The sequence below is a fragment of the Microvirga sp. HS2 genome (assembly GCF_055792805.1).
This window is the reverse complement of sequence record NZ_JBVVAJ010000012.1, coordinates 55,771-112,405: the sequence shown is the minus strand read 5'-3', so window position 1 is coordinate 112,405 and position 56,635 is coordinate 55,771. Positions and strand designations below refer to the sequence as shown.

Here is a 56,635-nt window from a genome sequence, read left to right as displayed (position 1 = left end):
ACGAAGCGCGCATCCTCATCGGAGAGAAACTGGTCGTCGGCCGGGATGTCGGCGCTCTCCTCCTTGAGGGATGACATCCCCAACCCGAGGATCTCAAGGCCGTCCGGTGCGCCGCTGCCCTCGGCGGGACGCGGCAGGCCGCCCTCGATAACGTAGTCAAGGCCATCGACCTCGTATCCGAAGATGTGGGAATCCGCCCCGAGGAGATCGCCGTAATAGATCCCCGTCCCGGCGAAGGCCCAATGCTCCGGCCGGTAGATCGGAAAGCCCCGGACGCCACGAGGCGCGCAGCCGCCCCAGCCCACATAGAGCCCACGCGTCGCGATGAGGCCGAAGGTCTCCGAGCCCGGACGGCCGACCCGCGGGTCCTCCCAGGAGGTGCTCAGGCGCGTCAGGTCGCCGCCTTCGAGGATCGGATCCTCCTCGGCGCGGTACTTGTAGCAGATCTGACGGCGGCCTCCGTCCTCCAGGCGCGTCTGCCACATGAAGTTCCCCGCGAAGCGCGCGGCCTTGCCGCCGTTGCGGACGTATCTCTCGACCGCGTCGCGCATCTCCCATGTCCAGTACTCGTCGTGCCCGACGAAGACGACGCAATCGTAGCCGTCGAGGATTTCCGGCGTGAAATGCAGCTCGTGCTGGCTCGCGAGATCGACCGCGTATCCGGCGCGCTCCGCCCAACGGAAGAAATGGCTGTCGTAGCTCGCCCAGCCGGAGGAGGCGTATTTCTTGCTGTAGCCGTGGGCGTAGGCCCATTCCATGTGCGGATAGCGCGGCGGCATGGCGGGCGGGACCGGGACGTCCAGAGGCACGCGCGGGGCGTCCGGCGGAAGCACCACGAAGCCCCGGCAGAACGGCCGCTCGATACTGACCACGGGCGCGTACTGGTTGCGCTTCGGGCCGGTGATGCCCTGGTAGTGATTGGAGCCGCCCCATGTGTTGTAGGCGGTCCAGGTGCCGGTCGCCGCCACCTGCAGGACCCGCCCGGGCTTCGCCCCGGCATCGGGACGCAGGATGAAGAGATGGTGGCAGCGGATCAGCCTTCCGTCGCGGCCCTCCGCCGTCAGGGTGATGCGGTAGGCGCCCGAGGGCCATTCGGGCTGAATGCGGAAGGCATGCGAATCCATCCAACCGCAGCCGGTGACGGAGCATTGGTCCGGCGTATCCTGCCAACGGGCACTCAGGCCCTCGACGGTCACGACCGGAGTCTCGCTGCCGCCGTCCCGCGCGATGTCGAGCCGGTAACGCTCGGCCGTGGAGCTGACGAAGAGCGTGACGATATCCCCGGCGCGATAGGAATAGCGGTCGGTGTAGCACCAGATCTCGCCGCGCGTGCCGTCCATGCCGGGCTGCTCGTAATAATGGCCGAGCACGGCGCGACGCCGCTCCTCGTGGGTGAGGCCGAACTCGGGAAAGCTCTTGTCCGTCATGGCTCTAAGGTGTCTCCTGCGGCCGCTCACGGGGCCAGGTGCTTCTTGAGGAAGGCCCGTGTGCGGTCCATGGTGGGGTTCGTGAAGATCTGACTGGGAGGCCCCTCCTCTACCACGACGCCCCCGTCCATGAAGAGAACCCGATCCGCGACTTCGCTGGCGAAACGCATCTCGTGCGTGACGATGATCATGGTCATGTGCTCCCTGGCGAGTTGCTTCATCACCAGGTTGACCTCGTCGACCAGCTCAGGGTCGAGCGCCGAAGTGGCCTCGTCGAAGAGCATGACCGAGGGCGCCATCGCGAGGGCTCTGGCGATGGCGACGCGCTGCTTCTGCCCGCCCGACAGCTTCGAGGGATAGATGTCGAACTTGTCCTGCAGGCCGACCTTTCCGAGCAGCTCCATCGCCAGCTCGCGGGCCTGAGCCGGCGGCATCTTGCGCAGCTTGATCGGCCCGGCCGTGATGTTCTGGCTGACCGTCATATGCGGGAAGAGATTGAACTGCTGGAACACCATGCCCATGTGCTGGCGCACATGGTTGATGTGCTGCTCGAAGGCCCGGCCCGTGAGTGCCCTGTTGACCTGGATCCCGTCCACCCAGACCTCGCCGCGATCAAGCTTCTCGAGGTGGTTGATCGAGCGCAGGAGCGTGCTCTTGCCCGAGCCGCTGGGCCCGATGATCGCGACGATCTGGCCCTTTCCCACCGAGAGGTTGATCCCCTTCAGGATCTCGAGGGGCCCGAACGACTTGTGCGCGTCGATCACCTGCACCATCGGGCCCGCCGCGCCGCTGTTCTCCACGCCCTTCATCGGATCGCCTCCACTCTTGTCTCGACAATTTTGAGGATGCCCTCAAGGGCCAGGTTGAGGACGTAGTACAGCACGGCCGCAAGAACGTAGAACTCGAAAGGCCTGTAGGTCTCGCTGATGGCGAGCTGCGACGAATGCACCAGCTCCGCGACGCCGATCACCGACACGATAGCGGATTCCTTGAGGAGCGCGATCAGATTGTTGCCGATCGGCGGCGCCGTGTTGAGGAGCGCCTGCGGGATCACGACATAGCGCAGCGCCTGCCAGCGCGAGAAGCCGATGGTACGCGCGCCTTCCATCTGGCCCGTGTCCACGGCGAGGATTCCCGCACGGATGATATCCGCGTTGTAAACCGCGAAATGGAGGCCGAGACCGATGATTCCGGCCGCCAGTGCCGGGATGTCGATGCCGATCTGCACGAGTCCGAAATAGATGAGGTAGAGCTGCAGGAGAAGCGGGGTTCCCATGAAGACCCAGCTGAACATGCGCACCGGATAGACGACGATGGACGGAGCGTAGAGCACGGCCACCGCCAGGACGACACCGCCAGCCACACTTACGACGGAGGCCATCCCCGTGATGACCGCGGTCCACGCCACGCCGGTCCAGATCACGTCGAGGTAGGGCGAGACGATGCTGAAATCCAAGCCTTGCAAGACAGGCCTCCGTCAGGCAGCTGCGTAGCGGCGGTCGAGAGCGTCGACGGCCTTCGCGAGAGCGTAGATGATCACCATGTAGATCACGGCACTGACGGCGAATATCTCGAACGGCTTGTAGGTCGAGCCGATGAAACGCTGCGCCGTATAGGTCAGCTCCACGACCGAGATCGTCGAGACCAGGGCCGTGCCCTTCACGAGCGCGACCGCATTCACGCCGAGCGGACGGATCATGAGACGGGCCGCCTGGGGCAGAACCACGAGCCGCATGGTCTGGGACCGGCTGAACCCGATGACGCGCGCCGCCTCGACCTGTCCCCGGTCCACCGCCAGGATCGCGCCGCGCATGGACTCCGACATATAGGCTGCGATGTTGAGGCCTAGCCCGATGGCGCCGGCCGCGAAGGCGCTGAGATGGATGCCGATCTGCGGGCCGCCGAAGTAAAGGATGAAGAGCTGGATCAGACAGGGCGTGCCGCGCATCACGCTCACATATGCCGTCGCGGCCGCGCGCGGAAGCGCGGAGGCCGACAGCCTTCCGGCCGTCAGCAGCGCCGCGACGGACAGCCCGAGGAGGAGCGACAGGACCGACAGTTCAACCGTGACGAGGGCTGCTTCGAGAAAGAACGGGACGATGCGGGTTATCAGTCCGAAATCCATGAGCGGCTCCCGGGGCGCGAGGGTGATCTCGAAAAAGGAACCTCAGGGCGAAAGCCCCGAGGTCCGGCAGGCTCGGATTCGAGATCAGCGAATGTCGTGGCCGATCCACTTCATGGAAATCTTCTCGTAGGTTCCATCTGCCATGATGTCGTCCAGAGCCTTCTGCATCGCGGCCTTCAGTTCGGGATTGCCCTTGCGAATAGCGATGCCGATCCCGACGCTGCCGCCCTCGATATCGGGCGTGCTCAGCTGCGTGACCTTGTCGCCGCTGTTCTTGGCCGCCACGAGGACCGCCACGTTGTCGGCGATGATGGCGTCAACGCGCCCGGCCTTGAGTTCGAGGAGAAGCTCCGGCAGGCCCTTGTAGGTCTTGATCGTCCAGCCGCCCTGCTGGCGCGCCCATTTCTCGTGGGTCTCGCCGAGGGTCACGCCGACGGTCTTGCCCTTGAGGACATCGAGGCTCTTGACGGGCGACCCCTCCGCGACAAACACGCCGCGTCCCGCATGATAATAGGGCCCGACGAAATCGACCGCCTTCTCGCGCTCCGGTGTGATCGTCATGCTGCCGATGATGGAATCGTACTTGCTGGCGAGAAGCCCGGCGATGATGCCGTCCCAGGCGGTCGTGACGACCTTGGCCTTCACGCCGAGGCGCTCTGCGATGGCTTCGGCGATCGATGCATCGAAGCCCACCACCTTGTTGGTGTTGGAGTCGATGAAGTTGAACGGTGGATAGGCGCCGCTCATGGCGGCGCTCAGCTCGCCGCTCTTTTTGACGTCGCTCAGCCCATCGGCCGATGCAGCCGCGGATACGAGCATCAGCGCGACCGAAAGGCCTGCGGCGACGCGACGTGGCGAGAACCTCGACATAGCATACTCTCCCAGCCCCGAACGCCCTCGTGTCGACCATGCCGGCTCTCGGGGAGGAAGCCGGTGGCGGCCGCTTTTCTGATGCGGTCCCTGTCCTAGAAGAAGGGCCGTGAGAGCATTTCGCAAATAGATATTTGAAATAAGTCTGATTGCTTTGATGAATGGGTCGCGCGAGCCTCTTCATAGAGCGTGGGAATGTGACGCATTGGCCGTTTTTATTTGACGCTCCCGTCCCGCCCGGCTGTGCTCTCCGGAGCCAGCCGGTCTCCAGCCCGCGCCAGATTCACTCTTCATCCGCCGAGGACACGATGCACCAGGACCAGACCTTCAGGAGTGACCTGCACGCGGCCGTCGCGGCCCGCCGTGACCAAGCCGTGGAGCGCCTCCGCCGGCTCGTGCGCGCCGACACCACCCTTGGACGCGAGCGGCAGGGGCAGGAGATCATGGCGGACATCTTCGCGGAGATGGGCCTTGCGGTCGAGACCTTCGACGTGGATGTGAGCGCCATCCGCGATTTGCCGGGCTTCTCGCCACCGGTCATGCCGGATTATGCGAACCGTCCGAACGTGGTCGCCCGGCATGCGCCCCGGGGCCGGCCCGCTGGGCGCTCCCTCATCTTCAACGGCCATATCGACGTGGTGCCCCCGGGCGAGGCATCGCTCTGGACGACTCCCGCCTTCGAACTCTCGGAGCGGGACGGGCGCCTCTACGGACGCGGCGCGGGCGACATGAAATCCGGCCTTGTCGCCTATTGCCTCGCCTTCGAAGCGCTTCGCGATCTCGGCTTCGCGCCGGCGGCGCCCGTGTCCTTCCAGTCCGTGATCGAGGAGGAATGCACCGGCAACGGGACGCTTGCCTGCGTGGCGCGTGGAGAGAGAGCGGACGCGGCCATCATCCCCGAGCCCTTCGGGCAGACCATCATGACCTCGCAGGTCGGCGTCATGTGGGTCACCGTCCGCGTCATCGGCAAGCCCGCCCATGTGCTCGAGGCCTCGGTCGGATCGAACGCGATCCTGGCCTGTCACATGCTCTTCCAGGGTCTCCAGGAGCTGGAGGCCGAGTGGAACCAGCACAGCCTGCGTCATCCGGAATTCACCGCGAATCCCCATCCCCTGAACTTCAATCTCGGACGCATCGAGGGGGGCGATTGGGGCTCGACCGTGCCGTGCTCCGCCACCATGCTGGTGCGGGTCGGTTTCTATCCCGGCACTCCGCTCGCCAGCGTCAGGACGACGGTGGAAGAGAGCATCGCAGCCACGCGGGCACGGCATCCGGCGCTTGCGCATGCGGATATCGAGATTTCCTATCGGGGCTTCCAGGCGGAGGGATGCGTCGTCGATCGCGGCGCGCCCTTCATGGGGGTGCTCGCGCAGGCTCACCGGACCGTGATGGGCTCGGATCCGACGATGCTCGCCTCCACGGCGACGACCGACGTGCGTTTCTTCGAGCTCTATGGGAAAACGCCTGCGACCTGCTATGGCCCGAGGGGCGGCAGCTATCACGGCATCGACGAATGGGTCTCGCTCGACAGCATCCTCCGGGTCAGCGAGGTCCTTGCGCTCTTCACGTCGGAATGGTGCGGCCTGGAGCGCGCCTGACGGCTCCCATAGGCGGCCCATCCATCAATTTTGAAAGCGGGTTCATGGAAGCTCCCTGGATCTCGGTCCGCGAGACCGTTCGTGACGAGTGGATCGATTTCAACGGCCACATGACGAATGCCGCCTATGTGACCGCCTTCGATATCGCATCGGTTGCGTGGCTCCACCGCATCGGAATCGACCCGGAATACCGGGCACGGGAGCGCTGCTCGACCTTCGCGCTTGAACTGCATACCGTGTTCCATCGCGAGCTTCCCGCCCGCGCGCCCTTCCTGATCGAGACGCGCCTGCTCGATTTCGACGCAAAGCGCCTTCATCTCTTCCACCAGATCAGGAGTGTCGAGGAGGGGTTTCTGGCGGCGAGCCTGGAGGTCGTGACGATGCACGTGAACCTGGATCAGCGCCGCTCCACGCCGATGCCCGAGGCGATCGCCGTGCGCCTGACAGACTGGAAGGCAGCCTCCGACCGCCTGGGCTGGCCCGAACAGGCAAGCCGGCGGGTCGGGCTGAAGCGGGCGTAAGAGGCGAGGGCTCGCGCAGGCTGGGGGACCGGAAGCGCCACCGCTGGTCTCCTGCCCTTCCCCGGAAGGCGGGGACGGGTGTATCCGTCCTCGTCTGGATTTGTCCTCAAGCGACGGCCGGATAGGTTCGACGCTCCAGCGGCGTCGCGTCGATTTGGGTCAGCAGGCGCTCCAGCAGGAGCGCTTCGGCCCTGCTGCGCCGGGCGGTCGGATCATAGACCAGATAGACGATGATCTCAGGCGGGCTCTCGTAGGGCGGCAGTCGCCAGAGAAGGCCGTTGCGCACGTCGTCCTCGACGACGTGGATCGGAAGAGGGCCGAAGCCGAAGCCCGCGATGATGAGCCGCTTGACCTCTTCCAGATGCGACGAGGTGCCGATGACCGGGCCGGTGAATTCCTCTTGCTGCCGGAGCATGGCGATGGGCCACAGGGCATCCGCCATCTGGTCCGTTTTGAACGAGACATACGGTTCGGCGCGCAGATCCTCCATGCTCACCCCACGCTTGCCGAACAGGTGGTGCTGACGCCCGCAGAAGTAACCGAAGCTCTCTCGATAGAGCGGCTGGAACCTCAGCTTGGGATTGCGCTCATGCATCAGACAGACCCCGAAGGCCGCATCCTTCCGGGCGACCGCCGTGATCACCTCCTGGCTGGAGAGCACCGAAGTCGCGAAGGTGACGCGCGGATTGTGGCGGTGGAACTCCGCGAGCGCGTCGTCCAGGAAGGGGCACACCACATGGCTTGCGAAGGCCATCTCGATCCGGCCTGTCACCTCGTCGGGCTGGTCGTGCACGAGGGCATGGAGACCCGACACGGTGTTGAAGAGAGCCACGCATTCCGCATAGAGGCGCTGACCCGCAGGCGTCACCTCGAAGATCCCCGGCCGGCGCTCGATCAACCGGCAGTCGAAATGCCCCTCCAGGCGGCGCAACGCATTGCTGATCGTCGGCTGCTTGAGGCGCAACTTCTCAGCCGCCGACGTAATTCCCTTCTCCTGCACGATGACCATGAAGGTCCGCAGCAGATTCCAATCCATCGTCCATACGAATCTTTGCGCCCGTCCCCGTATCACGCCGAACCATTCCTTTCCTGAATGAGGATGGTTCATCCTATTTATTTGCTCATTCCTGTCGAGCCATGTTTCTTAAAAGCGGCCCAGGGCGTTCCGGCGGAACGAAACGAGGGGAATAGGACCAGCCACCATGTCGAACCTGTTTTATCAGACGCGGTTGCGTCGCCCGCTCCTGGATCGCGCCGAGGGCGTCTATATGTGGGATGTCTCGGGCAAGCGTTATCTCGACGGGTCGAGCGGCGCAATGGTGTCGAACATCGGCCACTCCAATCCGATGGTCCTCGAGGCGATGCGGCGCCAGATGGAGAAGTCCACCTTCGGCTACCGGCTGCATTTCGAGAACGAGCCCGCGGAGGAATTCGCCCGGCGGATCGCTGAACGGATGCCGTCAGGACTCGACCGGGTCTTCTTCGTGTCCGGAGGGTCCGAGGCGGTGGAAAGCTGCCTGAAGCTGGCCCGGCAATACGCGATTGCGACGGGCGAGTCTTCACGGTTCAAGGTGATCTCGCGCTTCCCCTCCTATCACGGATCGAGCCTCGGGGCGCTCAGCGTCACCGGCATGTCGCTCATGAGCGCGCCGTTCTCGCCGATGATGCACGAGATGCCCAAGATCCCCGCGCCGACCTGTTATCTCGACCGTGACGATCTGAGCGACCACGAGCGCGGCCTGAAATACGCCCGCTACCTGCGCGACGAGATCCTCCGGCAGGGGCCCGAAACGGTGCTGGCCTTCATCATGGAGCCGGTCGGCGGCGCGTCGACTGGCGCGCTCGTGGCCCCCGACAGCTATTACGGGGAGATCCGCCGGATCTGCGACGAGTTCGGCATCCTGCTGATCGCCGACGAGGTGATGAGCGGCGCAGGACGCACCGGCCAGTATCTCGCCTGCGACCACTGGGGCATGAGGCCGGACCTGATCGCCTTCTCCAAGGGGTTCGGCGCGGGCTACGTGCCGCTCGGCGCGATGGTCGCGGACCGGCGCATCGCGGATGCGGTCATCGACAGCGGCGGCTTCATCCACGGCTTCACCTATGCGGGCAATCCGCTTGCCTGCGCGGCGGGCCTCGCGGTGCTCGACGAGATCGACCGCCTCGGGCTCGTGGACGCGGCGCAGGTGCAGGGCGACAAGCTGAAGGCCCGGCTCCAGGCCCTCATGCAGCGCTACGGCTTCGTCGGCGACGTGCGCGGCAAGGGCCTGCTGCTCGCCTTCGAACTCGTGGCGGACCGCGAGACCATGGAGCCGCTCCCGGTCGAACTCAACGCCCATAACCGGCTGGTGGACATCGCCTACGAGAAGGGCCTCATCATCTATTCGCGGCGCACCCGCGGCGGCCGCCTGGGCGACCACTTCCTCGTCTGTCCGCCGCTCATCGTCACCGATGACCAGATCGACGAGATCACGGGCATCCTCGTGGACAGCCTCGATACCTTCGCGAAGGAAACCGGCCTCGGCTACGGAGACGCCGCATGAGCAAGCCCGTCATCATCACCTGTGCCATCACGGGCTCGATCCACACGCCGACCATGAGCGAGCATCTTCCGGTGACGCCGCAGGATATCGCGCGTCAGGCGATCGACGCAGCCAAGGCCGGTGCCGCGATCATCCATCTCCATGCCCGCGATCCGCAGACCGGCATGCCGAGCGCCGATCCGGCGCTGTTCGAGGAGATCCTGTCCACCATCGCCCGGGAGACCGACGCAGTCCTCAACATCTCGACGGGCGGCAGCTCCCGCATGAGCATCGACGAGCGCCTGGCTCCGGCGCGGCGGCTCGAACCGGAGATGTGCTCGCTCAACATGGGCTCGATGAATTTCGGGCTCTTTCCCATGGCCGAGCGCTACGATGCATGGCGGCACGATTGGGAGCCCGGATTCCTGGAGGCGACGCGGGGCATCATCTTCCAGAACACGTTCAAGGATATCGAGACGATCCTGTCCGATCTCGGCGACGGCCGGGGCGTGCGCTTCGAGCTCGAATGCTACGATGTCGGCCATATCCAGACGGTGGCCTTCTATCGCAAGCGCGGCCTGCTCAAAGGACCTGTCTTCCTCCAGTTCGTCCTCGGCGTTCTTGGCGGAATCGACGCCGCGCCCGAGCAGCTCATGCACATGAAGGCCACGGCCGACCGCCTGCTCGGACAGGACTACCAGTTCTCCGTGCTCGCCGCCGGACGCCAGCAGTTTCCGCTCGGCACCATGGGCGCTATCCTGGGCGGCAACGTGCGGGTCGGCCTCGAGGACAACCTCATGATCGAGCGCGGCAAGCTCGCCACGAGCAATGCGGAGCAAGTCAGCAAGATCCGCCGCCTGATCGAGGAGCTCGGCCACCAGGTTGCGAGCCCCGCGGACGCGCGCCAGATGCTCGCTCTGAAAGGTGCGGCTCTGAATCCGGCCTGAGACCGTTCGAGAGATCTTCACGTCCGGACTTAATCATCGGTGCGCAGCCGGTACCCGATGCCGGTTTCGGTCAGGATGTAGCGCGGCTGCTCCGGGTCCACCTCCAGCTTCTGGCGCAGGGACCGGACGTAGATGCGCAGGTACTGCACCTCCCCCTTCGATCCCCAGATCTCCTGCATGATCGCCCGGTGCGTCAGCACCGTGCCGGCGTGCGTCACCAGCAGGCGCAGAATGTCCCATTCCTTGTTCGTCAGCCGCACCTCCCGGCCCCCCACCTGCACCAGCCCGCGCCCGAGGTCGACGGTGAGGTCCCCGCTCCTGAACACCGGATCCGCTCCCTGCCCCCGCCCTTGTCGGCGGAGCACGGCGCGGATCCGCGCCACCAGCTCGGCCATGCCGAATGGCTTGGTCACGTAGTCGTCGGCCCCAAGATCGAGGACCTCGACCTTCTCGGCCTCTCCGCTGCGGCTCGAGAGTACGATGATGGGCAGCCGCGAGCCCGAGCCGCGCAGGCGGCGGATCACCTCGACACCATCGAGATCCGGAAGTCCCAGATCGAGCAGGACGGCATCGGGTCGCCTGCAGGCCAGCAGGTCCAGGGCGGCCTGTCCGGTCCCGGCTTCAAGGATGCGATAGCCGTGCCCGACAAGGGCGGTGCGCAGAAGCCTGCGGACGGACTGTTCGTCGTCTACGACAAGGAGGGACAAATCCCCGGCGCTCATGGATCGCAGGCCTCGGGCCCGGCCGTCGACGCGAGCGCCTGTGGGAAGGCGATGGTGAAAACCGCTCCTCGACCATCCGTCCCGTTGCAGGCCTGGATCCTGCCGCCGAGCGCCTTGACGAAACCGCGGCAGATCGCAAGTCCCAGTCCCGTGCCGGCATTCGCCCTCCCGCCGTGGCAGGCTTCGTGGAACCTCTCAAAGACGCTTGGCGGCAGTCCAGGTCCTTCGTCGGCGATCTCGATCACGATGCTGTCGGGACATCTGCGCCCGCGGATGGTGACGACGGAGCCTGCGGACGCGTACTTGGAGGCATTGTCGAGCAGATTCACGATCACATGCTCCAGCAGGCCGGCATCCAGATCGAGGATCGGCAGGTCCGGGGCAAGATCGACCTGGACGGAATGGCGCTCCAGCAGCGGGGCGGCAACCTTGAGAGATGTGCCGATCACCTCGCCGAGGTCTACGGGCTGGCGGTTCGGCACGATGGCGCCCACTTCGAGACGGGTCATGTCGAGCAGGTTCGTGACGAAGCGGCCGAGGCGCTCCGCCCCGTCCTGGATCATGGCCTCCAGTTCGTCACGGGCGACGTCGTCGTAGAGTTTCCGGTCCTGTCGCAAGGCCGTGATCGCTCCGAGAATCGAAGCCAAAGGCGTCTTCAGATCGTGGGAGAGTGAGGTGAGCAGGGCCGAGCGCAGGCGCTCCGTCGCGGCCTCCTGGCGGGCCTCATCTCTCTCCCGACTGAGCTGAATGCGCTCAATCGCGACGGCGGCCTGGCTCAGGATGGCATCAAGGGTCTTCCGCTGGTCGCCCGAGAGAAGGCGTTCATCCCGAGCCGCATGGGATCCGCGCCGTGCGACTCCCACCTGCCCAACGACGCCCTTCTTCGTGCGGAGTTCCAGGAAATGAGTGTCGCTGGCCTGTCCGCTGCCGAACTCTTCACCTCCTGGCGCACTGATCCTCCGGGACGATGGACTGTTTGCCCGGACCACCGGCTTCCCGGTCTCGTCCGGCAGCATCAGCACGGCCTCGAGGTCGAGCATCGTGGCGATCTGCTGCGCCGTAGCCTGGAGCAACTCGTCCAGATCCGTGATCTCGGCAATTCGCCGGCTGGACACATAGAGGGCCTCAGCCGTGTCTGCGCATCGCCGGGCGGCGGCCGTCTCGGCGCGGATCCGGGCGGCCAGATGGCTGGCGACAACCGCGCCCAGCATGAAGATCAAGAGCGTGGCGATGCTGTCCGGACGCACCTCTTTGAACGCATATGCCGATGGGACGAACACGAAGTCGTAGGCCAGAGTGCTGACGACGGCACAGGCGAGAGAAGGCCATAAGCCGCACTGGATCGCCACGCCGGCGACCACGATAAGGAAGATCGTGTCGATGCAATCGGTCCCCGCGACCTCCTTCACGATCAGCGTGAAGCCAAGAACGCCGACAAAGACTGCCAGCGCAATTCCGAAAGGCCGCGGGCTGGGCGGCAGCTCTCTGAAGAGAATCAGGACGCTCTCCGCCAGGGAGGCTTCCCGGTCGATCGGTTCGAACATCCGGCGGTTGGCATCGTGCATGGGTTCTCACCTGTGCCACGCACGACCGGTGCTGCGAGCCACGCGCCTCAACGACCCACCCCGACGCAGTGTACTTGCGCGCTCCCGCAAGCAGACGGTCCGCAAATTCGCCATCAAGAGCAAGACGGCGTCAGCATGGAACCGACGCTTTCGAGGCACAACGGTTCCATACGAATGGCTCCGCCCTCGCATCGAAAAAAGAAATGTCATAATAGAGGGAATATAAATCTCATATAAAAACGCTGCCCTTGACTATGCGTAGCGTTGTTTACGGCGCCCCCGAGGACTAGCCTCGAAGGCAGCGACTAAGGCCGGCAGAAGACAATAGGCCCGCACCCAGTCATGAACGGCGGCCCTGGAAACGATCCGCGCCGCCTGAGACAACGCTTTTGTGCATCACGGTGTAACCCGGAGACTCGTGCGTACGCCGGTTCGCGCGTGGGGAGAGCGCGCGTCGATTGGCCGGAAGAGCATTGAAAAGGCGGGCGACCACAGCGCAGGCGGCGGTCGAAAAGGACATTTTGCTTATTTATATTATAGGAATTTTACTAATATACTTTAGAGCTATAAATTTATACTTGTTACGACCGTAGTCTAACATAAGCTATTACTGTGAGGCGGCGACAGGTCATCATCTCACCGTCGAGCTGCCGTTGCTGATCTTCGCATCCCTGAAAGCATCACCTCGTCACCGGGTGATAGAGTGGAGGAAGACAGATGAAGACCTCATTGAAACTGGCCACAGCCGCTGTCGCCTTAACAGCCATTGCTGGGTTGTGGCTCACGCCGGAGGCCCAGGCGGCCAAGACCAAGACGTGCAGCGTCCAGACGACGGATGTCGGGCCGGGCAATTCTGGCATGACCCAGACCACCACGGAGACGCAAACCTCCGCCTGCAACAGCAACAGCGACACGGGCCAGACAATAGTCTCCGGTCCCGTGACGAACAGAGGCGGCGGGACGCCTCCTGGGCAGCAGTAAGGCAGGCCCAAAGCCTGCAGTGCCGCGCACGGCAGGGGCCTGCCCTGCCGCCAGTCCTTTCGGCGCGAGACCAAGCCTCTTCACCGTTCAGCGCCAAAAAGGAATCAGCATCAAGGAGAAACAAGACATGATGACATCATTGAAACTTATGGCGGCGGCGGTCGCGATGACGGCGGCTGGTGCATTCCTTGCGCCTGCATATGCGGCGAAAACCAAGACTTGTTCCGATCAATCCAATACGCCCTCGAACGGCTGGACCACAACGGAAACCCAGACCGCCGCGTGTGGGAGCAATTCAACGACAGGCGCCGATACGACCGTTACGAATCCCGGAGGCAAGCAGCCCCCATCCAAGCAGTAGGCAATCATGAGGCCGCACGGCTGTTTGCGTCTGCCCGCAAGGCATCGCAAATGCCCGGTCCGGCTGAACAGATTGCGTGATCAGCAGATGGCCCCGGCCCGATGCTGGGGCCATCCAATGAGGCTCCTTCCGATCTTGGACCTTCAGCCATGCGCAAACGTCCGATCATTGTGATCAGCCTCCTCGCCCTTGCGCTCACCGCCGCGGCGCCGCTCCCCAGCGGGGTAGAAGCGGTCTCGGACGGTGCCACTGGCCAGCCCCTCATGCCACGGTATCAACTTGCCGCGGTCACCCGCGGCGAGGCCGTCACCAAGGTTCTGGCCGCCGGAACGGTCCAGCCGAATTCCAGCGTGATCGTCGGCTCGCAGATCTCGGGCCAGGTCAAGGAGGTCCTGGTCGATCACAACGATCGCGTCACACAGGGCCAGCCCATCGCCCGGATCGACCCGCAGCTCTTCGCCACCCGCGTCGACCAGGCCCAGGCTGACGTCGATGTCGCCGACAATGCCCTGCGCATCGCACGCTCCTCAATCGCCGCGTCCACCGCGGCTGTGGCCCAGGCCGAGGCAGAGCGCGCCCGGACTGATGCCGACGCCAAGCGCAGCGCCGTCGTGGCCGAGAACGCCCGCCGCCGACTTGATCGCAAGTCCCTCCTGATGAAGAGCGGGTCGAGTTCCGCCAGCGAGGCCGAGGACGCCCAGGCGGCCTACGACGTGGCAGTGGCCGAGGCGAATGCCGCAACAGCCCTCGTGAAGGCCCGCGAGGCGCAGGTGCGGCAGGCCGGTGGCGAGCTCACGGTGGCGTGGTCGCGCGTCGGCCATGCCGAGGCACAGCTCCGGCGCAGCCAGGCCGCCCTGCGCCAGGCCGAGGCCGACCTGGAGCGCACCGTCATCCGGGCCCCGGCCGACGGCATCGTCATCGACCGCAGCGTCGCGGCAGGCCAGACCGTCGCCGCCAGCTTCCAGGCGCCGAGCCTGTTCACCATCGGGGACCTGCGCGCCGTGGCCGTCGAAGTCGCCATCGACGAGGCCGACATCGGCCGCATCCAGCCCGGCCAAAAGGCCACGTTCTCGGTCGATGCCTACCCGGACCGGCTCTTTGCCGGACGCATCACCCAGGTCCGCCGAGCACCGCACACGCAGGAAACGGTCGTGACCTACACGGTCATCCTGGCCGCAGACAACAAGGACCTGCTGCTGTTCCCGGGCATGACCGCGAAGGCGGAGATCGTCACGGACGAGAAGCCCGATGCCTTGCAGGTTCCGACCGCCGCCCTGCGCTACCGGCCGCAAGGAATGCCGCAACCTTCAGGATCTCATGTCTGGGTCTTCGACGACCAGGGCATCCGCCCCGTCCCGGTGCAGGTCGGCGCCAGCGAAGCCGATACGACGGAGGTTGCCGGAAACCTGGAAGAGGGACAGAGCGTGGTGCTGTCCGACACCGGAAGCGCAAATGCACCGGGCCCGGCATGGCGCCGCTTCGGCACGAGGGTCGCCGGCTGGCTGGGACCCGCGCAGGCGGCCCTGGCCGGCGCGATGGGGCGCTAAGGAGGTCGGCATGGCGGACGCCCTCGTCGCGGCAGAGGGACTGGGACGGCAGTACCACCTCGGCGGCCGCACCGTCATAGCCCTCGACGACGTGTCCCTCGCCATCGGGATCGGCGACTACGTGGCGATCACCGGCCCATCCGGCTCCGGCAAGACGACCCTGATGAAGATCCTCGGCTGCCTGGACACCCCGAGCAGCGGGCATTACCGCCTCGACGGCGAAGAGGTATCCGGCCTGACCCCGGATCAGTTGGCCGCCACCCGCAACCGCGTCCTCGGCTTCCTGTTCCAATTCTTCCTGCTGCTGCCGCAGAGCACCGCGCTGGAGAATGTGGAATTGCCGCTGGCCTATGCGGGAGTGCCACGGGCGGAACGGCGGCGGCGCGCGCGCGAGGCGCTGGCCCGGGTGGGGCTTTCGGAGCGTGAGGATCACCGTCCGGCGCTCCTGTCCGGCGGCGAGCAGCAGCGGGTGGCGCTCGCGCGAGCGGTGATCAATCGCCCCAAGCTCCTGCTGGCGGACGAGCCGACCGGGGCACTGGACCGCGCCTCGGCCGAGGAGGTGATGCGCCTGTTCGCGGAGCTCAACCGCTCAGGCATGACGATCGTCCTCGTGACGCACGACATGGCGGTGGCGGCCCATGCCGAGCGGGTCGTGCGCTTCCGGCACGGGCGGCTCGAATCCGAGGACAGGAGGCGGGCATGAGGTTCGCGACCACACTCGTGCCGGCCTTGCACGCCCTGCGGGTGCACCGGCTGCGCACAGGTCTGGCGCTGCTCGGCATCGCGTTCGGGGTCGCGGCGGTGGTCCTAATCGTCGCCTTCGGGGCAGCTGGCCAGGCCCGGCTCGATGCCGAGATCCGCGATCTCGGGGCGGACGTGCTGGTGGTCCTGGCTGGCCCGGTCCGCAGCCAGGGTGCCTGGAAGGCGAGCGGCAGCGCGCAGACCATCACCGATGCCGATGCCGAGGCGATCACCCGCGAGGCCGCGGGAATTGCGGCCGCCGCCCCGGCCATGCGCGGCCCCGTCCAGGTGGTGTTCGGCAACCGCAACCGCGCCACGGCCCTGCGCGGCATCACGCCGGCCATGTTCGAGGCGCGCCCCTGGCCGATCGTGAAGGGGCGACCTCTCACGGACGAGGACGTGCTTCGCTCCGCCAAGGTGGCGTTGCTCGGGCATGGGGTCGCCGATCAGCTGTTCGGCGAGGCCGATCCCACCGGACAGGTGATCCGCATCCAGCAGGTGCCGTTCACGGTGATCGGAGTCTTGGAGGAGCAGGGTCACAGCCTCGGCGCAGACGATCTCGACGATCAGGTCCTGGTACCGCTGACCACCGCGCGCAAGCGCATCCTGGGCTATTTTCGAGGCCACCCGACGGCCGTGGGGGGCCTGACCCTGCGCGTCGCGGAGGGCGCCGACATGGACGAGGCCAGGGAAGCGGTGCGCGCGCTCCTGCGCGTGCGCCATCGCTTGGCGCCGCAGGAGCCGGACGACTTCATCCTGCGCGACCTCGCGGCGGCCAAGCGGGCCCAGTCGCGTTCGGACTGGCTCCTGACCACCATGCTCGCAGGGGCCGCCGCTGTGTCGCTGTTGGTGGGCGGGATCGGCATCATGAACGTGATGCTGGTCTCGGTCAGCGAGCGGCGGCAGGAGATCGGCCTGCGCATGGCGATCGGAGCCCGGCGCCGCGACATCGGCCTTCAGTTCCTGATCGAGGCGGGCCTGCTGGCGCTGCTCGGCTCGGGCGCCGGCGTGGCGATTGCCTTATACGGAGCAAGCATGTTCGGAGCCGAAGATGCGCTCGGTCGCCCGGAGACGATGACGGCCATTCTTGCGGCCGTCGCCATCGCGGCGGCCATTACCCTTGTCTCAGCGCTGTACCCCGCCCGCAAGGCCGCCCGTTTGGATCCTGCCGAAGCCTTGATGCAGCAATGACGGTCAGCGGATGCAATGGCTTTGATCCCACTCACGCTCGCGATGAGGACACTCGTCGCGAAAGGGACGTGTAGCCGAGCTTATCCGAGATCTCATGCGCCGCGTTCAGCAGGCTGTCGAGATAGGCGGTGCGATGGCGCAACCCATCCTCACGCGGCGCAACCAGGCACAGGGTGGCGATGCAGGTCTTGTCGGCCTGATAGATCGGCACCGCGAAGCAATGGGTAAAGGATTCCACCTCGCTGTTGAACGTGAAGTAACCGTCGCGCGCGGCAGCGCGCACCTGGGCGATGAAATCTGCGGGATCCAGCATCCTGCCGCTCGGCAGGACAAAGTCCTCCGGCGGGATGAGGTCGAGAATGTCCTGATCCGAAAGATGCGAAACGAGAAGGCGCCCCGACGCCGTCCACGGAATGGCGACGGGCTCGCCGACATTCGAGGAGATGCGAAACGGACGAATCCCCTCGCGCATCATGGCCACCGTGTACTTGTTGCCGTCGAGCAAGCACATCTGCGCCGTTTCACGGGTCTCCTCGGCGAGCTGGACCAGCATGCGGTCGCATTCGCGCATGAGGTCGAACTGCTCGGCATAAGCCGTGCCGAGGAAATAGAGCCGACGGCCGAGAAAGACCCGCCCGTCGCCTCCCTGATAGTCAAGCATGCCGTGGCTGAGCAACAGGTTGACGAGTTCGTAAACCGAGGAGCGCGGCGCACCGATCTCGGCGGCGATCTCGTTGGGCCGCATGGGCTGCCGCTTTACGCGGAGGAACTCCAGGATCTCGAAAGCGCGATCCAGTCCCCGCGTACGGCGCGTAACACTCTCGTTGCCGGCCTCGGCCATGCTCGTCTCCAACTCGCCTCTCAGGCGCGATCAGCGCGGTAGGCCACGCAATCGATTTCTACCTTGCAATCGACCATCATCCGCGACTGAACGCAAGCGCGGGCGGGCGGGTTCGCGCCGAAGTATTCCGCGTAAACGCTGTTGAAGCTCCAGAAGTCGCGCGGATCGTCGAGCCACACGCCGACGCGCATGACATCCTCCAGGCCGTAGCCGGCCTCTTCGAGGATCGCGATCATGTTCTCGATGGCCTTGCGACTCTGGACGACGATGCCGCCGGGCACGATCTCGCCCTTCTCCATCGGCACCTGACCAGAAACATAGAGCCAGCCATTGGCTTCGGTTGCACGGGCGAAGGGCAGCGGCTGTCCGCCGGCACCGCTTTCACCGGCACCGTAACGCTTGATCGTCATGGGGATTATCTTTCTTTCTAGTTGAAGCTGGACGTTTTGAGGAATTCGGCGAGCCGTTCGGTCTTTGGCCGCACGAACATTTCCTTCGGATTGCCTTCCTCACAGATGACACCCTGGTTCATGAAGATGACGCGCGACGAGACCTCGTAGGCGAAGCGCATCTCGTGCGTCACGAGCAGCATTGTCATGCCATCGGCGGCGAGTCCCTTGATGACCTGCAGCACCTCGCCGACCAGTTCGGGATCGAGCGCTGAGGTCACCTCGTCGAACAGCATCAGCCGGGGCGCCATGGCAATGGCACGGGCAATCGCGACGCGTTGCTGCTGACCGCCCGACAATTGGCCGGGATAATGGTCCGCACGGTTGGAGAGGCCGACGCGATCGAGCCAGGTCTCGGCGACGGCCCGTGCCTCGGGCTTTGTCATCTTCTTCACCTTGATGAGCCCGAGCATGACGTTCTCCGCAGCCGTCATGTGGGGGAAGAGATTGAACTGCTGGAATGCCATCCCGGTCAGCGCGCGCTGACGGGCGATCTCCCTCTCGCTCTTGCGGCGACGCGTCGTGCCCTCGACATGATAGCCGATCTCCTCGCCGTCGAGTTTGATCGTGCCACCCTGGAAATCCTCCAGCATGTTGATGCAGCGAAGCATGGTCGTCTTGCCGGAGCCGGACGAGCCGATGATGGAAATGACCTCGCCTTCCTGAACGGCACAATCGATCCCCTTGAGGACTTCGTGCTGCCCGTAGGTTTTGCGCAGACCCCTGATCTCGAGAATGGTCTTGGCCATTGGCACGGTCTCCTCAGGACGGCAAAGCGGTCTTGCGCTCGACATACTTGCCGAAGCGTTCGATACCGTAGTTGATGATGAAATAGAGGGCGCCTGCCAGGAAGTAGAACTGCAGGCTCAAGAAGTTGCGGGAGATGATCTCTTGCGTGCGCAACAGCAGTTCCGCGACGCCGATGACGGACAACAATGTCGAGGCCTTCACCATCTCGGCGGCCGTGTTCACCCATGCCGGCAGGAACTGCCGCATGGCCTGTGGCCAGAGCACCGACGTAAAGGTCTGGACGAAGGTCAGGCCTATCGCCTTGGCTGCCTCGGTCTGCCCCTTCGGGATCGCCTGGAGCGCGCCACGCACGATCTCGCCCACATGAGAGGAGCAGAAGATCGCCAGCGCGAGGACGCCCGCAGCGAACGGCCCGAGATTGATGCCGACGGCGGAGGAGACGTAGTAGCTCGCGAGCACCAGCACGAGGACCGGAGTCCCACGGATGATGTCCGTGTAAGCCCTCACCGCAAGGCGCAGCGCGACGCCGCCATAGACCAGCGCCATACCGACGAAGACGCCGAGCACGGAGCCTGCGAGAATAGCCAGCAGCGAGATCGACACCGACATGCCGAGACCACTGAGGATGACGTAGCGTGCGATCCAGAGCTGATCGAGAAAGGAATGGGACATCGGCTTACCTCGGCAGGGCCAGCCGGCGCTCGACGAAGCGCATCAAGGCGGCGATGAGGAAACAGGTCGCGACGTAAAGGGCGGACGTGACCATCCAGGTCTCGACAACGCGGAAGCTCTCGACATTGATCTTGCGCGCGGCAAAAGTCAGTTCCGGCACGGCGATCGCAGCGGCGAGGGACGTATCCTTGAACAGCGAGATCACGGTCGAGGACAATGACGGCAGCACGTTGCGCACCATCAACGGCGCTATGATGGAGGTGCGGATCTGCATCGACGTCAGGCCGATGGCAAGACCTGCTTCCGTCAGGCCCTTCGGGATCGACAGAAGCCCGGCGCGGAACACCTCGGCCAGATATGCGCCGGAATAGAGCGAGAGCACCAGGACGAAGCTCTTGATCTTGTCGAGCCGAAAGCCCAGTTGCGGCAGCGCGAAATAGGCGAAGAGCACGAGAACGAGGATCGGCAGGTTGCGGAGCACCGTGACGTAGAGCCGCGCCGGCGCAGCCGCGAAACGATTCTTCGACGTCAGGGCGAAGGCCAGAACGAGGCCGATCGCCGCGCCGATCAGGATCGAGATCACTGCAAGGCCGAGACTGAGCATCAGGCCGCTCAGGAGGAAGTCGAAGTTGCGCCAGACGGCGCTGAAGTTCAGCGTGTAACCCATGGCGTGCCGCCCTTGTCAGAGTGGCGGAGCGGGAGGCGCTCCCGCTCCGCGCGGCCTTTACTTGAATTCGACGGGGAAGCCGATCTGCGGCGGAGGCAGGTCCTTGCCGAACCAGGTCTTGAAGGACTTGGCGTAGGTGTCGAACTCCACGCCGGTCATGGCTTCGTGCAGGGCAGTGTTGACGAAGTTCAGCCAGTCCTGATCGCCGCGCTTGACGGCGCAGGCATAGGTCTGCGGATTCCAGCCGTAACCCGCATCCTTGTAGCGGCCCGGGTTCTGCGTCATGTACCAAGCGAGCGACGACTGATCGGTGGCCACTGCGTCGGCGCGACCGGATTCCAGCGCCTGATAGATCAAGTCCACGGAATCATACTGGTCGACGGTCGCTTGCGGCAGGGCAGCGTGCACCATGGACTCGGCATAGACGTTCTGGAGAACCGAAACGGTGACCGACGAGCCCGCCGCCTTGAGAGCGGCGTAATCGCCGTACTTGCCATCGGCCTTCAACATCAGGCCGACACCTTCGCGGTAATAGGGAATCGTAAAGGCGACCTGCTGCGCGCGCTCGCCCGTCACGGTCATGAACTGGCAGGTGATGTCGACCTTGTTCGTGGTGATGTTCGGGATGCGCGCGTCGGAGGACTGGTTCACGAACTCGATCTTGTTGGGATCGCCGAAGAGCGCCTTGGCAATGATGCGGCCCATGTCGATGTCGAAGCCCTGAAGCCTGTCGTCCGCGCTTTTGAAGTGCCAGGGCGCGTTGGTGCTGCCGGTTCCGAGCACGAGAGTGCCACGCTTCAGCACCTCATCGAGTTTGCTGGTCTGGGCCAGGGCCGGAGTGGACGCGAGGAGGGCGGCGGTGGCCAGCATCAAGCCGGCACGAAGTGAAATGGTCATGATGTTCCCTCAGATTCTCTGCTTGTCCAGTATTTTGGACATATGTCTAAATTACTGGATTGACCCATCAGGAGCGATGATGGATGCCTTGTCAAGGGGCGGCCCGAAAAAAGGCGTTCGGCTTGAGAACGGCGCCACCAGCGGGGCCTTATTGGGCCCTCTTCCGAGGTCCCCATGGCCTTTCCAGATCAGGCTGGGCGGGCGGCCAATCCGCCCATCATGCTCGTCGATCTCGCTACTGCGCTGAGAATATGGAGCGCCTCCGGCATGCTGCCCGAAACCTTTCGGGGCAGTCCGGGGAAGGTCGATGGGAGCGCCTTGCGCGGCTCGCGCCGGCACCGGCCTGGCTGTTGCGTGATCGTGCGGATGGCCTCCCGACACGCAGGGCTCCCTTTCTCCGCGAGAGCGTGCTTCACAAGCCGGACGATCTGTCTTGCTCTGTGGCGGGCGTCCACGCATGTCGCGGGTTTCTGATGGCAGCCGGAACGATGCGGGAGCGGCCCGTAAACGCCTATGCTGTGCGCCGCTCAAGCTGCTCATGGGCCGCACCCGCCTCCTGATGGCCCGGCAGAGATATGTCCGCCGACGGATATGATGCACGTCTCGTCCATCTGCCGCCTCCCGCGACTTGCGGCGGCTCAACCCTGGCGAATGCTCCACTAAGCCATACGATAGGGCAGTTCAGACAAACTGAGCCCCATCACTGTACCCCTTTAGAGCCGAAGGCCTCTCCCGAGTCACCCCCTCCTGCTTCTTGACCGCAGCCGGCGTCGATACTGGAATGGAGCCGCCATGCACATAGCACTCACCAGGCCTCGGTTACAGTTTGCAGCCAATACACCTCACGGCGAACTCACATTATTCGAGCAACCTTGGTGGCTCGATGCGGCCCTTGACGGAGAGTGGCGGCGCGCGGAGGTGAAATGGGACCGCGTCACAGTCGGGCAAATGCCCTTTCATGTGAAACGGAAGTTCGGTTTCAGGATTGTTCGGAACCCACCCTATACTCGAATGATCTCGCCGCGATTCTCTCTCCCGCCTGCGAAGCCGATCAATGATCTCCACAACCGGGTCCGCATTCTCCGTGAGTTATTGAAGCAGCTTCCCGACCATGACCGCTTCAGGCTCCAGCTCAGTCCGCTTTCGGACGCGCTGCTGCCGTTTGTGGTTCTTGGGTTCAATGCAGAAACGACTTTCACGTTTCAGTCCGAGGCCGCATCCTCGTCAGCCGACGCCTGGAGAGAGCTGAACCCCAAAACACGCAGCGCCATCAGAGCGGCGGAGAGAAGCTTTCATACGACATCCCACTTCGACGTGGACCGCCTCATCCATCTCTCCAAGAATCAGCATCGTGGCCGCGATCACAACGACTATCCGGCCCTGTCCCGAATTTGGGAGGCCTGCAGCTCCCGCAGCTGCAGCACCATCCTGTCGGTGCGCGACAGGAGCGGCAATGACGTTGCCTCGACGCTCCTCGTCTGGGACGACAGCTTCGCCTATTTCCTGGTTTCGGCGCGGGACGGGGGAGAATTCAACAAAGGCGCCACCTCCTTACTGCTTTGGGAGGCTCTGAAGTATGCCAAGAACCTGGGTGTCACCTTCGACGTGGATGGGTTTCATTCGACGGCGGCCGCTCGATTTCTCACACAGTTCGGCTGCCAGCCGGTCGCCCGAAACATCGTCAATAGAAGCCGGCCGCTTGCGGAGATCGTATTCACGATCCGCGATCTGATCTTCGGAAGACCAGCCTGAAACCCATCGAAGCTCGGGAGCCGACAACAACGGCAACGACATACACCGTGTCAAAGAGCCTAAAGGAGCCGCTCCTTCCGTTCTGGCAGTCCTAGGATTGTTTCCACTTGGGTGGAATCCGCCCTCCTCTCTCGCAAGAAATGCTCCAGCCCTGCGGCCCGAACATTCCGGCTGCGCCTAACGGTCCCGGCGCGGTGAAGGTCTGTCCCTATCGAAAACTCGATACGGGACGAACAGTCCCCTGCGTCAGAAAGCGCTCGTGCCCCGAACTCCACTCGATAACCTCATCCTCTGCTGAAGGCCTGCTCGATCTCAGGAGCATCACGATCACGGCACAAGCCACAGAGAAGAGCGACAGCATCAGACCTGTCGTCAGGATCACAAGGCGGTTTGGAAAGATGGGCAAGAGCGGTTTCGTTGCTTCCTGAACGATCCGGGGAGGAAGAAACTTCCGAGACGTGAGCGCCGCCTCGTCGATCTGCCGGTCTGCAAACTTCCGCGCAAAACTCTCCGCGTTCACACGCGCCAGCTCCACATTCCCCTTCAGCTGATCGTACATGGCGCGCTTGCGGGCAAGCTCCGCCAGATCCCCGTTCACCGTACGCAGCTGGTTCTCCTGCACCGACACAAGCGCCCGAAGCCCTTCAAGCTCCGAGTTCGTCCTGACGAGGGTCTCGACCGTATCCTGATACACTCTGACCAGAAGCAGCGGCGGGTCCCCTGCGGTGAACTGGGTCGCGCCGTCTTTCGGCTTTCCCGCCTCCTCGGCGGTTGCCTTGTTCGACAGCTTCTGCGCATCGCGCGCGAGCGCCGCAATCTGCGGGGATGCCGAATTGAGCTTCATCAGGTAAAGCTGCCGGGTCAATTCGCTCAGTTGAGCCTGCTTCTCCGAAATCCGGCCAAGGGTTGAGGAAAGCGCCCCCTGAAGCTCCTCTCTCCGGGTGAGATAAAGCTTCTGCTGCTCGTCGATGGAATACACGCCCTCCTTGACGGCGAACGAGCTCAAGGTCAGCGACGCTTTCTCGAACTCGGCATTAAAGAGTTTCTTGCGTTCCTCCAGAAAGCCGATGACGTTTGTGACCGAAGCCAGCTGGACGTACCGCGCCTTGTACTTCTCCAGCAGCGTCGAAACAAATTCCTTCGCGATCTCCGGCTGCGTGTGAAGGAAGGATACGCGAATCAGATTGGTCTTTGCCTCCGGACGAACCGTGAGCGATCGGGAGGCCGCAATGATCGCGTGATCCACAGCCTCTCCCTGCCCACCATTCTCCGGCGGTCCTGGATCCAGCAGGGCACGGATCTTGGTTTTCACATCCGCCAGGGAGCTGATGTCCGCCCAAGGTTTTGCATTCGAGACCGGATAGAGACGGTGGACTCCGATGGCTTCTACGGCACTGCGGATCACGCTTTCACTCTGGATGATGAAGGATTGGGAATTGAGCAACTGATCCTGCAGCAGGTCACTACTGCCCATACGCCCTGTCTCGCTGAGGCTATTCGCCTCGTTGGGGCTGATCATGACAAGAGCGGTCGCTTCATACGTGCGGGGCACGCCGGTAAACGCGATCCAGGAAAGGCCATTGACCAGAACAGCGATCAAGAGAAGCAGGAATTTGCGTTTCCAGACCAAACTGACGATCTGACCCGCAGGGTTCACAACCTTATCCGCGATTCCCAAGCTAAACGTATGATTCATGTCTCAGGATCCCCAACGGCGCATCCGCTTTTCGATTGTTCCTGCTCGTCACAACGAAGACGATTCCAAGACCGGACGCGTGCCGGTCAATGAATGGACTGAGGCGCGCCACCCCGCCTCTTCTATGACAATTCTGACGTCGGCGTTGCTGCGGTGATCCGCGCTCCGGGAGCCTGAATACCAGACGATCACGCCTTCCTGGCCCGTTCCCCTCGCTCCAGTGTGCAGCGGCAGTTCATCCTGATCCGCAGGAACCGTCTGTCCAAACCACTGATGGAACCACGGACGCGACGAAACAATCGCTCCATACACCGGATTCTCATAAATGAAGTATATCTCGCGGCCACTTCCGAGCAGGGTTTCGATCCGGTCCAGCACGGCTTCCAGGATCGGCTCTCCAAAGGAGTGGCACAGGAAGAAGACGAGGTTGCCGGGCGGAAAGTCGATCTGCGTGGCGTCAGCATGGACGATACTCGGCTGCACCCGGTCAGGATACCGGCTGCGCAATTGCTTGATGTTATCCTCGGCGATACGACAGAGTTCCCGAGCGAGTTCGACTCCGACGATCCGCTTGAACGGGAATTCGCTTGCGACGAAAAGGGCTCTCCCTTTGCCGCATCCCAGGTCAATGAAGGTCGGCTGCAGATTCTCAATGTCGATCGTTGCAAGTGCTGCTCTGAGGCAACTCGGCTGGCAACCTGCATAGGCAGTGTTGAATCTATCGCTGGATGTCCGATTGCCGAGAAGCCAGCCCGGAATAGCACCTCCGGTATCGATGCCATACAAGCGATCTATCGGGTGCTGGCCCGCGATCGTGCGGTATTTCCGACGAAGATTATAAAGCCTGACGAAGAGCCTCCACAGAGGCGGCAATGTCGTAAGGGCGGCGCCCAGCATGTGTCTGGCACCGATTGCCGATCTATCGATCATGCGCGACCTTTCCGAGTATGGCATCAAATCAGAAATGCTTTGTACCAATAAGAAAATGCGACTGATCTGATCTGCTGTCCGCAGCAAAGTCAATTTTGCGCGCGTAGTACCTCCGGCGAGAACAACTGCAATTCGCTATCTGTTGCGGATAAGCTGCTGCATATTCGCCATGTTGATTCATGTATTTTATATCGTGAGCACTATACTTTACAGCTAGAATAATACTTTATTGCCGAAGCCTGTGTTTTTTATCTTCTTCAAGTCTATTCTCGATCGTGCTCCTCTAGCGGCACCTGATGAGCTCTGCCCATGAGAAGTTTCTTTCAAGCCGAGTGGGAGAAAGAAGAGCAATAAACGCCAGCCATCAGCAGCAAACTCAAGCAGAACACAGCCAATACAGATTCTTTGAAGAGAGGTTCCTATGAAAACTGCGATGGTGTGTGGCGCAGGCGGTTTCATTGGGGGGCACCTTGTGTCCGCATTGAAGCGAGAAGGTTTTTGGGTGAGAGGTGTCGACCTGAAATTTCCAGAGTTTCACGAGACCGACGCCGATGACTTCATCATCGGAGACTTGCGCGATCAGGCATTCTGCCGAGCGGTCGTGGACCGGCGTTTCGATGAAGTCTACCAGCTTGCTGCGGATATGGGCGGAGCCGGGTACATCTTTACCGGCGAGCACGACGCCGACATCATGCACAACTCGGCGACGATCAACTTGAACATCCTCGATGTGGCTCACAAGAGAAACATCAAGACCGTATTTTATTCTTCATCAGCGTGCATATACCCGGCCTACAACCAAGAGGATCCGGATCATCCGGTCTGCTCTGAGGCATCAGCATATCCAGCCGCCCCCGACAGCGAATACGGATGGGAAAAGCTTTTCAGCGAACGCATCTATCTCGCATACAACCGTAACTACGGAATGCGAAACCGAGTTAGCCGCTACCACAACATCTTCGGCCCCCAGGGTACGTGGTCAGGTGGCAAAGAGAAGGCTCCTGCCGCTATCTGCCGGAAGATTGCGATGGCTCCGAACAACGGAGAGATCGAAATCTGGGGTGATGGAACGCAAACGCGCTCTTTCCTGTATATCGACGAGTGCATCGAAGGCACTCTGAAACTGACACGGTCAAACTTCACGGGGCCGGTCAATATCGGATCTGAGGAGATGGTGACGATCAACCAACTCGTCGAGCTCGTCAGCGATATTGCAGGAAAGAAGATCCACAAGGTTCATATCCCCGGCCCCACCGGAGTGCGCGGACGCAACTCCGACAACACGCTCATTGCAGAGAAGCTGGGCTGGGCTCCCTCGAAATCCCTGAGATCGGGCCTTGAGAAGACCTACGCTTGGATCGAGCAGCAGGTACACCAGGGCTACCTGAAGGCAGCCTAGTCCGAACGAGAGCTTGGGAGCGGTAGGTCGTTCATCATGTTGGTATCGCCTAGCCGCTTCCTGCTCCCCTGCTCACGGATCGCCTTTCGAATTCATCACCGCACACTCCATAACCCCAACAACTGATCATGCGCATTGTCATTGCAGATTATTCAGGGCATCCCTTCCAGGTTCACCTCAGCCGTGAGCTCTCTCGGCGAAAGCACGAGGTTCTGCATCTGTATTTTTCGGAGTTTCAGACCCCTAAGGGCCGGCTCACGCTGGAAGAAGGCGACCCTGACAATCTGGACATTGAGGGCGTCAGTCTTGGCCGGCCCTTCGAGAAGTATTCATTCATCCGCCGGCGACAGCAGGAAAAAACGATCGGGCGACATTTTCTCCGTCGTGCCCTTCGACACAAGCCTGACGTCGTCATCGGCAGCAACCTGCCCCTCGATGCGCTCAACGTCATAACGGCGGAGCTGGCCCATTACGACATTCCATTCGTATTCTGGCAGCAGGATATCTACTCGACGGCGATACGATCTATCCTCTCGAAGAAACTGGGTTATCTCGGGCACCTCATAGGCTGGCATTACGCCGCTTTGGAGCGCAAATTGCTCAACCGGAGCAGTGCGGTCGTCGTGATCTCTCCCGATTTTGAAACGGCCCTGAGAGACCAGTTCGGAGTCACGGACAAGCCGGTTTACGTCGTCGAGAACTGGGCTCCACGTGATGAGATCACCCTTAAGCCGAAGGTCAATGCCTGGGCTGCCGGCCACGGTCTTCTCGGGAAAGAAGTCGTTCTCTATACGGGCACCATCGGTATGAAGCATGACCCCGGTCTGCTTCTTCTGCTGGCCCAGGAGCTCGCGGGTCGCCCGGACAGCCTTGTCGTGGTCACCTCCGAGGGACCGGCAGCGGATTGGCTTGCTGCGGAGGCCAGCAGAAGAGGGCTTACGAATCTGAAGATCCTGCCGTTTCAGCCTTTCGACGTGTATCCGGACGTGCTCGCATCAGCGGATATTCTCGTCAGCATCCTTGAGGCTGACGCCGGCATCTTCTCGGTGCCGTCGAAGGTCTTGAGCTATCTTTGCTCAGGCCGGGCCATCGTCTTGTCCGCCCCACCCGAGAATCTTGCCTCCCGTATCGTCGCCAGGTCAGGTGCCGGCGCTGCCGTTCGCGCGGGAGACGCTTCCGCGTTCGTGCAAGCCGTGAAGGATCTTCTTTCGGATCGAACCGCTTGCGCCGATTGTGGCTCGGCGGCACGCGCCTATGCGGACGAGACCTTCGACATCATGAGGATCGGCCAGACTTTCGAATCGATCTGCATCGCTGTTACGGAGAGCAGAATCCAGAATGCCCCGGCGCAACCCAGGCCGGTTCCCGCCTAGCGCATCGTGCGGACCCTTCCGGTCCGCTCAAAACGATGCGCCGCCATCAGCGTCAGCACCGGAAGAGCCGAAGATGGGACTTATGGTGTCTCGGGCGGTCAAACGGCCTCGATCATTCGGCAGCCGCGGTTCTCATGGGATCGTTCGGGCTGCTTCATAGCCCGCAGCTACCGCCATTATGGCTGCCCGCCCTAAGGACTGACGGTGTTGGCCTGCCGGATCGTCGAAATGGCCTTTAGACCAACCGATAGACATCTGTGCGCTGCGATGACCAGCAATCCCGGCCAGAGCAACAGACCGACATTGAAGATGTCTGCCCTGATGAAGGTGTATAGGCCCCACAGGAGGAGCGGGAGCCACACGACGGTTTTCTCTCTCGAGTTATGGATGAGCCGGATGCAGAGCAACAGCCAGAGGAAAGCCAGGACAGACGTTACCACCACAGCCCCGATTGCGCCAAACTGCCAATACAGATCCCCATACCCGGTCACCAAACTCTCACTCTTGGTCCATTCCCAACGATAGGGCGAAACGAGCTCCGTGAAGAATGCGCTGGCGCCCATCGGCTTCTGCGGAAAGATCGAACGCGGGATCGGAGCCGCCAGCAATGCAAACAGGCTTATCGGCGGTGAGATCGATATGCTGTGAGTGAAATCATAGAGAGCCGAGAACATCTTTGCGAAGCTGACCTCCTCTCCCATAAAGAGAAGATGGAAGAGGCCCCCCTTCTGCGACAAGTAGTCCAAGAAGGAACCGTACTGCTCCGTTTCCCGAAACGTGTAGCGCGCTCCCGTCAGGAACAGGCCCAGAGCCGGCAGGGCGGGCACATACCAAGAGGCCGAAATGCGCTTCGAATGAGCATAGGCTACGGCAAACGCCAGAAGGCACACGAGCGGCATCACACGGGCTCCACCAGCGCCCACCAGCAGGGCCGCACAACTCATGGTGATGGCGAAACCCAAGGCGGAAATCGGCCGCGGCATATAGGCAAGCAGCAAGGCCAATGCATTGGGCAGGAACCAGGTCGCAATCGCGGGAAACACATTCTGTCGAGAGTTCACCTGGAAGGATAAGCCTCCATCGCCGTTCCGCATCAGCGGAACCAGAACGGCCAAGGAGAAACTCATAATGGCTATGAATATGATGACGGCACCGACCCATTCCTCCGACCAGCGCCTTCCATCGTCGATGAGCACCGGCCGTATGACGGGTTGCGTGCGTTTCATGGACCAGATAGCGGCTTGGAATCCCGCAGCGGCGCCCAACGTAATGAGCGTGTAGACGCAGTAGGCATTCAGAACCGTGTAAGATGCAAGAGAAGTCCGTGTCTCGAGAAACTCAATGGCTGGATCGTTGAACACGATGACGAAATCGATGTTGAACAACAGCATGATGACGGCAAAGATGATAAGCGGGTTCAACGCTCCGCCTGCAAAGTTCCGGAAAACGGGTGATCTCGCCTCTCCGACAAGGGCCAGAAGGAGGCCCATGTTGAAGACGAATATGCAGGTGAAGATGAGCGTCATGCCAGGTAGCTCCTGCGAAACACCGCGTAGTAGTAAGCTCCCGCCTGCCCGGCGAACATGACGACATCAACCAGGGCAAGAAACACCAGACCGAGAACGCCTGTCAGAGCGAAGATCGCGGCGGCAGAAACGCCGATGCTGCAAAGCATGATGCACGAGTATAGCTTTACCCGGCTCTGGAGGATCAGCACCTGCCCGAGAGTGGCCGAAACAGCCCACAAAGGCAGGGCTGCTGTAAAGAACGGGAGATACGCCGCCACCTTGGAGAACTGCGGCGACGCTTGCGGGCTCCACAGGGCGACCACGGTGCTCAGTCCAAACAAGGCCAATGCCATGCCGAGGCTCAAACCCTGCGACATCAGCAAGTCGGATAAATGAAACGGGCTGCGCGTCGCCACGCGGCTGAAGCGGGGAAACTCCACTCTTTTGACGAGACCGATCGCCTGGGCCGTCGCGCTGATGACCTGTCGGATGTAAATGTAGATTCCCAGCACGTCGCGACCGAGGCTTTCGGACACAACGACCAGAAGCAGACGGCCGTAGAGCTGGTTCGGGAACTCGGCCGTGCAATAGACTGCTCCCTCACCGAGATATTTCAGGATACCCTGTCTGGTCGCACTCAGAAATCCTCCGAGAGGCTCGATCTGTCTCGCAACCGCATACTGCAGAAGGACGCAGATGGCGCAACCGGCCGAATAAGCGCCCCCGATGAGCAGGCCTGCATGGTAGCTGCCGCCTTCTCCGAGCAAAGAATACGCCATCACCGCCGAGCCTGCCCAAGGAAGCCCAGCAAGGGGACCGCTGAGAGCATTGCGTGCGTGCCCGTCCAGATAGCCGGACAGGTTGAAGGCCCAGATCGGAGCAATCGCCAAGCCTCCTGCGATCATGCCGGCGGTCAGGGGGTCGCTCTCCTGATAGAACCAGGCGAGGACGACCTGAATCGCGACGACCGGGGCTGCGATCAGCATACGCCCAATCGAGGCCTCCCAGTGGCGAACGAACTTTGCCTGCTGCACCGCCATGCGAGGAAGAAGCGCGAGCCCACCCCAATCGGCGGTCCACTGGATGAGCGATAGAATGGCGAGCGCAAGCCCGAACGATGCCGTTGTCGACAACTGACCATTGAAGACCAGAATTGTCTGCACCAGGAATACGCTTCCCTGCCCGAGCAGGATTCCGACGAAGAGGCCCGCAAGTCGAACAACGAAGTCGAGCCTGGAGGCGATGCTTCGCGCGATCACAGGACAAACCCCGTCTCTCGGGTGAAGTACTTATAGTCGAGGGACAAGGCCGACACGGGCTTTGCGGGAACCCCTCCGTACAGCATCAGCGTTTCCTTGAAGGGTTTGTTCAGCAGGGAATTTGCCCCGAGAACGCAATAGTCCGGCAGCGTGCTGCCTCCCAGAACGACCGATTTCGTCCCCACGAAGCAGTAGCGTCCGATGTGAATGGGGCGGGAGCGCTGGACATTGTTCAAAAGATCGATGCTATGGGTGAGAAACTGGCTCCCATAACCTGCAACCGTCGCGAATGCCCCGATGGTGACGGCGTTTGTGCAATCGATGATGTGCCGGTTGGTCACAGCTGAATGTGCATCCAGGATGAGTTCAGACCGCCGATCGGATTCACTCCGGTAAGCAGGCGCGTTTCTCGGGTAGCCTGAGATCCAGTTGCCGCGTCCGATGCTCGCATGTTCAGCGACGCGGACCATCTCCAGGTTCTTGCATACGGTCAGATGCCCGATCGATGCCCCCTCGCCCATCACCAGGTAACCCGGGAAGACCCAGGCGAGGCCGATATGACTTGTGGGTGCAAGATCGTACTTCCAGAACCGAATGAGAATCAGGCGCCGCAACCGCCACGGCAGAAGCACGACGACAGCGCAGGCCAACAGGTAGGCCGCTTGCTTCACGCGTTTGGACAGGCGGTATGATCTGCTAGACATCGGTATGACTCACCATTCCCGATGCTCGACGTCTGTTCACGGCTCCCGCCGTCCCGCTGCACGCGAGTAATTCTACGAGACGGGACAGATCGGCCTGACCTTCGGCGAACAGTTCCTGCATGAGGATTTGCGCGGCGCGGCAGGCGTCGTTGTAGCTCGACGGCTGCTCGCACCAGCCTTCGATGACTTCGCACGATTGGCCCACGAAGTCGGCGTCCTGTGGGATGACATGACCCGCTGGCGGGCTCAGAAAGCTGGGAATGCATCCACGGTCGAACGATATGATCGGCAGGCCATGTCCGAGAGCTTCCAAGAGCACGAGCGGATAGGCCTCTATCTTGTAACGCGTCGGGAATATGAACGCATCGATGCCGTCGAAGAAGTCGGCCTTCCGGTCGCCGTAAAGAGGGCCCAGATACCGGAGTTGCTCCGGCGCTTCTGCAATGGCACGCTCGATGGCCTCCTTGTCGACCCCGGACGTGACCGGCCCGGCAAGAAAGCCCTGGACGCGAAGATTTCGCCGGCGCAATTCTCTCACCAGATCGAGAAAATCGTAGAGGCCCTTCTCCCTGCAGAGATTGCTGATCAGCCCGATGCGAAACACCTCTCCGGCATCCGGGCGATTCCGGCTGAGCACTCTTTTGGCATGAGCATCGGAGATCAATGCCGCATTGGAGCAGATCAGCGTCCGGTAAGTGCCTGGATATCGTTCTCGGAATGCTCTCTGCATCCGCTCGCATAGAAAGACATGGGTTGACCTGCGCCCGCCGATCCGGACCAGCGCCTCCATCAAGCGAGATGTCCGGGTGATGTAGGAGAAACTGTGATGGTGGAGAACGATGGGCAATCCCTTGAAACGTCCTCCCATCACGATCAGGACGTTGTAAAGCAATCCGAGACCACTATCGACGGATACGTAAAGCAGCGAGTTACGCTTGGCTTTGAACGTAAACTTCAATGCTCCCCGCATCATCGCCAGGCCGCGCCGAAGCACATAGACGGACGAGCGCTGCAAGGATCCCGGAGATGCGTCGATCGTCGTGACGTCGACCATGCCCGAAATGGCATTTCTCACCGACTGATTGACGTTTGACTGCCCGTGCAAGGGGGGCGGCAAGGATGCGACGAAGATGACGCCTCGCTCCGCCGCCTGTTTCACTTGGGTGTCTGGCATCTAAATTGTAGCCTTGCTTGCAATGCTCTAATCTACAGTTCATGTGGCAACAGATCTTCGGCCCGCTGCTTTCTGGCCATGCCCAACCGTCCCGAGCTATTGATTACCGACAAGGCGAGCCCGATGCAAAGATCCCTTGTTCAACCAATACTTTATTTCCAGGGCGCCCACTTAAGATCGCGCCCCCTAAACCCAGAGAGCCCTTCGTCCCGAACTCTTCGGATGAGACTTAGTCTTTGGGTCACCTTTGCCGTTCTTGTGGCAGCTCTCTTTTCCGCCAGCGCCCAAGGCTTCTCGTCTCCGGGAGCAGGCGCGCGGAGGGTCTACGCCCATTACATGGTTGCCTTTCCCACCTATGGAACACGTGCGGAAAACTACCTTCGAGAGATCAAAGAGGCTCAAAGCCTCGGGATTGACGGCTTCGCGCTCAACGTGGCCCGGTGGAAGGATGCGCCAGTCGAATACAAGGAGCGGGTCGCCAACATCTTCATAGCGGCTGCGAAGGCCGAACCGAGATTCGAGCTGTTCTTCTCTGCGGATCTGTGTTGCGGCCTCGCGGCGGACGATGTCCGGGACATGCTGGTTCAATACTCGACACATCCGAGCTACGTGAAAAGGCATGGGCGCCCCGTTCTCACGACTTTCCTTGGGCAGGACCAGGGGAAGAATTTCTGGACTTCCGATGTTCTCGCACCTCTTCGCGCCAAAGGGATCGACGTCTTCTTCATTCCTTTTTTCTACGCGAGCCCTCCATGCTCGTACGAGGATTCCGGATGCGCGCAATACAATACGCCGAAGCCGCAGGCGTTACGTGCCGCTTACGACGGCTGGTGGAAGGATGTGATCGACGGACTTCACTATTTCGCAGTGGCAGGAGAGACCAAGAGCATCGTGGCTACGGGCGAAGCCTATGCCAGACTGCTTAGGTCGGAGAACAAATTCTTCGTGGCTGGCGTGAGCCCCTACTTCTGGCTCGGCCGAACGTTGGGCGAGGGACGTTCTCCCATCCGCCGCTACTTCGAAACGCACGGCGGAGAAGGCATCGAAGAGCAGTGGCTCTCCGTCATTCACGAGCAGAATCCCGACTGGGTGATCATCGATACGTATAACGACTTCACCGAGTCCTATATGAGTCCGGCAGATCCGGCCGAGATGCCGCTCAAAGAATCATTCTTCAATGTCGGACCACTCCTCAAGAGCCACGCAGGCTATACCGATATCTTCAAATACTACATAGCCTGGTTCAAGCTCGGCACCCGGCCCCGGATCGACAGGAATGCATTGTTCGTTTTTTACCGGACTCATCCCAAGGGGGCTGTTGCGACGAACGATCGACGGAATATCGTCCAGTACGGAGGCGTCGAGGACAACCTGTACATCACTACCATGGCCAGATCTCCCGGCATGCTGGTTGTCCGATCAGGCGATCGGATCGAGACCCGTTCGGTTGCCCCCGGAATGTCCCATTTTCGCATTCCATTCCAACCGGGGCCGCAGAACTTCTCCCTCCATCTCGGCGAAGACGCTCTGGAGCTTGCAGGAGACCCGATCGACAGCACCATCGAGACGTACAATTTCACGACGACGGCGAGATCCGTTCATGGGCGTTAAGAACCTCCCTTGCCAGCATAGCTTGCGGGTCTGTGCGCCGACCTGAACTGCGCATCCGGCTTGCGCCGCCCTTCATGTCGAGGACGCTATGGATCTCTCGCAAACCTGGCCACCTACGATCATGCGTGGCGAGATGGCGCCTCTGACAAGATGAGCAGGGAGTACCCACCGAGAAGGCGTTGCGTATAGCGGATCGACAAACGCTCGGCGAGGCGGCGAACGACGTTCGCTGCATCGGTTCGCAATCCTTTGTTCGCACTGGGCAAAGACAGGGTGCTGGACGTGAAGCGGGTTGCGAGCACGGAGAGCCCGCAGTCCCGTATCGTACTGACGGCCGTCTCCTCCGTGAAATACTGGATATGCCCCAGTCTCTGCCGGTTCTCTATCAGCTTTCCCCTGAGGAGCGACGAAACGTTGATGTCCAACGGGATATGGAAAATCTGATAGCGCGAGAGCTTTCCCATGCTCTTGATGAAGCCCATGTAATCTTCGACATGCTCGATCACGTCGATGGCCAGCGCGAGATCGTAATAGTCCTGAATGTCTTCGACAGACGTTCCGAAGAACCGAATCTTGTCTGAGCCGTATCGAATGGTCGCGGCACTCAGCGCGTCAGGGGACACATCATATCCGTGCACGGCTTCTATGCTGGGAACACTCGATGCCAGTTCGTCGCAGATGCGCCCGATGCCGCAGCCGAGCTCACAGAGGGTTCGGGGCTTCAGAGAATTCTGAGCGAGCAGACTTCTGATCTGCTCAGCTTTCCAAGGACTGTCTTCTTCATGCCAGTCCGGGTTCAGGTTTCGGTAAGTGCCGTCTGCATAGATGGAAGTCGTTTGCATGCAACTGCCACTCCCTCGAGTTGACCCCAGCGATCATTGCGACAGGAAACCCACTGAAAGCTACTACATGCGGAAAGACCTGAATAGCAGCCCGGCCGAAACCTGAAGGGTTAGTCGAACCCGGGCGCGGGCGATTGCATGACCGACGCTGCTTGGTGGAGCAGGCCTGTCCTTGGCTGACGCGCATGGGCTCTGTGGCGATTTGTCGGCGAGGACGGAAAGAGGGCTGTTCCGCGCACAGGTTTCACGCAGCCGGTCTGTCGCATCGCCCGGTGAGAGCAGCGGCTGATGGCGCATCATGTGCGGCGTCTCGATCCCGCCCGGGCGGCCACGCCGGAAAGAAGCGCGGCCTGGAGATGGGGGAGCATCGAACCTGCCCTCAGGCCCATGCGATGCTCTGGAGCTGGTGCCACTTGCGTGGCACCAGCTCCTTTCTTCGATGCGCTATCCCCGCGCGCGGGCGCGGATCATGAAGGTGTCATAGGCGTACTCGGCCACTTGGAACCAGAGATACTCCTCGTTGCGGAAGGCTCGATAGCTCTCATAGACTTTCTTGAAGTCGGGATTTTTGGCCGAGACTTCGTCGTACACTTCGTTAGCGGCCTTGTAGGCGGCGTCCATGATCTCCTGCGAGAGCGGGCGCAGCTGCGTGCCGGCGCCGAGCAGGCGGCGAAGCGCCGCCGGGTTGCGGGCGTCGTACTTCGCCAGCATGTCGGTGTTGGCATAGCCGGTCGCCGCCGTCAGGACGGCCTGATAAGCTTTCGGCAGTTCCTTCCACTTCGCCTGATTGATGAAGAGGTGGATGGAGGGGCCGCCTTCCCAGAACGCCGGGTAATAATAGTAGGGAGCGACTTTGGCGAAGCCGAGCTTCTCGTCGTCGTAAGGCCCGATCCACTCGGCGGCGTCGATGGTGCCGCGCTCGAGCGACGGGTAGATATCGCCGCCGGGGATCTGCTGCGGCACGGCGCCGAGCTTCTGCATGACCATGCCGGCGAGACCGCCGATGCGGATTTTCAGGCCCTTCATGTCCTCGACGGTCTTGATCTCCTTGCGGAACCAGCCACCCATCTGCACGCCACTGTTGCCGGCAGGCATGCCGTACATGTTGTGCTTGGCGTAGAACTCGTTGAGCAGATCGTTGCCGCCGCCATGGTAGAGCCAAGCATTCATCTGGCGGGCGTTGAGCCCGAAGGGAACGGCGGTTCCGATCGCGAAGGTCGGATCCTTGCCGAAGTGGTAGAAGGAACAGGTGTGGCCCATCTCGATGGTGCCGTTTCCGACCGCATCGGCGATCTGAGCCGTCCCGACGATTTCGCCGGCCGCGAAGGGCTGGATTTGGAACTTGCCGTCCGTCGCGTCCGAAACGTATTTGGCGATGACATCAGCCCCGCCATAGATCGTGTCGAGCGACTTCGGAAAGCCGGATTGCAGGCGCCACTTCAGCTCGGGCATGGACTGCGCGATGGCGGGAGCCGCCACCGCCGTCGAGGCGGCGCCGACCGTGGCGGCCTGCAAGAATTGACGACGTTTCATCATGTTGAACTTTTCCCTCAATGTTTCGCCGGGCTCGTCGAGATGCCCGGCTCTTGTGTGGTGGACCCAGCCCTCGGACGAGAGCGCCGGGGCTGGCGTTCGCGCCCACCACAGGCGCGTCGATGCCGGTGAGCGTGGGGTCGACCGGCTGTGTCCTTCAATCGGATGGCCGTGTCCCGTCCCCTGCCCGGACCATCAGGCTGCGAACAGCGTCAGGATGTCGGCGACCAGCGCCGGCTTGTCCGCGCCATCGAGTTCGACCGTGTATCGGGCCGTCGCGAGGATTCGGTCCTCCCCCCTGCTCTCGGCTCCCAGAAGCACGATGCGGCAGCGGATGCGCGAGCCGGACCTCACCGGCGCGGTGAACCTGATCCGGTCCGCGCCGTAATTGATGACGATGGCCGCGTCCTTCGGCACCACGCCGAGATCGTAGGCGAAGCGCGGGAGCATCGAGACGATCAGATAGCCGTGGGCGATGGTCCCGCCAAAAGGACTTTCACGGCTCGCCCGCGCAGGCTCGACATGAATCCACTGGCTGTCGCCGGTACAGGCCGCGAAGCGGTCGATCCGGTCCTGGTCGATCGTCATCCAGTCCGAGACGCCGAAATCGCGCCCGACGAAACGCTCGACCGTCTCCAGACGATAATCTTCGAGAGGCAGGTCGTTGACCATGCATGCTCCTTTCCGAGCCCGGCCGGCCGTGGCGTGGCCCTGTTCCCGGCTGATCGCTGCGGTCACGGCGCCGCTCCTCGGCTCCGCTCCTGCGCGTAGAGTTCCCGCAGGGCTTTCTTGTTCGTCTTGCCGACGCTGGTGCGCATGATCGCCGTCGTGAAGACGATCCGGTCAGGCACGGCCCATTTCGAGATGAGGCCCTTGTCGGCACAGGCGGCCAGATGCGACGTCAGCATCGCCTCGGTGAGGCTGCCTTCCTGACCCGCCTTGGCGACGACGATTGCGAGCGGCCGCTCTCCCCACTTGTCATCCGGCACGCCGATGACAGCGACCTCGCTGACGCCGGGATGCTGGGAGAGGAGGTCCTCGATTTCCAGGGAGGATATCCACTCGCCGCCGGTCTTGATCACGTCCTTCAGCCGGTCGGTGATCTGCAAGTATCCGTCCGGATGGATGCAGCCGACGTCGTTGGTGTGCAGATAACCGCCCCGCCAGAGCTGTTCGGAATTCGCGGGATCCTTGAAATAGCCTTGTGTCAGCCAGGGCGACCGCACCACGACCTCGCCCGTGCTCCTGCCGTCATGGGGAATGTCGTTCATCTCGCCATCGACGACGCGCAGATCGACCAGGGGAATCGGGAATCCCGTCCGGGTCCGGCTTTCGATCTGCCGGTCAGCCGGCTCTTCGAGCCTGTCGGGCGTGAGCTGCGCCACGGTCAGGAGCGGACACGTCTCGGACATTCCGTAGCCCGTGAAGACATCGATGCCCCGGTCATATGCGGCCCGCGCCAGTCCCTTGGGCAGGGCCGAGCCCCCGATCACCACCTTCCATGCCCGCAGGTCGACGGCGGCACTGGCCGGGCTCGCCAGCAGCATGTGGAGCAGGGTCGGGACGCAGTGGGAGAACGTCACCTTCTCGGTTTCGATCAGCTTGAGCAGCGCTTCGGGTGCGTAGCGGCCGGGATAGACCTGCTTGACGCCCAGCATGGTGGCGATGAAAGGAAACCCCCAGGCGTGAACGTGGAACATGGGCGTGATCGGCATGTACACGTCGCCCCGATGGAGCCTCCCCTGCTCCGCCGAGGTGCCGAAGGCCGCGGCTCCGGCGAGCGTGTGGAGAACGAGCTGGCGGTGGCTGAAATACACCCCCTTGGGCTGCCCGGTCGTCCCGGTGGTGTAGAACGTCGTGGCGCGGGTGTTCTCGTCGAAATCGGGGAAGACATATTCGGCGGACGACGCGGCGAGCAGCGCCTCGTATTCGGCGGCGATCTCGAGCGACGTTTCGGGCACCTCGCCCTCGTCGGCGAGGACGACGATCGTTCTGACCCGCTCGATCCGATCCCGGATTCCCTCGATGAGCGGCAGAAAATCGGCATGGACCAGGAGAACGTCGTCCTGCGCGTGGTTGATCGTGTAGAGGATCTGCTCCGGCGACAGGCGGATGTTCACCATGTGGAGCACCGCGCCCATGCCCGGGACGGCAAAATAGCATTCCAGGTAGCGGTGGCTGTCCCAGTCCAGCACGCCAACCGTTTCGCCCGGCGCGACGCCGAGACCGGCGAGGCCGCTGGCGAGACGCCTGATCCGCTGATCGAGCGTCCGGTAATCGTAGCGACACCGGTCGCGGTACACGATTTCCTGGTCAGGAGCGTTCCGCAGCGGCGTATGAAGCAGATGCTTGATGAGCAGAGGATAGCTGTAGGCCGACGGGGTGCTCTCGATCGGCTGCGGCGCTGCGGCGTCGCGGGCCTCGCCGGCTCCGTCGCGCACCAGGATGTCGCCTGGCTTGGGCATGGTGCCAACCTCCCTTCATGCTGGCTCTGACGGGCTGCCTGGGATCTTGAGCGTCCCATTGCCTCTTTGGGCATGGCCCTGTTTTCATCAGAATGGCACGAGAGCCCCGCCTAGAATTGCCATATCGCGCCACTTGATTGATAAATCGCGCCAACATGCGTTAGATGAAGCCCGCCCTGGCGAGAGGTCCGGCATGCCCACACCCCGAATGGAACCGCTGGTCGACGGCATGGCCTGGTCCGGCTTCGACCACGCGGTGCGGCACGCTCCGGGCGGCGCCGCGGCCGTCTTCCAGGCCATCGATGTTCCGCTCTCCGTGATCGACCACCCCGGGCAACGCACGGCGTTTCGCAAGTACGTGGCCTTCTTCGAGGTCGCCGCCCGCCTCACCGGCGACCCGCTCTTCGGACTCCGGTTCGGGGCGGGAACCCGCGCGCCGCGCTCCGGCATTCCGGGCTACCTGATGATGAACGCGCGCTGCTTTCGCGATGCCGTCCGCGACCTCGCCTCGACGCTGCCGACCCTGGTCGGAGGCGTCGTGGTCGAGCTGGTCGAGGACCGCGATCCGCCGGCGATCCTCTGGTCGATCGTCGCCGATATCGGCCCCTCGACGCAGTTCACGAGTCACGCCAACGCCTATTTCGTGCGGATGCTCCAGGCCCACCGCGGACGATCCTGGCGGCCGCTGCGGGTGCTCTACGCGATGCCGGAACCCAGGCGTGCGGAGCGATACCGCGAGATTCTGGAATGCCCCGTCGTGTTCGACGCGCCCGTCAACGCCATCGAGCTGCACCGCGACGATCTGCGTGCCGAAAAGGCGGATGTGGATCGTCGCCTGCACACATTGCTGTCGACCTATGCCCATTATCTCTCGGAGCGGGAGGCCACGCCTGCGCGCCTGGACGATCTGGTTCGCATGGCCATCCGCGACGGGATCGCCCTGGGCCAGACCGGCTTTCCCTTCGTGGCCGAGCGGCTCCGAATGTCGCGGCGGACCCTGCAACGGGCGCTCGCCGAGCGCGGCCTGTCGTTCAGCGAACTCCGCGATGACGAGCGGTTCGGCCTCGCGCGCGCGCTCGTCGAAAGCGGGAGCAGGTCGATCGGCGAGATTGCGGCGGGTCTCGGCTATGCAGAGGTGTCGGCCTTCTCGCGAGCGTTCCGTCACCGCTTCGGCGTGAGCCCCCGTTCGGCACGCCGTCAGGCGAGCACCGGATCGGGATCGCCCGAGCTGCGGTGATCCGCCTGCGCACGTCGCACGGAGCTCATCCGAAAGGAACGACGTCGCCGCTCGCATCCGTCGTCAACAATCCGCGGAAACCGGATATACTCGCATCTCGCCGTCGACAGCGATGGCGGCACGGGTGCCCCGTCGCCCGTCCGTGCCCCGTCGCGCGCAATCGCGGCCCGAGCAGAGGATGTTCGAGAGGAGATCGCGACATGAAAGCACTGGTTCTCGAACGCAAGGACGAACTCAGGCTCCGTGATGTCCCTCTCCAGGAGAGCCTCGGGCCGAGAGACGTCAGGATCGCCCTTCGCACGGTCGGCGTGTGCGGCAGCGACGTGCATTACTACACGCACGGCGCCATCGGCCCGTTCGTGGTTCGCGAGCCCATGATCCTCGGCCACGAGGCGGCCGGGGAGATCGTCGAGGTCGGATCGGCCGTCACCGAACTCGAACCGGGCGACAGGGTCTGCATGGAGCCCGGCATTCCCGATCCCGCAAGCCGCGCCGCGCGGCTCGGCAAATACAATCTCGATCCGTCGGTGCGCTTCTGGGCGACCCCGCCGGTGCATGGGGTGCTTCGGCCAACCGTGGTTCACCCGGCGGACTTCACGTTCAAGCTTCCGGACCACGTGTCCTATGCCGAGGGCGCGATGGTCGAGCCTCTCGCCGTGGGCGTGCACGCCGCCACCAAGGTTCAGGTGCAGCCCGGGGATCTCGCCGTCGTGATCGGTGCGGGGCCCATCGGGATGGTGACGATCCTCGCGGCACTTGCGGCAGGCTGCTCCCGGGTCATCGTGAGCGATATCCACGAGCCGAAGCTCGAACTGGCAGGGAGGCTCGGACCCGTTCTCCCGGTCAACGTCAGAAGCCGGAGTCTCGCGGACGTCGTCAGGCGGGAGACGGACGGATGGGGAGCGGACGTGCTCTTCGAGTGCTCGGGCCATGCGCCGGCCATGGCGGAGATGTTCGATCTCGTCTGTCCCGGCGGCAAGGCGGCGCTGGTCGGCATTCCGCTCGAGCCGTTCCCCTATGATGTCAGCAAGGCGCAGATGAAGGAGGTCCGCGTCGAGAACGTCTTCCGCTATGCGCATGTCTATCCGCGCGCAGTGGCGATGCTGGCTTCGGGCAGGATCGACGTGAAGCCGCTGATCACCGACCGCTTCGCTTTCGAGGACAGCATCGCGGCCTTCGATTTCGCCAAGGCCATGCCGCCGACCTCGGTCAAGGTGCAGATCGATATGCCGGCGTGATCGCGCTACCCGATCGAGTCCGCGAATGTGGACTTCAGGTCGGCATAAAGACGCCGGTAAAGGATCTGTCGCGGCTGGAGGGCCTCTCTCAAGGCGGGCTCCGGTTCGACGACATGGGACAGCGGCGGGGGCGGGCAGGCCTCGTCCAGGCCGACGCCCGAAACTGCGATGCGGGCGAGGCGGGCCGCCCCGAGAGCGGGCCCGACCTCGCCTCCCTGATGGTACTTGAGAGGACGCTCGAGCGCGGCGGCCAGGATCCGGCCCCACAGCCTGGAGCGCGCGCCGCCGCCGATGACCGACAACGTCTCGATCCGCCCTCCTCCGGCTTCGAGCGCGTGCAGCCCGTCGGCAAGAGCGAACGCAACGCCCTCGAGCACCGCCCGCCCCAGATCCGCCCGGCTCGCCGATGCATCGAGACCGAAGATGACGCCCGTCGCCGCCGGATCGTTGTGGGGCGTTCGCTCGCCGGTCAGGTACGGAAGGAACACGAGGCGGCTGTGCGCCTGCGCCTGAATGCCGGCGGCCTCGATCTCCGACAGGAGTCCCGCTTCGCTGGCCGCGCCGACGAGGCGCGCGGCGAATGCGAGCGCGCTCGCCGCGGACAGGATGACCGCCATGCGGTGCCACATGCCCGGGACGCAATGGCAGAACGCGTGGACGCCGCGCTCCGGATCCGTCCTGAGCACATCGTCTGCAACGAAGATGACGCCCGACGTGCCCAGCGACAGGAAGGCCGCGCCGGGATGAACGACGCCGATGCCGACGGCTCCGGCGGCGTTGTCGCCCCCTCCTCCGGCCACCGGGAGCCCGTGCCTGAGACCCAGCGCGTCGGCGGCGTGGCGCGTGAGCCGGCCGGACACCTCCGTTCCCTCGACGAGGCGAGGCATGTGCCGTTCGTCAAGTCCGGTGGCCGCCAGCATGGCGGGCGACCAGCGCCGCTTCTCCACATCGAGCCAGAGCGTGCCGGCGGCATCGGAGGGCTCGCTCACCGCCTCTCCCGTCAGACGCAGCCTGATCCAATCCTTCGGGAGCAGAACCCGCGCCGTGCGGGCAAAGATGTCGGGCTCGTGCCGGGCGACCCAAAGGAGTTTCGGCGCCGTGAAGCCGGGCATCGCCATGTTGCCGGTAATGGTTCGGCTGGCGGGCTCTCTCTGCTCCAGCTCGGCGCATTCCGCCCCGGCGCGGCCATCGTTCCACAAAATCGCGGGACGCAGGACCTGGTCGCCCTGATCGAGAAGCACGGCCCCGTGCATCTGACCGGACAACCCGATGCCCCTCACCGCATCGAGGGAGTGCGTGGTTCCAAGCTTGATGACGGCATCCCTGGTCGCCTGCCACCACGCCTCGGGATCCTGTTCCGACCAGAGCATGTGCGGCCGGGACAAAGTCAGCGGCGCAGTCGCCTCACCGGCAATCGCGCCGCTCTCGTCCATGAGAACGGCCTTGACGCCCGATGTTCCCAAATCGATCCCGACATACATTGATCATCCGTCCCGATCTGCCGTTCCTCGTTTGACCGTCCGCCGGTCGCGCCTCACAGGGGCTCCCGGTTCAGATAGCGCTGCAGGGTGGTGCGAGTACCCTCGCGCCACAGGCGTCTCAGCGCCGCCCCGAAAGACGCGCGGAAGGATGGCGCATCCGCGATGTCGCCGAAGATGTCGCGCAGGGCCAGGAATGCGGCGGGATCGTCCTTCGCCGCGACCGCGGCCGGCGTCAGACGCGCGGCATTCGGATCATTGAGCACGATGGGGGTGCCCGCGTCGTCGCTCGCCGCGCAGTAGCGGCACCACAATGCCGATTCCAGCGCCAGTCCCGTCACGTCCTCGCCTGCCGCCAGACGGTCCCGCGTCGAAGGCAGAATGAATTTTGGCTGCCGGTTGGAGCCGTCCTGCGCCAGGCGGGGAATCGTGTCGCCGACGTCCGGGTTGGCGAAACGCCTTGCGATGAGCGCGTAATAGGCGTGCAGATCGACACCCGGCACCGGCGGCACGTGGGGAATGATCTCTTCGGTCTCGAGCGTGTCGAGAAAGGCGCGGACATGAGGATCCGCCATCGCGTCGTGGACGAAATGGATCCCCAACAGGGCGGCCGGATACGCGATGGCAGCATGCCCTCCATTGAGGATGCGCAGCTTCATCAGCTCGAAGGCGGCGACCTCCGACGTGAAGGTGACGCCCACCTCCTCCAGGGCCGGACGCCCCGCCGTGAAGTGGTCTTCGAGCACCCATTGCCGGAAGGGCTCGCAGAACACGGGCCAGTTGTCGCGGATGCCGAAGCGCTCGCTGAGAATGGCGCGCTCCCTGTTCGTCGTGGCCGGAGTGATGCGGTCGACCATGCTGTTCGGGAATGCCACGTTCTCGCGGATATGAGAGCCGAGAGCCGGGTCGACGAGATCGGCCAGGCCTGCCACCGCGTCCAGCGTGACACGGCCGTTATGGGGGATGTTGTCGCAGGACATCACGGTGAAGGGCGCCTGTCCCCGCTCGCGGCGGCGCTTGAGGGCGGCGACGAGCACGCCGAACACGCCCCTGGGCGCATCCGGATGGGCCGCGTCGTAGCGGATTTCAGGATGCTCGGGGTCGAAGGCTCCCGTGGCGGGATCGATGCAGTAGCCGCCCTCGGTGACGGTGAGGGACACGATCCTCAAGGCCGGATCGTCAAGGGCCGCAACGATGGCGCGAGCATCCTCGCGCACCGGCACGAAATCCACCATCGAGCCGGACACGCGCGCCCTGTTGGCGCCGGGCTCCAGCTCGACCACGGTGGTCAGCCAGTCCTGCGGCGCGAGCGCGCGCCGCATGGCCTCGTCCCCGGACCGGACGCCCGCACCCAGCAGCGCCCAATCCAGATCCTTGCCCGCGTTGAACAGGTCGTCGAGATAGATGGCCTGATGGGCGCGATGGAAGTTGCCCACGCCGATATGCAGGATTCCGGGACGCAGCGCCTCGCGGGAGTACCGGGGCCGCGCGACCGCAGCGGGAAGATTTCCAAGAGTTGCAAGGCTGAGAGGCTGGCTCATGACGGATTGACCTGATCGGCGAGAGAAAGGGGCTGTCGGGGCGGGCCGGGCCGCCGTGCATGATTCCACCGCACATGGCCGGTCATGATGTCGACGGCCTTGTCCGCAAGGGCGAGCACGGGGGCGTTGGTGTTTCCGCTGGGAATGCTCGGCATGACGGAGGCATCGACGATCCGCAAGCCCGCGACGCCGCGCGTGCGGAGATCCGGCATTACGACGGCGAGGTCGTCGCTCTCGCGGCCCATCCGGCAGGTGCCGACCGGATGATAGTTCGTCTTGACCGTTTGCCGGCAATGGGCGGCGAGAGCCTCGTCGGACGAGACTTCGGGTCCCGGGAGGATCTCTTTGTCGACCATGTCCCGAACCGGGCTCGTCGCGAGAACGTCCCGGGCATAGCGCAACCCCGCGAGGGTCAGCCGGAGATCATCCGGATCCCCGAAGAATTGCGGATCGACCTGCGGCGCGGCAAACGGATCGGCCGATGCGAGCCGGACCGATCCGCGCGCCTTGGGACGCAGCAGACAGGGATTGAGCGTCACGCCATGCGTCGGCTCGATTCCCGAGACGTCCCGGTCGAGATAGATCGTCGGGACGCAATAGAGCTGGATCGTCGGCCGCTCGCTTCCGTCCGGGTCGATGAAGGCGCAGGCCTCCACGCCTGTCGTCGTCACGGCTCCCGACTTGAACAGCATGTATTGCAACCCATGGCTCAGCATGGCCAGGCCGCGATCCTGACCGAAATAGCCGAAGGCTCCCGTGGTCGTGGCGACGATGGGGACTTCGTGATGATCCTGCAGGTTCCGGCCGACTCCGGGCAGATCGGCCTGGACGGCGATGCCGTGGCGGGACAGCTCCCCGGATGGTCCAATCCCCGACAGCATCAGCAGCTTCGGCGTCACGTAGGTGCCGGCGGCCAGAACCACTTCCGTGTCGGCGTGAAAGGTTTCCGGGCCGGAGCGTCCTTTCACCTCGACGCCTGTTGCCCGCCCCTTGTGGATGCGAATGCGCGTGGCCGTGGTGTTGGTCAACAGCGTCAGTTTCGGGTTCGACAGGACGGGCCGAAGGAACGCATCAACCGCGCTGCACCGCCGGCGCGACCGCCAGTCGATGGTGTGCTGCATGAAGCCGACGCCTCCCTGACGAGCCCCATTGAAATCAGGGTTGTAGGGCACCCCTTTCTCCTGCATCGCCTGGACGAAAGCGCGGCTCATCGCGGAGTGCTGCCCGAGATGCGAGACCTTCAAGGGACCGCTGACCCCGTGATAGGGCTTGCCGAGGTGATCATTGCCTTCCTGCTCGATGAAATAGGGCAGAAGATCCGCGTAGCTCCACCCTGCTCCGCCGAGCTCCGCATCCCACGCATCGTAATCCGCCGCCTGCCCTCGGATGTAGACCATGGCATTGACCGCGCTGCCCCCGCCGAGAACCTTCGCCTGCGGAACGATCGGCGCGCGGCCGCCGAGCTGCGGCTGCGGGATGACCTTGTGCATCGTGAGATAGGTATCTCGCGCCAGAAACTTCATATAGCCCGCAGGCATGGCGAGGAGCCGGCTGGTTCTGCGCGACCCGGCCTCGATCAGGAGAACCCGAGCGCCGTGCTCCGCGACCAGGCGGCTGGCGACAACACAGCCGGCGCTGCCGCCGCCGACGATGATGTAGTCGAACCGCTTCAAGGGCATGATTCTTCCCCCAAAAGGCTTCAGCTCGCCTTGCGTGCAGGCAGCCGGCGCAAGTTGGCCAAAGGATGACGCTGGATCCGCTCGACCGCGAGGCCCTCGGAATCGAACAGATGGCATGTCGCCGGATCGAGCCTGATCGCGAGGCGCTCATGCACACCCGTCGGGATCTCCCCGTCGGCCTGGACGATGACCATGGGGCCGTCCTGCAGCTGCGTGTAGAGAAATGTCTCGCCGCCCAGCCTCTCGACCACCATGACCTCGCCGGCCAGTTCGCCCTCTCCCGCCAGGCGCATATGCTCGGGCCGGACGCCGAGCGTCACGGCGTCGCCGACCTTCTGCCGGCCCGGACGAACCGGAATCGCAAGGCTCGCTCCGCTGGCAAGTCGAACGGTGGTGCCGGTCTCGTCGACGGCGGCGATCGTGGCGGGCAGGAAATTCATCTTCGGGCTGCCGATGAAGCCCGCCACGAAGAGATTGCGGGGATGATGATAGAGTTCGAGCGGAGTGCCCGCCTGCTCGATGATGCCCGCCTGAAGGACCACGATCTTGTCGGCCATCGTCATGGCCTCGACCTGATCGTGAGTGACGTAGATCATGGTCGCGGCCAGCTCGTCGTGCAGCCGTGCGAGCTCGATGCGCATCTGGACGCGCAAAGCCGCGTCGAGGTTGGACAAGGGCTCGTCGAACAGGAAGACCTTGGGCTTGCGCACGATGGCTCGTCCGATCGCCACGCGCTGCCTCTGGCCGCCCGAGAGCTCCTTGGGCTTGCGGTCGAGCAGCGTGTCCAGATGCAGGATGCGGGCAGCCTCGGCGACCTTGGCGCGGCGCTCTTCCTTCGAAACGCCCGCGAGCCGGAGGGAGAAGCCCATGTTGTCGGCGACGGACATGTGAGGATAGAGCGCGTAGGATTGGAACACCATGGCGAGCCCGCGCTCGGACGGCGGAACGTCGTTCACGCGCTGCCCGTCGATCAGCAGGTCGCCGGCGGTGATCTCCTCGAGGCCCGCGATCATCCGCAGGAGGGTGGACTTGCCGCACCCCGACGGGCCGACGAACACGCAGAACTCGCGGTCGTCGATCGAGAGATTGATCCCCTTGATCACCTGCACGGTCCCGTAGTTCTTCTGTATGTCCTTGAGCGTGACGGTCGCCATCGCGGCCCTCCCTTTCACTTCACGGCGCCGAAGGTGAGGCCGCGGACCAGCTGGCGCTGGCTCATCCAGCCGAAGACGAGAATCGGCGCGATGGCGACCGTCGAGGCGGCCGAGAGCTTGGCCCAGAACAATCCCTCGGGAGCCGAGAACGAGGCGATGAACGTCGTCAGCGGCGCGGCCTCGGAGGTGGTGAGATTGAGGCTCCAGAACGCCTCGTTCCAGCACAGGATGATCGACAGGAGAGCGGTCGACGCGATGCCGGGCAGGGACAGGGGCATCAGCAGCATCCAGACCTCCTGCTTCGGCTTGGCTCCGTCCATCCGCCCCGCCTCGAGGATGTCCTTGGGCACCTCCTTGAAGAAGGTGTAGAGCATCCACACCACGATCGGCAGGTTCATGAGCGTATAGATCACGATCAGCCCCCACCGCGTATCGATGGCTCCCATGTCCCGGAACAGCAGATAGATCGGGATCAGAACTCCCACCGCGGGCATCATCTTGGTGGAGAGCATCCAGAGCAGCAGATCCTTGGTTCTCCGGCCCGGAAAGAAAGCCATGGCGTAGGCCGCCGGCACGGCGATCACGATCGCCAGCAGCGTGGCGCCGAGGGAGATGACGACGCTGTTCAGCGCGAAGTGGACGTAATCGGCGCGCTCGCGCACGGTGATGTAATTCTCCAAAGTCGGCGTGAAGAAGAGCTTGGGCGGTGTCGCAATGGCCTCGACCTCGGGCTTGAAGCTCGTCAGGACCATCCAGAAGATCGGAAAGAAGATCAATCCGGCGGCGATCCAGCCGACCAGTGTCATGATGAGCCTGCCGCGGGTTTTCGGATGCATGGCCGTGTCCTCAATCGGCAATGTTCTTGGCAATCGAACGGACGAGAAAGACCGCGACGATGTTGGCCAGAATGACCGCGATCACGCCCGCGGCCGACGCGCCGCCGACATCGTACTCGCGCAAGGCGCGCAGGTAGATCAGGAAGGCCAGATTGGTGGAGGCCAGCCCCGGGCCGCCCGACGTCGTGACATAGATTTCCGCGAAGACCGAGAGCAGGAAGATCGTCTCGATCATGATCACCACGCTGATCGCGCGGCCCAGATGCGGCAGGATGATGAAGAAGAACATTGCGAACGGCCCCGCCCCGTCCATGCGCGCGGCTTCCTTCTGCTCGCTGTCGAGAGACTGGATGGCCGTCAGCAGAATGAGCAGCGCGAAGGGCAGCCATTGCCACGCGACGATGATGATCACGGAGGTGAGGGGAAGGCTGCCGAAGAAATCGACGACGGGCAGACCCAGGGAGCGCGAGAAGAAGGCGAACAATCCGTTGACCGGATGCATCAGCATGTTCTTCCAGATTAGCGCGCTGACCGTCGGCATGACGAAGAACGGGGCGATTGCGAGCAGGCGGGCAATGCCGCGGCCGTAAAAGTCCTGATCGAACAGAACGGCGAGCAGCGTGCCGAGCCCGACGGTGATGACCAGCACCCAGAAGACCAGGAAGAGCGTATTGGCCATGGCCGTCCAGAGGGACGGATCGGTCAGCAGGTAGGTGTAGTTCTCGAATCCGGCAAATCCGCCGACCGACGGGTCGAGCAGATTGTAGTACTGGAACGAGAACCACAACGTCATCACCAGCGGCACGATCATCCATAAGAACAGGACGACGACGGACGGCGCGATCAGGGGCAGGGTTCTGACATCGCGCTGGCTGCGCCCGCCGACGACATCCTTCGTCGTGGGGACAGGAGCAGTTGTGGTTGTGCCTACCATCTTGCTGACTCACGATCGGAACGGACGACCGGCGAGCATTCCGGCTCGCCGGCCGCATGGCACTGCGCTTACTTGGGATAGCCTGCCTGCTTCATCGTCCGCTCGGTGGAGCGTTGTGCGTTCTCCAGAGCCTGCTCGACCGTCTCCTGGCCCGCGAGGGCGGCGGCGATCTGCTGGCCGACCGCCGTGCCGATTCCCTGGAACTCGGGAATGGCCACATACTGAATGCCCACGTAGGGAACGGGATCCTTCGTCGGCTTGGTGATGTCCGCGTTGACGATGGAATCATAGACGATCTTCGCGAAGGGCGCGGCCTTCTGGTATTCGGGATTGTCGTAGGTCGACTTGCGCGTCCCGGGCGGGACCGCAACCCATCCGGCCTCGTTGCCGACCAGCGTGATGTAGTCCTTCGACGTCGCCCATTTCAGGAACGACTTGGCGGCGTCCGTCTTCTTCGACGAGGCCGGGATGGCGAGAGCCCATGACCAGAACCAGGCCGATCCGTTGCTGGTGACCTCCACGGGCGCGGGCGCGAAAGCCGTCTTGTCCGCGACCTGGCTTTCCTTCGGATTGTAAATGTAGCCCGCCGCCGACGTGGCATCGACCCAGATGGCGCAATGCCCGGTCGCGAACAGGGCGCGGTTCTCGTTGTGGCCGTTGGCCGTCGCTCCGGGAGGGCCATACTCCCTCATGTTCTTGACGTAGTAGTTGATCGCGTTCTTCCAGGGCTCTGTCGTGAGCTGCGGTTCCCATTTCTCGTTGAACCAGCGCCCGCCGAAGGCATTCACCATGGGGCCGATGAAGGCCATGTTCTCGCCCCAGCCGGGCTTGCCGCGCTGGCAGAAGCCATATTGCTCCTTGGATTTGTCGGTGAGTTTCGCGGCATACTCGGCGATCTGATCATAGGTCGGCTTGTCCGGCATCGTGATGCCGGCCTGATCGAACAGGTCTTTCCGGTAGAAGGTGAACGAACTCTCGGCGTAGAACGGCACGGCATAGAGCTTGCCGTTGGCGGACAACGCACTCTTCACGGTCGGGATGAGGTCGCCGTAATCGTAGTCGTTGCCCAGATCGTCGAGAGACACGAGCCAATTCTGCTTGCCCCAGATCGGCGCTTCATAAGACCCGATCGTGATGATGTCGAACTGCCCGCCCTTGGTGGCGATGTCCGTCGTCGCGCGCTGACGCAGAACGTTCTCCTCCAGCACGACCCAGTTCAGCTTGTTCCCGGTTACCTGTTCCCATTTCGGCGACAGGCGCTGCATGATGATCATGTCGGCGTTGTTGACGGTGGCAATTGTCAAGGTTTGACCTTGAGCAAACGCAAAGCTCGTGCCGGCGATGAAGCCGGCCATCGATAATAGGCCGATATTCCTGAACCGCATTGCTTCCTCCAAGACCGTGCTTTTTTGTTTTCGCAAATGCTCTCATGATCGATTTCTATCGTCAATCGCAGCATTTGTTATATAAAAGCTCACTTTTACTGGAGACTGCCTCACATCATATATTCTTCTTTATGTTTTTTACTTCCATACGTGAGAGGTATTGCTGTCTTGCGACCCGCCCTAGATATCGCCGCCGCGCCGGCTCGACGGTTGGCGGCGGTTGCGCCCGGCAGGCCGCGACGGGCGCTTCGGCGCGGACGGCCGATCCGCGTGATATGGTGGCGAATCGACGGAAGGCATTTGCACAGGACGGCCTCATGAAGAAGATCGGCTTTCTCTCGTTCGGGCACTGGTCGCCCTCGCCGCAATCCCAGACGCGGTCGGCCCGCGACGCCCTCCTCCAATCCATCGACCTCGCCGTGGCGGCCGAGGAGCTCGGCGCCGACGGCGCCTACCTGCGCGTCCATCACTTCGCGCGCCAGCTCGCCTCGCCCTTCCCGCTCCTGGCGGCGATCGGCGCGCGGACGAGCCGCATCGAGATCGGCACCGCCGTCATCGACATGCGCTACGAGAACCCGCTCTACATGGCCGAGGATGCGGGCGCGGCCGACCTGATCAGCGGCGGGCGTCTCCAGCTCGGCATCAGCCGCGGCTCGCCCGAGCAGGTGATCGATGGGTGGCGCTATTTCGGCTACGCCCCGGCTCAGGGCGAGAGCGACGCCGACATGGCGCGCCGCCACGCGGAAGTGTTTCTCGACGTCCTCAGGGGCGAGGGCTTCGCCGAGCCGAACCCACGCCCGATGTTTCCCAATCCGCCCGGCTTGCTGCGCCTCGAGCCGCATTCGGAGGGCCTGCGCGAGCGCATCTGGTGGGGCTCCGCTTCCAACGCGACGGCGGTGTGGGCCGCACAGCAGGGCATGAACCTCCAGAGCTCGACCCTGAAGGAGGACGAGACGGGCGAGCCCTTCCACGTCCAGCAGGCCAAGCAGATCCGCCGCTACAGGGAGGCGTGGAAGGAAGCCGGGCATGCCCGCGAACCGCGCGTCTCGGTCTCGCGCTCGATCTTCGCGCTGGTGGACGACCGCGACCGCGCCTATTTCGGGCGCGGCAAGGACAGCGACCAGATCGGCCTCATCGACAACATGCGCGCGATCTTCGGCCGATCCTACGCGGCGGAGCCGGACAGGCTCGTCGAGGAACTCAAAGCGGACGAGGCAATCGCGGAAGCCGACACGCTGCTCCTGACCGTGCCGAACCAGCTCGGCGTCGATTACAACGCCCACGTGATCGAGGCGATCCTGAAGCATGTCGCCCCGGCGCTGGGCTGGCGGTGACGGGCAGGCCGGGGATCACGCCCGCGAACGGTCCACGCGGCCTCTGTCGTCGCCGTCCCGTTCAGGACCCGGGAATCGACGTCTTGTCGGCCTTGGCCCGCGCGGGTTGATAGGGTCGGACCGAGTGGGTCTGAAGCCGCACGAGCGCGGCGCCCAGGCGGGCCGCCTCCTCGTAGCGGGTCTCGTCGTGCGGCGGCAGGTCGGATCGCCCGCTGGCGAGCGCCTCCGCCGTCGTCACCAGCCGCCGGAGCGGCTTGGCGAGCCAGGCCGCGAACAGATACAGCAGGACCATGCCGACCAGAACACCGGCGCCGAGCATGGTCCAGAAGGCCTGCGCGATGGACCGGATCGGATCGAGCACCGCATTGGTGTCGGCCCGCACGATGACGCTCCAGCCGAAACCGGGCATGTCCTTCCAGATCAACGGGACGACCACCGTCATGTAGTCGTTCCCGTCGCTCCATCGCTCGCGCAGCGAGACGGACGCGCCCTGCCCGGCGGCGACCGCCGATCCGACCGACAGGGTCGTGCCCTCGAGATCGGAGGGACCCGACAGAACCGCGCGGTTGCGCGAGACGAGGAGGACATCGACCCCCTGCCCTCTGAAGGCATTGAGCCCTTCCTTGATCAGCTTCCAATCGAAATGGGCGCCGATCACGCCGATCGTGTCCGCCTGACCGTTTCTGATGGGAGCCGAGAAGTCCACGAAGCGGCGCGGCTCGGGAGCGGCCGGGAGAAGTTTTTCGAGAAGCGCGGCCTCGTGCACGTCGGTCGCCGCAGGGCCGTTGAGGCCACGGCGGAACCATGGCCTCTCGGCGACGCTCGCCCCTTCGAGCAGATTTTGAGAGGCGGCGATCACCTTTCCCTCGGTATCGGCCACGCCGATCCATGTATAACGCCGGTCGACGCTGCTGAGCAGGGTGAGCTGACGACGGACCTCGTCGGGATCGTCCATGCTGGCGATGCGCGACATGGCTTCGACATCCTGCCAGAGGCGATACATCTGGCCTCCGAGCTGATGGGCGGCGATCTCTCCGAGCACCCGCAGACGGGCGGCGTTCGCCGCCTCCGCCCGTCGCTGCATGGCATCCGTGAACATCATGCCCGCCACGATGGCGGGCGCGAGCATCAGCAGGGCGCCGATCACGAACACGAGTGTTTTCAAGCTGACGCGCATGTCCGCGCTCCCTTGCTTCAAGCCTATCGAGACACGAGGCTGCGCATCCAGCCCCGGATCATTTCAGGAAGATCTCCGCGTCCGGCTCCCGGCCTGGCGTCGGCCGTGTGGAGCTTGCGCAGGATCCCGTCGCGCTGCGCGGGAGTCGGACGCAAGGAAAGATTGTAGCCGTCGCTCGTCTCCGCCGAGACGCGGACGGCGACGTCGCCGACCTCCGCCAGGGCGATCGTCCCCAATGCGCCGACCGGGAGACCGGACAGGCCGCGCACCCGTGCATGATCGACGCCCAGCTCGAGCACCCATGACGAGAGCCGTTGCCTGTCGACCGACAGCAGAGCCATCTCGACGGATTCGCGCTGGGGCCGGTTGACGCGAGGACGTTCGACGCAGACCAGCATGGTGACGGCGAGCACCAGCAGGTTGTAGAGCGTCCAGAACAGGATGACCCGGATGCCGTCCCCGGCCTTCGCGACATGGCTGAACTGCGCCGGGAAGAGCAGCGGCAGGACGAGCCCCAGCACGGTGAGCGCGAACAGGACGGCGAACGGCTTCATCATCGGCCATTGCACGATGGTCCTGGTCCGGTCGCCTCCCTTGGCGGTGACCCGGAACTTGTGCGGCCCCCGGGTCAGCAGGCCCATCGCGGCCGCGCGGGTGATCGGCCATGCGGCGATGAGCTGCGACACGTCGTTGAGCACGGGCCAGATCAGGCCGCCCGAAATCCAGTTCAGGGAGATGAGGACGGCGGCGTAGTACGGGAGGTAATAGGAGACGAGATCCGGCACGGAGGCGTTGACGACCACGATGCCGAAGAACCAGTAGAGCAGCGGACCGACGAGCGCGGCCAGACGGAACGGAAACGTCGTCGTCCAGAACAGCAGCGAGTCGAGAAGGCTCAGGCGCTGCATGAACCTGAGCTTGTTGAACCCGAGCGGGTTGTAGACGTTGCGCACGATCTGCATCAGCCCCAGGCACCAGCGCCCGCGCTGCACGACGTATTCGTGCAAGCCTTCCGGGGCGAGCCCTTCGGTCAGCGCCTCATTGAGATAGACCGTCCGATAGCCATGGCTGTCCAGCCGGATGGTCAGGAGGAAGTCCTCCGTCACGCTCTCCGTCGGCAAGCCGCCGATCTCGCGAAGCGCCGAAACGCGCACCATCGAGGAAGTCCCGCAGCAGACGGCCACGCCCCACGCGTCGCGCGACGGTTCGAGATGATCGAAGAAGAAGCGCTGCTCGTCCGGATAGGCGGACGCGATGTAGAGGTTGTGCTGGATTGGGTCCGGGTTGAAGAAGTGCTGCGGCGTCTGGACGAGGCCGACCTTGGGATCATGAAACAGCGCGACGACGCGACGGACGAAGTTGCGGTGCGGCACGAAATCCGCGTCGAGGACTCCGACGAAATCCGGCGCGTCCTCCTCCTTCAGGCGCTGGAGCAGGGTGTAGTTGATGTTGCCTGCCTTCGCGTGATCGTTCGTCGGCCGGGTTCTGTGCTCGGCCCCGTAGCGGCGGCAGACCTCGGTCAGCCATTCGCGGCGGCCGTCGTCGAGAACGAAAACGCGCAGGTTGGGATAGTCGAGCGCCTGCGCGCCCGCGAGGGTCCGCTCCAGAACCTCGAGCTCCTCGTTGTAGGTGGCGATGTAGAGATCGACGCGCGGCGGCGCACTCCCCCACCATCCCAGGTTCCGGTCGGCCTCCCCGCGGCGCTCCTTGCGCCGCATCAGGACCAGGTAGGCCAGCGTGGACGACACCAGGGCCAGAGCTTCGATGGTCACGAAGGTCCAGCCCGCAACCGAGTCCATCGTCAGCCCATTCGCCGGCACGGTTTCGGTGATCCGCCACAGCATGTAGCGCCAGCCCAGAAGGATCGTGAGGCCGAGCAGGAGCACCCGGATCCAGCCGACCTTCGGCGTTGCGTGGGGCAGCAGCAGCAGAGCGAGGCCGGCCACGATGGCGAGGCCGGCCAGGCTCGACAGATATGGGTCGAGAACGAGCATCTAGAATCCGAGATTCCCCAGCGACTGCCGGAGGCTCGTGAGGGGGCCGCCGGAGAAGACCACCCGCCCGGTGCGGCCGACGGCGCAGGTCAGATCCGGATCGCTGGTCAGCTCCGGAATGCTCAGCGCGACGTCGAAACGGGTCAGGTGCTCCGGGCTGGGACCGATGGCGAGCGTGGTGTAGAGGCTGGCCGCTCCGGATCCGCCGAGGCGGGTGATCGTGCCCTCGAAGACCCGGCTGTCGCCGTTGAGCCGGAACTGAGCCGGCATGCCGACCCTGAGGGCGGAATAGACCCGCTCGCTCACGCTGGTCGTGACCATGACGGCGGAGCAGTCGACGAACCGGACGAGATCCTGCCCCTGGTTGACGTGCTCTCCGCTGCTGGCGAGAAAGTTCCAGACGATGCCGGGGCTCTGCATCGAGAGCTCGGCCGCCGTCAGGCGATTGACGCGAACCCGCTCGGCCGTGATCTGCTCGGAGGCGAGGGTGAGACGGCTCCTCACGTTCTCGGCCTCCGCGTTCAATTCGGCCAGCCGGAGATCGAACTCGCGGATGCGCTGGATCGAGAACGGCGCGTCATTGTACGAATCGCCGATGTAGACGCCGTTCTGGGCCGAGGAGAGCTCCGACGAGAGATAGCTGACGCGCTCGCGAGCGCTTGCGATATCCTGCTGGGCGACATCGTGCTGGGCCTTGGCCTTGTCGAGGGTGATCGCGGTCTGGACGCCCCGCGAGCTGAGTTCCCGGGTCCGGTCCAAGGCGCTCTCCGCCTCCCGGAACCGCGCTTCCGCCGAGTTCAGGGCGGCCTGCGCCTCGGCGATGCGGGACCAGATCTGACGCACCCGCCCGTCCTGGTAGCTCTTCGCCTGATCCTGAAGGACCTTGCGGGCTCCGTCGACGGCCGTGGATTGAGCCTTGAGCCGGGCGAGATCCGCTTCGAGCGTGGAGCGGGTCCGCTCCAGGTCGATCAGGCGGGCCGTGTCGAACCGCTCGTCGGTGATGCGCAC

Annotated in this window: 50 protein-coding genes (2 of these 50 running past the window's edge); 16 read left to right on the top strand and 34 right to left on the bottom strand. The window is 63.4% G+C overall.

What is annotated here, in order from left to right; genetic code table 11:
• From ACS5Q0_RS13065 to ACS5Q0_RS13045, 5 genes are all read right to left on the bottom strand, one after another.
• Positions 1-1,427: the 5' portion of a N,N-dimethylformamidase beta subunit family domain-containing protein gene (locus ACS5Q0_RS13065; RefSeq protein ID WP_473127073.1), read on the bottom strand. It extends 205 nt beyond the left edge of the window; 1,427 of the gene's 1,632 nt are visible here — the first part of the coding sequence; the start codon lies at positions 1,425-1,427; the stop codon falls past the left edge of the window.
• A 26-nt stretch (positions 1,428-1,453) separates the two neighbouring features.
• Positions 1,454-2,200 carry an amino acid ABC transporter ATP-binding protein gene (locus ACS5Q0_RS13060; RefSeq protein ID WP_473127104.1) on the bottom strand — a complete coding sequence of 249 codons (747 nt, stop codon included), beginning with the start codon at positions 2,198-2,200 and terminating at the stop codon, positions 1,454-1,456.
• Between the two features lie 32 nt (positions 2,201-2,232).
• The gene (locus ACS5Q0_RS13055) at positions 2,233-2,892 is read right to left on the bottom strand and encodes an amino acid ABC transporter permease (protein WP_473127072.1); all 660 of its coding nucleotides are present in this window, start codon (positions 2,890-2,892) and stop codon (positions 2,233-2,235) included.
• Between the two features lie 12 nt (positions 2,893-2,904).
• Positions 2,905-3,552 (bottom strand): amino acid ABC transporter permease, encoded by a 648-nt coding sequence (locus tag ACS5Q0_RS13050; RefSeq protein WP_473127071.1) that lies wholly within the window; start codon positions 3,550-3,552, stop codon positions 2,905-2,907.
• 84 nt (positions 3,553-3,636) lie between these two features.
• Complete coding sequence (locus ACS5Q0_RS13045) at positions 3,637-4,422, bottom strand: ABC transporter substrate-binding protein (protein WP_473127070.1); 786 nt, start codon at positions 4,420-4,422, stop codon at positions 3,637-3,639.
• Between the two features lie 308 nt (positions 4,423-4,730).
• Between ACS5Q0_RS13045 and ACS5Q0_RS13040 the strand changes: the two genes are divergently transcribed.
• Positions 4,731-6,020: an ArgE/DapE family deacylase gene (locus ACS5Q0_RS13040; RefSeq protein ID WP_473127069.1), complete on the top strand. Its 1,290-nt coding sequence runs from the start codon at positions 4,731-4,733 to the stop codon at positions 6,018-6,020.
• A gap of 44 nt (positions 6,021-6,064) precedes the next feature.
• On the top strand, positions 6,065-6,541 hold the full coding sequence (locus ACS5Q0_RS13035) for a thioesterase family protein (protein WP_473127068.1): 477 nt from the start codon (positions 6,065-6,067) through the stop codon (positions 6,539-6,541).
• Between the two features lie 106 nt (positions 6,542-6,647).
• Here the strand turns inward: ACS5Q0_RS13035 and ACS5Q0_RS13030 are convergent, their stop codons facing one another.
• Complete coding sequence (locus ACS5Q0_RS13030; protein WP_473127067.1) at positions 6,648-7,577, bottom strand: LysR family transcriptional regulator; 930 nt, start codon at positions 7,575-7,577, stop codon at positions 6,648-6,650.
• A 166-nt stretch (positions 7,578-7,743) separates the two neighbouring features.
• On the opposite strand from ACS5Q0_RS13030, the gene ACS5Q0_RS13025 reads away from it, so the two are divergent.
• On the top strand, positions 7,744-9,084 hold the full coding sequence (locus ACS5Q0_RS13025) for an aminotransferase family protein (RefSeq protein ID WP_473127066.1): 1,341 nt from the start codon (positions 7,744-7,746) through the stop codon (positions 9,082-9,084).
• On the top strand, positions 9,081-10,010 hold the full coding sequence (kce, locus tag ACS5Q0_RS13020; RefSeq protein ID WP_473127065.1) for a 3,5-dioxohexanoate:acetyl-CoA acetone transferase: 930 nt from the start codon (positions 9,081-9,083) through the stop codon (positions 10,008-10,010). The genes ACS5Q0_RS13025 and kce overlap by 4 nt, the downstream gene beginning before the upstream one ends.
• 29 nt (positions 10,011-10,039) lie before the next feature.
• Here the strand turns inward: kce and ACS5Q0_RS13015 are convergent, their stop codons facing one another.
• Together ACS5Q0_RS13015 and ACS5Q0_RS13010 are read right to left on the bottom strand one after the other, a co-directional pair.
• A complete protein-coding gene (locus tag ACS5Q0_RS13015; protein ID WP_473127064.1) occupies positions 10,040-10,732 on the bottom strand; it encodes a response regulator in 693 nt (230 codons plus the stop codon).
• Complete coding sequence (locus ACS5Q0_RS13010; protein WP_473127063.1) at positions 10,729-12,297, bottom strand: ATP-binding protein; 1,569 nt, start codon at positions 12,295-12,297, stop codon at positions 10,729-10,731. The genes ACS5Q0_RS13015 and ACS5Q0_RS13010 overlap by 4 nt, the downstream gene beginning before the upstream one ends.
• A 717-nt stretch (positions 12,298-13,014) precedes the next feature.
• On the opposite strand from ACS5Q0_RS13010, the gene ACS5Q0_RS13005 reads away from it, so the two are divergent.
• The 5 genes from ACS5Q0_RS13005 to ACS5Q0_RS12985 all read left to right on the top strand — a co-directional run bounded on the left by ACS5Q0_RS13005 (position 13,015) and on the right by ACS5Q0_RS12985 (position 17,118).
• Complete coding sequence (locus ACS5Q0_RS13005; protein ID WP_473127062.1) at positions 13,015-13,278, top strand: hypothetical protein; 264 nt, start codon at positions 13,015-13,017, stop codon at positions 13,276-13,278.
• 127 nt (positions 13,279-13,405) lie between these two features.
• The gene (locus tag ACS5Q0_RS13000) at positions 13,406-13,639 is read left to right on the top strand and encodes a hypothetical protein (RefSeq protein ID WP_473127061.1); all 234 of its coding nucleotides are present in this window, start codon (positions 13,406-13,408) and stop codon (positions 13,637-13,639) included.
• Between the two features lie 149 nt (positions 13,640-13,788).
• A complete protein-coding gene (locus ACS5Q0_RS12995) occupies positions 13,789-15,186 on the top strand; it encodes an efflux RND transporter periplasmic adaptor subunit (protein ID WP_473127060.1) in 1,398 nt (465 codons plus the stop codon).
• A 10-nt stretch (positions 15,187-15,196) separates the two neighbouring features.
• Positions 15,197-15,889, top strand: coding sequence for an ABC transporter ATP-binding protein (locus ACS5Q0_RS12990; RefSeq protein WP_473127059.1), 693 nt, complete (start codon positions 15,197-15,199; stop codon positions 15,887-15,889).
• Positions 15,886-17,118, top strand: a complete 1,233-nt coding sequence (locus ACS5Q0_RS12985) for an ABC transporter permease (RefSeq protein WP_473127058.1) — start codon at positions 15,886-15,888, stop codon at positions 17,116-17,118. The genes ACS5Q0_RS12990 and ACS5Q0_RS12985 overlap by 4 nt, the downstream gene beginning before the upstream one ends.
• Before the next feature lie 31 nt (positions 17,119-17,149).
• Here the strand turns inward: ACS5Q0_RS12985 and ACS5Q0_RS12980 are convergent, their stop codons facing one another.
• The 6 genes from ACS5Q0_RS12980 to ACS5Q0_RS12955 are packed head-to-tail and all read right to left on the bottom strand — an operon-like array spanning position 17,150 to position 21,394.
• The gene (locus tag ACS5Q0_RS12980) at positions 17,150-17,959 is read right to left on the bottom strand and encodes an IclR family transcriptional regulator (RefSeq protein WP_473127057.1); all 810 of its coding nucleotides are present in this window, start codon (positions 17,957-17,959) and stop codon (positions 17,150-17,152) included.
• Between the two features lie 20 nt (positions 17,960-17,979).
• Positions 17,980-18,369, bottom strand: coding sequence for a RidA family protein (locus tag ACS5Q0_RS12975; protein ID WP_473127056.1), 390 nt, complete (start codon positions 18,367-18,369; stop codon positions 17,980-17,982).
• 17 nt (positions 18,370-18,386) lie between these two features.
• Positions 18,387-19,157, bottom strand: a complete 771-nt coding sequence (locus tag ACS5Q0_RS12970) for an amino acid ABC transporter ATP-binding protein (RefSeq protein ID WP_473127055.1) — start codon at positions 19,155-19,157, stop codon at positions 18,387-18,389.
• Between the two features lie 13 nt (positions 19,158-19,170).
• Positions 19,171-19,830, bottom strand: a complete 660-nt coding sequence (locus ACS5Q0_RS12965; RefSeq protein ID WP_473127054.1) for an amino acid ABC transporter permease — start codon at positions 19,828-19,830, stop codon at positions 19,171-19,173.
• A gap of 4 nt (positions 19,831-19,834) precedes the next feature.
• Entirely contained in the window at positions 19,835-20,497 is a 663-nt protein-coding gene (locus ACS5Q0_RS12960; RefSeq protein ID WP_473127053.1) for an amino acid ABC transporter permease, read from the bottom strand.
• A 57-nt stretch (positions 20,498-20,554) separates the two neighbouring features.
• Positions 20,555-21,394, bottom strand: coding sequence for a transporter substrate-binding domain-containing protein (locus ACS5Q0_RS12955; RefSeq protein WP_473127052.1), 840 nt, complete (start codon positions 21,392-21,394; stop codon positions 20,555-20,557).
• Between the two features lie 792 nt (positions 21,395-22,186).
• Between ACS5Q0_RS12955 and ACS5Q0_RS12950 the strand changes: the two genes are divergently transcribed.
• On the top strand, positions 22,187-23,146 hold the full coding sequence (locus tag ACS5Q0_RS12950) for a GNAT family N-acetyltransferase (protein ID WP_473127051.1): 960 nt from the start codon (positions 22,187-22,189) through the stop codon (positions 23,144-23,146).
• A 208-nt stretch (positions 23,147-23,354) separates the two neighbouring features.
• Here the strand turns inward: ACS5Q0_RS12950 and ACS5Q0_RS12945 are convergent, their stop codons facing one another.
• Positions 23,355-24,842 carry a GumC family protein gene (locus tag ACS5Q0_RS12945; protein ID WP_473127050.1) on the bottom strand — a complete coding sequence of 496 codons (1,488 nt, stop codon included), beginning with the start codon at positions 24,840-24,842 and terminating at the stop codon, positions 23,355-23,357.
• Between the two features lie 48 nt (positions 24,843-24,890).
• Entirely contained in the window at positions 24,891-25,772 is an 882-nt protein-coding gene (locus ACS5Q0_RS12940; RefSeq protein ID WP_473127049.1) for a class I SAM-dependent methyltransferase, read from the bottom strand.
• Positions 25,773-26,193: 421 nt separating this feature from the next.
• Between ACS5Q0_RS12940 and ACS5Q0_RS12935 the strand changes: the two genes are divergently transcribed.
• Complete coding sequence (locus tag ACS5Q0_RS12935; RefSeq protein WP_473127048.1) at positions 26,194-27,171, top strand: NAD-dependent epimerase/dehydratase family protein; 978 nt, start codon at positions 26,194-26,196, stop codon at positions 27,169-27,171.
• Between the two features lie 128 nt (positions 27,172-27,299).
• The gene (locus ACS5Q0_RS12930) at positions 27,300-28,544 is read left to right on the top strand and encodes a glycosyltransferase family 4 protein (protein WP_473127047.1); all 1,245 of its coding nucleotides are present in this window, start codon (positions 27,300-27,302) and stop codon (positions 28,542-28,544) included.
• A 191-nt stretch (positions 28,545-28,735) separates the two neighbouring features.
• Here ACS5Q0_RS12930 and ACS5Q0_RS12925 read toward each other — a convergent pair whose 3' ends face one another.
• From ACS5Q0_RS12925 to ACS5Q0_RS12910, 4 genes are all read right to left on the bottom strand, one after another.
• The gene (locus tag ACS5Q0_RS12925; protein WP_473127046.1) at positions 28,736-29,935 is read right to left on the bottom strand and encodes a PLP-dependent aminotransferase family protein; all 1,200 of its coding nucleotides are present in this window, start codon (positions 29,933-29,935) and stop codon (positions 28,736-28,738) included.
• Positions 29,936-30,066: 131 nt separating this feature from the next.
• Positions 30,067-31,311 carry a polysaccharide biosynthesis protein gene (locus ACS5Q0_RS12920; protein WP_473127045.1) on the bottom strand — a complete coding sequence of 415 codons (1,245 nt, stop codon included), beginning with the start codon at positions 31,309-31,311 and terminating at the stop codon, positions 30,067-30,069.
• Positions 31,308-32,015: an acyltransferase gene (locus ACS5Q0_RS12915; protein WP_473127044.1), complete on the bottom strand. Its 708-nt coding sequence runs from the start codon at positions 32,013-32,015 to the stop codon at positions 31,308-31,310. The genes ACS5Q0_RS12920 and ACS5Q0_RS12915 overlap by 4 nt, the downstream gene beginning before the upstream one ends.
• A complete protein-coding gene (locus tag ACS5Q0_RS12910) occupies positions 32,008-33,189 on the bottom strand; it encodes a glycosyltransferase family 4 protein (RefSeq protein WP_473127043.1) in 1,182 nt (393 codons plus the stop codon). The genes ACS5Q0_RS12915 and ACS5Q0_RS12910 overlap by 8 nt, the downstream gene beginning before the upstream one ends.
• A gap of 222 nt (positions 33,190-33,411) precedes the next feature.
• Between ACS5Q0_RS12910 and ACS5Q0_RS12905 the strand changes: the two genes are divergently transcribed.
• A complete protein-coding gene (locus ACS5Q0_RS12905; RefSeq protein ID WP_473127042.1) occupies positions 33,412-34,800 on the top strand; it encodes an endo-1,3-alpha-glucanase family glycosylhydrolase in 1,389 nt (462 codons plus the stop codon).
• A gap of 119 nt (positions 34,801-34,919) precedes the next feature.
• Here ACS5Q0_RS12905 and ACS5Q0_RS12900 read toward each other — a convergent pair whose 3' ends face one another.
• The 4 genes from ACS5Q0_RS12900 to ACS5Q0_RS12885 form a co-directional block, all read right to left on the bottom strand.
• Entirely contained in the window at positions 34,920-35,642 is a 723-nt protein-coding gene (locus tag ACS5Q0_RS12900; RefSeq protein ID WP_473127041.1) for a class I SAM-dependent methyltransferase, read from the bottom strand.
• Between the two features lie 444 nt (positions 35,643-36,086).
• Positions 36,087-37,175: a TRAP transporter substrate-binding protein gene (locus ACS5Q0_RS12895; protein ID WP_473127103.1), complete on the bottom strand. Its 1,089-nt coding sequence runs from the start codon at positions 37,173-37,175 to the stop codon at positions 36,087-36,089.
• A 195-nt stretch (positions 37,176-37,370) separates the two neighbouring features.
• Complete coding sequence (locus tag ACS5Q0_RS12890) at positions 37,371-37,847, bottom strand: MaoC family dehydratase (protein WP_473127040.1); 477 nt, start codon at positions 37,845-37,847, stop codon at positions 37,371-37,373.
• 62 nt (positions 37,848-37,909) lie between these two features.
• On the bottom strand, positions 37,910-39,640 hold the full coding sequence (locus ACS5Q0_RS12885) for a fatty acid--CoA ligase (protein WP_473127039.1): 1,731 nt from the start codon (positions 39,638-39,640) through the stop codon (positions 37,910-37,912).
• Positions 39,641-39,833: 193 nt separating this feature from the next.
• Here ACS5Q0_RS12885 and ACS5Q0_RS12880 point away from each other — a divergent pair, with 193 nt between their 5' ends.
• On the top strand, positions 39,834-40,877 hold the full coding sequence (locus ACS5Q0_RS12880) for an AraC family transcriptional regulator (protein ID WP_473127038.1): 1,044 nt from the start codon (positions 39,834-39,836) through the stop codon (positions 40,875-40,877).
• Positions 40,878-41,077: 200 nt separating this feature from the next.
• Positions 41,078-42,115 (top strand): NAD(P)-dependent alcohol dehydrogenase, encoded by a 1,038-nt coding sequence (locus tag ACS5Q0_RS12875; protein ID WP_473127037.1) that lies wholly within the window; start codon positions 41,078-41,080, stop codon positions 42,113-42,115.
• Between the two features lie 5 nt (positions 42,116-42,120).
• Here ACS5Q0_RS12875 and xylB read toward each other — a convergent pair whose 3' ends face one another.
• The 7 genes from xylB to ACS5Q0_RS12840 form a co-directional block, all read right to left on the bottom strand.
• The gene (gene xylB / locus ACS5Q0_RS12870) at positions 42,121-43,596 is read right to left on the bottom strand and encodes a xylulokinase (RefSeq protein WP_473127036.1); all 1,476 of its coding nucleotides are present in this window, start codon (positions 43,594-43,596) and stop codon (positions 42,121-42,123) included.
• A 53-nt stretch (positions 43,597-43,649) separates the two neighbouring features.
• Complete coding sequence (locus ACS5Q0_RS12865) at positions 43,650-45,134, bottom strand: mannitol dehydrogenase family protein (protein WP_473127035.1); 1,485 nt, start codon at positions 45,132-45,134, stop codon at positions 43,650-43,652.
• Positions 45,131-46,813 carry a GMC family oxidoreductase gene (locus tag ACS5Q0_RS12860; RefSeq protein ID WP_473127034.1) on the bottom strand — a complete coding sequence of 561 codons (1,683 nt, stop codon included), beginning with the start codon at positions 46,811-46,813 and terminating at the stop codon, positions 45,131-45,133. The genes ACS5Q0_RS12865 and ACS5Q0_RS12860 overlap by 4 nt, the downstream gene beginning before the upstream one ends.
• Before the next feature lie 20 nt (positions 46,814-46,833).
• Entirely contained in the window at positions 46,834-47,967 is a 1,134-nt protein-coding gene (locus tag ACS5Q0_RS12855; RefSeq protein WP_473127033.1) for an ABC transporter ATP-binding protein, read from the bottom strand.
• Positions 47,968-47,981: 14 nt separating this feature from the next.
• A complete protein-coding gene (locus ACS5Q0_RS12850; RefSeq protein WP_473127032.1) occupies positions 47,982-48,803 on the bottom strand; it encodes a carbohydrate ABC transporter permease in 822 nt (273 codons plus the stop codon).
• A 10-nt stretch (positions 48,804-48,813) separates the two neighbouring features.
• On the bottom strand, positions 48,814-49,614 hold the full coding sequence (locus ACS5Q0_RS12845; RefSeq protein WP_473127102.1) for a carbohydrate ABC transporter permease: 801 nt from the start codon (positions 49,612-49,614) through the stop codon (positions 48,814-48,816).
• 191 nt (positions 49,615-49,805) lie between these two features.
• Entirely contained in the window at positions 49,806-51,122 is a 1,317-nt protein-coding gene (locus ACS5Q0_RS12840) for an ABC transporter substrate-binding protein (RefSeq protein WP_473127031.1), read from the bottom strand.
• Between the two features lie 317 nt (positions 51,123-51,439).
• Between ACS5Q0_RS12840 and ACS5Q0_RS12835 the strand changes: the two genes are divergently transcribed.
• On the top strand, positions 51,440-52,456 hold the full coding sequence (locus ACS5Q0_RS12835) for an LLM class flavin-dependent oxidoreductase (RefSeq protein ID WP_473127030.1): 1,017 nt from the start codon (positions 51,440-51,442) through the stop codon (positions 52,454-52,456).
• Positions 52,457-52,517: 61 nt separating this feature from the next.
• On the opposite strand, the gene ACS5Q0_RS12830 is transcribed toward ACS5Q0_RS12835, so the two are convergent.
• The 3 genes in view from ACS5Q0_RS12830 to ACS5Q0_RS12820 are tightly spaced (at most 23 nt apart) and all read right to left on the bottom strand, a layout consistent with a single transcriptional unit that may run on beyond the window.
• Positions 52,518-53,633 carry a cache domain-containing protein gene (locus ACS5Q0_RS12830; protein WP_473127029.1) on the bottom strand — a complete coding sequence of 372 codons (1,116 nt, stop codon included), beginning with the start codon at positions 53,631-53,633 and terminating at the stop codon, positions 52,518-52,520.
• 23 nt (positions 53,634-53,656) lie between these two features.
• Positions 53,657-55,627 (bottom strand): glycosyltransferase family 2 protein, encoded by a 1,971-nt coding sequence (locus ACS5Q0_RS12825; RefSeq protein ID WP_473127028.1) that lies wholly within the window; start codon positions 55,625-55,627, stop codon positions 53,657-53,659.
• On the bottom strand, positions 55,628-56,635 hold the 3' portion of the coding sequence (locus ACS5Q0_RS12820; RefSeq protein WP_473127027.1) for an HlyD family secretion protein. The gene runs 198 nt beyond the window's last position; the window shows 1,008 of its 1,206 coding nt (coding positions 199-1,206); its start codon lies off the right edge, out of view — the gene reads right to left on this strand; its stop codon occupies positions 55,628-55,630.

Excerpts from the sequence above, each read along its gene's own strand:
- ACS5Q0_RS13060 (WP_473127104.1), bottom strand. The coding sequence starts at position 2,200 with ATGGTGCAGGTGATCGACGCGCACAAGTCGTTCGGGCCCCTCGAGATC.
- ACS5Q0_RS13050 (WP_473127071.1), bottom strand. The coding sequence starts at position 3,552 with ATGGATTTCGGACTGATAACCCGCATCGTCCCGTTCTTTCTCGAAGCA.
- ACS5Q0_RS13045 (WP_473127070.1), bottom strand. The coding sequence starts at position 4,422 with ATGTCGAGGTTCTCGCCACGTCGCGTCGCCGCAGGCCTTTCGGTCGCG.
- ACS5Q0_RS13040 (WP_473127069.1), top strand. The coding sequence starts at position 4,731 with ATGCACCAGGACCAGACCTTCAGGAGTGACCTGCACGCGGCCGTCGCG.
- ACS5Q0_RS13035 (WP_473127068.1), top strand. The coding sequence starts at position 6,065 with ATGGAAGCTCCCTGGATCTCGGTCCGCGAGACCGTTCGTGACGAGTGG.
- ACS5Q0_RS13030 (WP_473127067.1), bottom strand. The coding sequence starts at position 7,577 with ATGGATTGGAATCTGCTGCGGACCTTCATGGTCATCGTGCAGGAGAAG.
- ACS5Q0_RS13025 (WP_473127066.1), top strand. The coding sequence starts at position 7,744 with ATGTCGAACCTGTTTTATCAGACGCGGTTGCGTCGCCCGCTCCTGGAT.
- kce (WP_473127065.1), top strand. The coding sequence starts at position 9,081 with ATGAGCAAGCCCGTCATCATCACCTGTGCCATCACGGGCTCGATCCAC.
- ACS5Q0_RS13015 (WP_473127064.1), bottom strand. The coding sequence starts at position 10,732 with ATGAGCGCCGGGGATTTGTCCCTCCTTGTCGTAGACGACGAACAGTCC.
- ACS5Q0_RS13010 (WP_473127063.1), bottom strand. The coding sequence starts at position 12,297 with ATGCACGATGCCAACCGCCGGATGTTCGAACCGATCGACCGGGAAGCC.
- ACS5Q0_RS13005 (WP_473127062.1), top strand. The coding sequence starts at position 13,015 with ATGAAGACCTCATTGAAACTGGCCACAGCCGCTGTCGCCTTAACAGCC.
- ACS5Q0_RS13000 (WP_473127061.1), top strand. The coding sequence starts at position 13,406 with ATGATGACATCATTGAAACTTATGGCGGCGGCGGTCGCGATGACGGCG.
- ACS5Q0_RS12995 (WP_473127060.1), top strand. The coding sequence starts at position 13,789 with ATGCGCAAACGTCCGATCATTGTGATCAGCCTCCTCGCCCTTGCGCTC.
- ACS5Q0_RS12990 (WP_473127059.1), top strand. The coding sequence starts at position 15,197 with ATGGCGGACGCCCTCGTCGCGGCAGAGGGACTGGGACGGCAGTACCAC.
- ACS5Q0_RS12985 (WP_473127058.1), top strand. The coding sequence starts at position 15,886 with ATGAGGTTCGCGACCACACTCGTGCCGGCCTTGCACGCCCTGCGGGTG.
- ACS5Q0_RS12980 (WP_473127057.1), bottom strand. The coding sequence starts at position 17,959 with ATGGCCGAGGCCGGCAACGAGAGTGTTACGCGCCGTACGCGGGGACTG.
- ACS5Q0_RS12975 (WP_473127056.1), bottom strand. The coding sequence starts at position 18,369 with ATGACGATCAAGCGTTACGGTGCCGGTGAAAGCGGTGCCGGCGGACAG.
- ACS5Q0_RS12970 (WP_473127055.1), bottom strand. The coding sequence starts at position 19,157 with ATGGCCAAGACCATTCTCGAGATCAGGGGTCTGCGCAAAACCTACGGG.
- ACS5Q0_RS12965 (WP_473127054.1), bottom strand. The coding sequence starts at position 19,830 with ATGTCCCATTCCTTTCTCGATCAGCTCTGGATCGCACGCTACGTCATC.
- ACS5Q0_RS12960 (WP_473127053.1), bottom strand. The coding sequence starts at position 20,497 with ATGGGTTACACGCTGAACTTCAGCGCCGTCTGGCGCAACTTCGACTTC.
- ACS5Q0_RS12955 (WP_473127052.1), bottom strand. The coding sequence starts at position 21,394 with ATGACCATTTCACTTCGTGCCGGCTTGATGCTGGCCACCGCCGCCCTC.
- ACS5Q0_RS12950 (WP_473127051.1), top strand. The coding sequence starts at position 22,187 with ATGCACATAGCACTCACCAGGCCTCGGTTACAGTTTGCAGCCAATACA.
- ACS5Q0_RS12945 (WP_473127050.1), bottom strand. The coding sequence starts at position 24,842 with ATGAATCATACGTTTAGCTTGGGAATCGCGGATAAGGTTGTGAACCCT.
- ACS5Q0_RS12940 (WP_473127049.1), bottom strand. The coding sequence starts at position 25,772 with ATGATCGATAGATCGGCAATCGGTGCCAGACACATGCTGGGCGCCGCC.
- ACS5Q0_RS12935 (WP_473127048.1), top strand. The coding sequence starts at position 26,194 with ATGAAAACTGCGATGGTGTGTGGCGCAGGCGGTTTCATTGGGGGGCAC.
- ACS5Q0_RS12930 (WP_473127047.1), top strand. The coding sequence starts at position 27,300 with ATGCGCATTGTCATTGCAGATTATTCAGGGCATCCCTTCCAGGTTCAC.
- ACS5Q0_RS12925 (WP_473127046.1), bottom strand. The coding sequence starts at position 29,935 with ATGCTGTTGTTCAACATCGATTTCGTCATCGTGTTCAACGATCCAGCC.
- ACS5Q0_RS12915 (WP_473127044.1), bottom strand. The coding sequence starts at position 32,015 with ATGTCTAGCAGATCATACCGCCTGTCCAAACGCGTGAAGCAAGCGGCC.
- ACS5Q0_RS12910 (WP_473127043.1), bottom strand. The coding sequence starts at position 33,189 with ATGCCAGACACCCAAGTGAAACAGGCGGCGGAGCGAGGCGTCATCTTC.
- ACS5Q0_RS12905 (WP_473127042.1), top strand. The coding sequence starts at position 33,412 with ATGAGACTTAGTCTTTGGGTCACCTTTGCCGTTCTTGTGGCAGCTCTC.
- ACS5Q0_RS12900 (WP_473127041.1), bottom strand. The coding sequence starts at position 35,642 with ATGCAAACGACTTCCATCTATGCAGACGGCACTTACCGAAACCTGAAC.
- ACS5Q0_RS12895 (WP_473127103.1), bottom strand. The coding sequence starts at position 37,175 with ATGAAACGTCGTCAATTCTTGCAGGCCGCCACGGTCGGCGCCGCCTCG.
- ACS5Q0_RS12890 (WP_473127040.1), bottom strand. The coding sequence starts at position 37,847 with ATGGTCAACGACCTGCCTCTCGAAGATTATCGTCTGGAGACGGTCGAG.
- ACS5Q0_RS12885 (WP_473127039.1), bottom strand. The coding sequence starts at position 39,640 with ATGCCCAAGCCAGGCGACATCCTGGTGCGCGACGGAGCCGGCGAGGCC.
- ACS5Q0_RS12880 (WP_473127038.1), top strand. The coding sequence starts at position 39,834 with ATGCCCACACCCCGAATGGAACCGCTGGTCGACGGCATGGCCTGGTCC.
- ACS5Q0_RS12875 (WP_473127037.1), top strand. The coding sequence starts at position 41,078 with ATGAAAGCACTGGTTCTCGAACGCAAGGACGAACTCAGGCTCCGTGAT.
- xylB (WP_473127036.1), bottom strand. The coding sequence starts at position 43,596 with ATGTATGTCGGGATCGATTTGGGAACATCGGGCGTCAAGGCCGTTCTC.
- ACS5Q0_RS12865 (WP_473127035.1), bottom strand. The coding sequence starts at position 45,134 with ATGAGCCAGCCTCTCAGCCTTGCAACTCTTGGAAATCTTCCCGCTGCG.
- ACS5Q0_RS12860 (WP_473127034.1), bottom strand. The coding sequence starts at position 46,813 with ATGCCCTTGAAGCGGTTCGACTACATCATCGTCGGCGGCGGCAGCGCC.
- ACS5Q0_RS12855 (WP_473127033.1), bottom strand. The coding sequence starts at position 47,967 with ATGGCGACCGTCACGCTCAAGGACATACAGAAGAACTACGGGACCGTG.
- ACS5Q0_RS12850 (WP_473127032.1), bottom strand. The coding sequence starts at position 48,803 with ATGCATCCGAAAACCCGCGGCAGGCTCATCATGACACTGGTCGGCTGG.
- ACS5Q0_RS12845 (WP_473127102.1), bottom strand. The coding sequence starts at position 49,614 with ATGATCGTGCCGCTGGTGATGACGTTGTGGTTCTCGTTCCAGTACTAC.
- ACS5Q0_RS12840 (WP_473127031.1), bottom strand. The coding sequence starts at position 51,122 with ATGCGGTTCAGGAATATCGGCCTATTATCGATGGCCGGCTTCATCGCC.
- ACS5Q0_RS12835 (WP_473127030.1), top strand. The coding sequence starts at position 51,440 with ATGAAGAAGATCGGCTTTCTCTCGTTCGGGCACTGGTCGCCCTCGCCG.
- ACS5Q0_RS12830 (WP_473127029.1), bottom strand. The coding sequence starts at position 53,633 with ATGCGCGTCAGCTTGAAAACACTCGTGTTCGTGATCGGCGCCCTGCTG.
- ACS5Q0_RS12825 (WP_473127028.1), bottom strand. The coding sequence starts at position 55,627 with ATGCTCGTTCTCGACCCATATCTGTCGAGCCTGGCCGGCCTCGCCATC.